Source organism: Streptomyces sp. NPDC044106, from assembly GCF_056433985.1.
Genome location: NZ_JBWKFZ010000003.1, coordinates 54,673 through 111,779, shown reverse-complemented (window position 1 = coordinate 111,779; position 57,107 = coordinate 54,673). Strand labels below are relative to the sequence as shown.

The following is a 57,107-nucleotide window of genomic DNA, read 5'->3' as shown; positions in this document are numbered from 1 at the left end:
CGAGCTCGCGCTCCCGCTCCTCGGCGAGGGCCTCGGTCACGGCCGCGCGTATCTCGTCGGTGTCCACCGTGGTGCGGGCGGCCGGCACCGTGGGGTGCGGACCGCTCGCGGCACGGCTGTCGGCCAGTTCGGCGTGCAGGGCTGTGATCTCGGCGAGCTGCTTCCGCAGGCCGTGCACCGCGTGCAGGGCAGCGGCGCCCACGGCCGTGGCAGCGGCCGTGGAGAGCAGCAGGGCAAGAGGCAAGGCGCTCACTGACGTACTCCCGGTTTCAAGTCGACCCCCGACTTCCTACATCAGCTTGAAGCCTGCACGATCCACCTGTCAGTGCATTACGTCACGAATTGGACAGGCCTTTGGACCCGGTGGCTACCCCCGGACCGGCCCTGAGCTGCGCCTATACGGCTCCCCCAGGAGATAGGTCACATCCTGGGGGAGATTGGGTCACGAAGTGATGCAGGGACTGAGAGTCATCAGTGGGAACTGTGTGTCGACGAAAGTGGCGACTCAGCTGAGGCGTTCGATGACCATCGCCATGCCCTGGCCGCCGCCGACGCACATCGTCTCCAGGCCGAACTGCTTGTCGTGGAACTGGAGGCTGTTGATGAGCGTGCCGGTGATGCGGGCGCCGGTCATGCCGAAGGGGTGGCCGACGGCGATGGCGCCGCCGTTGACGTTGAGCTTGTCGAGCGGGATGTTCAGCTCGCGGTAGGAGGGGATCACCTGGGCGGCGAAGGCCTCGTTGATCTCGAAGAGGTCGATGTCGTCGACGGTGAGACCGGCGCGGGACAGGGCCTGCTTCGACGCCTCCACGGGGCCGAGGCCCATGATCTCGGGGGAGAGGCCGGTGACGCCGGTGGAGACGATGCGGGCGAGCGGGGTCAGGCCGAGCTCGCGGGCCTTGGTGTCGCTCATGATCACGAGGGCGGCGGCGCCGTCGTTCAGGGGGCAGCAGTTGCCCGCGGTGACGAGGCCGTCGGGGCGGAAGACGGGCTTGAGGCCCTGGACGCCCTCCATGGTGACGCCCGCGCGGGGCCCGTCGTCCTTGCTGACGACGGTGCCGTCCGGGGTGGTGACCGGCGTGATCTCCCGCTCCCAGAAGCCGTTCTTGATGGCTTCCTCGGCGAGGTTCTGCGAGCGGACGCCGAACTCGTCCATGTCCTTGCGGGTGATGCCCTTGGCGCGGGCGAGGTTCTCCGCGGTCTGGCCCATCGCGATGTACGCGTCCGGGATCAGACCGTCCTCGCGCGGGTCGTGCCAGGTGCTGCCCTCGGTCTTCGCGACGGCCTCGGTGCGGGCCTCCGCGTCGGCGAAGAGGGGGTTGTGGGTGTCGGGAAGCCCGTCGCTGGTCCCCTTGACGCTCCGCGACACCATCTCGACGCCGGCGGAGATGAAGACGTCGCCCTCGCCCGCCTTGATGGCGTGCAGGGCCATGCGGGAGGTCTGCAGCGAGGACGAGCAGTACCGGGTGATGGTGCAGCCCGGGAGGTGGTCCATGCCCATCTGCACGGCGACGATGCGGCCGAGGTTGTGGCCCTGCTCGCCGCCGGGCAGCCCACAGCCCAGCATCAGGTCGTCGATGTCCTTCGGGTCGAGCTCGGGGACCTTGGCCAGGGCGGCCTCGATGATGGTCGCGGTCAGGTCGTCCGGCCGCAGATCCTTCAGCGAGCCCTTGAAGGCGCGGCCGATCGGGGTACGGGCGGCGGAGACGATCACGGCTTCGGGCATCAGGCGCTCCAGTGGCGAGGGGCAGGCTGGACTGTCATGACTCACTGGGAAGTTACCTGCACGTAATGGGGTGGGTCATCGGGTGGGGGGTGTGACTCGGGCCGCATTTCTAAGCGGGCGCTCAGACCGCGGGGCCGTGAACGGAATCGGCACCTTTGCTCGGGCCCCCGGGTGGACCACTCAGGGGCGCGGGGAACGGCGCGACAAGCCCCCACCGGGCGGCAGGTGAGCCGTGGCTACGCCCCCACTACACCTTCCACGAAGTGGTCGAACTCGCCCGCCTGTACGCCGAGTACGAAGGCGTCCCACTTCTTGCGGGTGGTCGTGACGATGTTGTCCGGGTCGCTCATGTCGGTGTCCGGGTTCCCTGTTTGGTCGTGGTCGTGGTCGCGGTCTGCGGTATGTGGTCAGCGGTTGACGGACTGGATTTCGCGTACGACTACGTCCTGCGTCGTGCCGAACTCACCGGGGGGCAGGTCGCCGCCCGGTTCAGTGGTGCTCTTCCAAGTGACCCGCCACGTGATGGTGGCCCCGAGTTCGTAGGGGGTGTCTGCGGAGGAGCGCAGGTAGCGCACGCCGCACGGCGGGTCCGTGTCCCCCGGAGTTCCCTTGGCGCGGGGCGTGCCGATCCGGCCGTCGTCCCCGATCGGGCACTCGCCGGATGACGGGTACGTCTCGGCGTCCGACGTTTTCGGGTCGAGCTTCAGGGAGACGGGCTCGGCGGTCGTCGTCGCGGAGAGGCCCGTTCCCGGCAGGCTCGCGGTCACCGAGATCTTCTTGAACTTGGCCTTGTCCAGCCACACCCAGGTCGGCAGATTGACCTTCGTCTCGCCCTCGGGTGCCATCTTGATCTCTGTGTCGGGGACCGGGATCTGGCCGTAGGCGTACTCGGCGAGGACCTTGGGGGAAACGGCGAGCGGCTCCTCGGGCGGCTTGCCCTTGGGCACCCAGAACGGCATCCTGTCGCAGGCCTGGGCCTCTGGTTCGTCCTTGCGCTTCTCGTCGACCGCCGCCGCCCAGAACTGTCCCTCGCCCTGCTTGTCGAGGTTGTAGTTCTTGTAGGGGTGGCCCTCCTTGAAGTACGAGTCGAAGATCCCGCCGACGAGGTCACCGATGTTGAGGACCCCGATCTGGCGGATCGCCTTGACCGTGGCCTGGATCTCCTTCGGGGAGTACGCCGGTTCGTACCAGCAGGCGGGCGGGTCCCAGTTGCTGTTGGCAGGGGTGAGCGTGCCGGTCTTCGCGGACCGGGGGCTGCCGCCTTCGACCGTCGTCCGGACCTTTGTCTCGACGGTGAGGTGCTGGTCCTGGCGATCACCTTTCGCACTGCCTAGGGCGGCGCCGGGATTCTTGCCGCGGGCATGCGCAGGGGCGACAGTCACCATCACTGCCAGGACGAGGCCGGAAACGATCAGGGTGCGGGGCTGGGTCCGCTTCACCGCCGGCACTTCTCCGACCTCTCATCCGAGACGATGCGGGCCGCCTGCCATACGCCCTGCGAGTTCTTCTCCATACGGGAGTTGTAGAAGGTGAAGTCGTTCGAGTCGCCCGAATCGCCCGATCTGTCGACCTTGCCGGTCTTGCGGTCCTTGCTGTAGGCCTTCGTGTCGTCGCCGCAGTACGTCACCGCGGCGGCATCTCCCTTGAGCAAGGTGACCTCACGGTTGAAGTACCGGGTTTCGCCGACCCACGTCGTGTTGGCCTTGTAGAACGACTCGACGTACCGACCCGCACTGAGAAGGGCGTCGCCCTTCGAGTAGAACTTCAGTGCAGGGTGGTCCTCGCCACGGACGGTGATGGCCTCGTCGATGGAATCGAGCATCCGCTGGTGATCGGCGAGCACCGCATCCTTCTTCGGATCCCCGGTCCTGCCCCCCTCGAAGACGTTCTTCACGTCCTTCGGCAGCTTGATCTCCGGGCGGTCGATCCCGTCATCAGATGACTTCGGAGTCGGCGACTCCTTCTTCTTGCCACCTGAGTCCGAGTCGGCGCCCGCGATCTTGTCGTTGGAGTCGCCGTCACCCCCTCCGCACGCCGAGAGCGAGAGGACCGCGGCAGCAGTCAGGGCGGCCGCTGCGAGCAGGGTGGGGCGGCGGTTCACGTTCAGCTCCTGAGGGGGGAGGGTTCTCTGGAGCGAACCAAGCTATCCAGGAGGGGGTGGGGGCGCCAGCGGCGGGGGCGGCGGGCGATGGCATGTATAGGCCCATATCGGCAGAGTTGGGGCCGCTTTTGATCACTCTTGGCTCGTATGCGTCGCTCACCGCCATGAGCCGAGAAGTGGGTGGCTGTCTCGGAGAGCAAATTCGGGCATGGGAGGAGGTGCGGGAGGCCGGCGGGGGCGCTCCTTTGCTTTCCTGCGCAACTCGTTCCACCGGGGGCAAGGCGGCCCGCCGTACCGGACGCGCCATTTCGTACTCCCCGCCCGTAGGCGAGGAGCCGGCAGGGTCAGTGGGGGAGCGGCGCCGCCTCCGGGGCGTGGATGCGGCGGCGGCGACGGCGCTTGAGGAGGGCCCACGGGCCGCGGGGGCCTGTCGGCATCGCTGCCGTGACCTCCGTGCCGCCCTCTGAAGCCGCCTGAGCCGCTGCCCTGGCCACCGGCAGGAACCCCTCCCGCCGCGAGACATCGGGCCGCTCCTCCTCGGGCCAGAGGCCGAGCGCCGCGCAGAGCGTGGGGAGGACGGCCATCGCCGCCGTCGCGTACCCCTCGGCCGAGGGGTGGTAGTTGTCGGGACCGAACAGCTCCCGCGGATTCGCGTAGAACTCGGGGCCGAGCAGGTCGCCGAGGGACACGGTCCGGCCCCCCTGCTCGACCACGCCGATCGTCTGCGCCGCGGCCAGCTGCCGCGAGACACGCCGGGCCATCCACCGCAGCGGCTGGTAGACGTTCTCGACCGTGCCCAGGTCGGGGCAGGTGCCGACCACCACCTCCGCCCCGACCGTACGGAGCCTGCGCACCGCCGCGGAGAGGTGGCGCACGGAGCGGGTCGGCGGCATCCGGTGTGTCACGTCGTTCGCGCCGATCATGATGACGCAGACGTCCGGCACCCAGGAGGGGTCCGAGAGGATCAGCGTCACCTGCCGGTCCAGGTCGTCCGACTGGGCGCCGGGCAGCGCCACGTTCCGCAGGTCGACGGGCTGCTCGGCCACCGCGGCGAGCCCGGAGGCGAGCAGCGCGGCCGGGGTCTGCCTGGCCCGGTGGACGCCCTGCCCCGCGGCCGTGGAGTCGCCGAGCATCGCGAACCGCAGGGGTTCGCGCGCGGCGGCCCGCGCGGCGTTCTCGGCGAACGCCCCGCCGTAGCGGCCGTCCGCGCGCGGCGGATCCGCGCGCCCGCCGTTGCCCACGCTCCGCTTCGCCAGCTGCACCTCGGCGAGCACCACGCCCACCGTGGCGGCCCCGAGCAGTCCGATGCCCCCTCCGCCGTACGCCGCGCCCGCGGCGATCCGCCGTGCCACCCTCGCCCTCGACATGCCCTGCAGCCACCTCCTCGTGCCGTACCGCTCCATACGGCCGTACATCCACTCATTGCCCCGTAAGCACGGTCGGCCAATCGCGGGCGGAGGTGAACGGATGAGGTGGCCCCTTAGGCTGACCGCACCAATTCGTCGCACTACATCGCAGCCCGGAGACAACGGTGCAATTCCACGACTCGATGATCAGCCTCGTCGGCAACACCCCGCTGGTGAGACTCAACAACGTCACTGCGGGCATCCAGGCGACCGTCCTGGCCAAGGTCGAGTACTTCAACCCAGGCGGTTCCGTGAAGGACCGCATCGCCCTGCGCATGATCGAGGCGGCGGAGCAGAGCGGGGAGCTGAAGCCCGGCGGCACGATCGTCGAGCCCACCTCGGGGAACACCGGGGTCGGCCTCGCCATCGTGGCCCAGCAGAAGGGCTACAAGTGCATCTTCGTCTGCCCGGACAAGGTGTCCCTCGACAAGATCAACGTGCTGCGCGCGTACGGCGCCGACGTGGTGGTCTGCCCGACCGCCGTCGACCCCGAGCACCCGGATTCGTACTACAACGTCTCCGACCGCCTCGTCCGCGAGACGCCCGGCGCCTGGAAGCCCGACCAGTACAGCAACCCCAACAACCCGCTCTCCCACTACCACTCCACGGGCCCCGAGCTCTGGGAGCAGACGGCGGGGAAGATCACCCACTTCGTGACGGGCATCGGGACCGGCGGCACGATCTCCGGGACGGGCAACTACCTGAAGGAGGTCTCCGGCGGCAAGGTCACCGTCGTCGGCGCCGACCCCGAGGGGTCCGTGTACTCGGGCGGCTCCGGGCGGCCCTACCTCGTCGAGGGCGTCGGTGAGGACTTCTGGCCGACCGCGTACGACCGGAAGGTGACCGACGAGATCATCGCCGTGTCCGACAAGGACTCCTTCCAGATGACCCGGCGTCTGGCCAAGGAGGAGGGGCTGCTCGTCGGCGGGTCCTGCGGCATGGCCGTCGTGGCGGCGCTGCGCGTCGCGGAGCGGCTCGGTCCCGACGACGTGGTCGTCGTGCTCCTGCCCGACTCGGGCCGCGGCTACATGAGCAAGATCTTCAGTGACGAGTGGATGAACGACTACGGCTTCCTTGAGCAGGCCGGGGACGCGCCGCGCGTCGGCGACGTGCTGCGCCGCAAGGAGGGCGGCGAGCTGCCCTCGCTGGTGCACATGCACCCCGAGGAGACGGTCGGCGAGGCCATCGACGTGCTCCGCGAGTACGGGGTCTCGCAGATGCCGATCGTGAAGCCGGGCGCGGGGCACCCGGACGTGATGGCCGCGGAGGTCATCGGCTCGGTCGTCGAACGCGAGCTGCTCGACGCGCTGTTCACGCAGCGGGCCTCGCTCTCCGACCCGCTGGAGAAGCACATGTCGGACCCGCTGCCGCAGGTCGGCTCCGGGGAGCCGGTGGCCGATCTGATGTCCGTGCTCGGTGGCGCGGACGCGGCGATCGTCCTGGTAGAGGGCAAGCCGACGGGTGTGGTGAGCCGGCAGGACCTGCTCGCGTTCCTCGCGGAGCAGCAGGGGCAGTGAGGGGCGGCCGGGGCCGTGTCTTCGCTGGGTTGGTACGAGCACGTCACGTGCGCGCAGCACTCGCTTAACACGGCTCCGGCACAGTGGTGTTCGTCGGCGTCAGGACATCCGGAGCGGCTCCCGGACCTCCACGGACGCCTGGGCGCGGCCCGGCTCTGACCCGGGCGGCGCCCTTCGCGGGGACCGTCGTCGTCCCGCCCCCCGGTTGTCGGGGGTGCGGCGGTCCCCGCGGTGACGCTCCGCTGGGTTGGGCGGTTCTCGTCTGCGGGTTGGTGGGGGCTTGTCGCGCCGTTCCCCGCGCCCCTGGGTGGGTGGCCCTTGGGTTCTTTTCTGCGGGTTGGTGGGGGCTTGTTGCGCAGTTCCCCGCGCCCCTTGGGTGGGTGGGCCTTGTGTTCCTTCTGCGGGCCGGTGGGGGCGTTCGCGCAGTTGCCCGCGCCCCTGGGTAGTCCTCGTCGCCGCTTGGCCGGAGGTGCGGTCAAGGGGCGCGGGGAATTGCGCGACCAGCCCCCACCGGGGCCGCAGGTCAAGTGCTACTCGGGCGTAGGTGCCGTTCTTCAGGGGCGCGGGGAACTGCGCGATCAACCCCCACCGGCCCGCAGGGAAATGGCGCCCCCCACCCCGTCAGGGGATGTCGGATCTGGCCGGGGTCGCGGACCAGCTGGCCAGCAAGGACAGTCGGTCCGCGGTCTCGGAGCCCGGCTCCGGGGTGTAGACGACGAGGAGCTGCTCGGGATCGCCGGGCAGCGCCAGCGTCTCGTAGGGGAGGACCAGCTCGCCCGCGACGGGGTGGCTGATCCGCTTCACGCCGTGGGTCTTCTCCTTGACCTGGTGGTCCGCCCACAGCCGGCGGAAGTCCTCGCTCTTGACGGACAACTCGCCGACCAGCGAGCAGAGCGCACTGTCGGAGGGGCAGCGCGCGGCGTCCAGGCGGAGATACGCGACCGTCTCCGCCGCCACCGCCTCCCACTCGGGATAGCAGTCGCGTCCGGGCCCTTCGAGGAAGATCTGACGGGGGATGTTGCGCTCGGCGGGCGTCATGCGGGAGAAGCCGTTGAGGGCGTCGGCGAGGGGGTTCCAGGCCAGGACGTCCATGCGGCGGCCGAAGACGAACGCCGGTGCCCGGTCGATCGTGTCGAGCAGGAGCCGCAGACCGGGCCGGACCCGCTGCCCGGCGGCCCTGGCCCGGCGCGGCGGCGGCACCGGGCGGGCCACCGTCCGCAGATAGGCGTGCTCGGTCTCGTCGAGCCGCAGCACGCGGGCGATCGCGTCGAGCACACCGTCGGACACCGACGGACCGCGGCCCTGTTCGAGGCGGATGTAGTAGTCCACGCTGACGCCCGCGAGCTGGGCGACCTCCTCGCGGCGCAGCCCGGGCACGCGCCGGCGCCCGTACGCGGTGAGGCCCACGTCCGCAGGCTGTATGCGGGCGCGCCGTGAGCGCAGGAAGTCACCGAGGTCGCCGTCCATGCGCTCGATCCTAGGGCTGAGGCGGAAGATGAGCCTGGTACTGGCAGACCCAGGAAAGGCACAGCCCTGGGTAGCGGTGCGCGCGGTGCGCAGAGTGGTTCTCGCCGCCAAGGGGAGCCCCGGACACCACCGGGCAGGACCCGGGCGGCGGAAACCTCAAGGGAGTTCAGGCATGTCGTACGAGAGTCTTCAGGACCGCACCGCGCTCGTCACCGGCGCCGCCAGCGGCATCGGCGAGGCCACCGCCCGGCTGCTCGCCGCCCGGGGCGCGCGCGTCGTCCTCCTCGCCCGGCGCGCGGAACGGCTCGACGAGCTGGCCGCGAAGATCGAGGCGGACGGCGGACGCGCGCTCGCCGTCACCGCCGACATCACCGACCAGACGTCGGTGGACGCCGCCGCGGAGCGCGTCCACGCGACGTACGGCCGCGTGGACCTGGTGGTGAACTCGGCGGGCGTGATGTTCCCCAACCCCGTCACCGAGGCCCGCACCGACGAATGGCAGCGGATGCTGGACACCAACGTGGCGGGCGCGCTGCGGATCATCGGCGCCTTCACGCCGGACCTGATCGCGGCGGCCGCCGCGGGCGGAGCGGCCGATCTGGTCAACATCTCCTCGATCGGCGCGCACATCCCGTTCACCAACTACGCGGTGTACGGGGCGACGAAGGCCGCGCTGACCTACCTGTCGGAGTCGCTGCGCACCGAGCTCGGCCCGCGCGACGTGCGCGTCACCAACGTCGAGCCGGGCTTCACGGACACCCCGCTGCGCGGGCACGTCGACAACGACGAGCTGAGTGAGCAGCTGGAGGGCATGTTCGACGCGGTCGGGTCGCTGGCCGCGGACGACGTCGCCGACCTCATCGCGTACACGACGAGCCGGCCGCGCCGCGTCAACCTGCGCCAGCTGATCGTGCTGCCCACGCGTCAGGCGTGAGCCACCGCGGGACCGGCCCCGGCCGCGGGACCGGCCTCAGTCGTCCCAGTCCGACCTGCGCTCGCGCTCCTCGCGCCGCCGCCCGAAGCGCACGCCGCGCAGGGAGTGCACCGCGTTCACGCCGAAGATGCCGGCCCAGGACACGAAGAGCCCTGTCAGACCGGCGTTGACCACGGCGATCGCGGAGAGCGGGATGGCGAGGATCAGCGAGACCACGCCGAATCCGAAGCGCTCGCCCCACGAGTCGACCGGGCTCCCCGGCGAGCGGGCGCCACGGGCGACGACCATCTGCTGCTCGGCCAGATGGCGGCGCATACGGCGGTCGATCGTGCCGTCCAGGCGCTGCTCGATCTTCCCGAGGAACGAGTCGACCAAGGCGGAGTCGTACTCTTCGCCGAGCTCTCTGCGGGCATGCAGAGTGGCGTCGAGTTCCTTCTTGAGTTCGGCGTCACGGGCTTCCATACCCGTTCACGTTACGGCGCCGGAGCCTCCGTCGCGGTGGGGCTAACCCCCCTTTCCGTCCGGGGCCAGGCCCCCGGGGCGGACGCGTTCCGCCTGGCCAGCGCCCAGTACAGCGCCGCGGGCACGACGAGCCCCACGAGCCAGGAGATGTCGGCGCCGCCCAGCGGACCGACCAGCGGGCCCGTGTAGAAGTGCGTGACGAGGAAGGGCAGCTGGGCGAGGAGGCCGACGCCGTAGACGAGGAGGGCGTCCCAGCGCCAGGCGCCGTAGCGGCCGTGCGGGTCGAAGAGGGCGGGGATGTCGTACCGCTCGCGGGAGATGAGGTAGTAGTCGACCAAATTGATCGCCGACCACGGTGTGAAGAAGGTCAGCAGGAACAGCAGGAAGTCCTTGAAGGACGACAGGAAGCTGTCCTTGCCGAGCAGCGCGACCGCCGTGCCCGCCACCATGATCACCGCGATGTACGCGGCCCGCCCGCGGGGACCGAGGACCCGCCGGCCGCGGAAGCCGCTGATGCTGGTCACCATCGACATGAAGCCGCCGTAGGTGTTGAGCACGTTGATGGTCAGCTTGCCGAGCGCGATCACGAAGTACAGAAAGGAGGCGATCAGGCCGGTGCCGCCGAGGCCGACGACGTAGCCGACCTGGTCGGCGAGGAAGGCGTCCCCCGCGCTCGCCGCGACGAGCACCCCGAACGTCATCGACCACTGCGAGCCGAGCGCGGAGCCCGACAGGGTCCACCAGAAGGTGGCCTTCGCCGAGGTCGTACGCGGCAGGTAGCGCGAGTAGTCCGCGACGTAGGGGCCGAAGGCGAGCTGCCAGGACGCCGAGAGGGAGACGGCGAGCAGGAACATCGGCAGGTCGAAGTGGGCGTCGGAGAGGAGCGTGGACAGGTCCACGCGGTCGAGGAGGCGGATGCCGAGGTAGAGGAAGGCGAGCGCGCAGATCACGCTCGCCACCCGGCCGAGCGCGTGGATGACGCGGTAGCCGACCGCCGCCATGACCGCGGTGACCACGGCGAAGATCACGATGCCGGTGGTGTCGTTGGTGTGCGTGAGCTCGGCGGTGGCCTGTCCGGCGAGGACGCTGCCGCTCGCGAAGAACCCGACGTACATCAGGATGACGAGGAGCAGGGGGACGACCGCGCCCTTCACGCCGAACTGGGCCCGCGACTGGATCATCTGCGGCAGGCCGAGCTTCGGCCCCTGCGCCGAGTGCAGGGCCATCACCGCGCCGCCGAGGAGGTTGCCGAGGACGAGACCGGCGAGGGACCACACCACGTCGCCGCCGAAGACGACGGCGAGCGCGCCGGTGACGACCGCGGTGATCTGCAGATTGGCGCCGAGCCAGAGCGTGAACTGGCTGAACGCCGTGCCGTGCCGTTCGTCGTCGGGGACGACGTCGATGGAGCGCCGCTCCACCAGGTCCTCAGCTGCCATACCGGTCAACTCCCCTGTGCCTGTACGGGTGTTCCTGTGCGCGTGCTGTCGTGCGGGCTATTGGTCCTTCTTGTCCTGGTGCCGTTCGGGAAGCGTTCGTGGACCGTGTCGAACTGGATCGTGTGGGAATCCCTTGCCCGGCTGTATATCGTCATGCAGAGTTCTTGCTGTTTGAATAGGTTGTCAATAGTCAGTGGCGCCTCGGCGCGAATATCCGGGTAACGAGTGGCCGATGGGCAAGACAGGACCGGGATCTGGTCGGAACTCGGCGCGGCGACGACCGCGGGTACGGACATGGTGAGGGGGACGGCATGAGCGACAGCCCTGCCGCGCGACTGCAAGTGCTCTTCGAGGGCCACCGGCTCACGCCCACGCAGCGGCGCATCGCGCACTGCATGGTGCGCAGGGCCGCCGACGCGCCCTTCCTCTCCAGCGTGGAGCTGGCCGACCTCGCCGGGGTGAGCCAGCCCTCGGTCACCCGCTTCGCGGTCGCCCTCGGCTTCGACGGCTACCCGGCGCTGCGCAGGCACCTGCGGGACGTGGCCCCCGCGGACAGCTCGGGGGCGACGGCCGTCAACGAGTACCAGCAGGCCGTCGAGGCGGAGATCGAGAACCTCCGCCACCTCGCCGAAGTCCTCGCCGACCCGGCCCCGGTGGAGCGCGCGGGCCGCCTCCTCGCCGCCTCGCGCCCCCTCCCCGTCCTCGGCCTGCGCGCCGCCGCCTCCCAGGCGTACGGCTTCTCCTACTTCGCCGCCAAGGTCCACCCCGACGTACGCCTCCTCGACGAGGGCGGCACGATGCTCGCCGACCGGATCGACGCGGCGGTCCGCGCCGGCGCCACGTCGCTGCTCTGCTTCGCGCTGCCCCGCCACCCCCGCGAGGTCGTCGACGCGCTCGCCCACGCGCGGTCCGCGGGCCTGACCGTGGTCACCGTCGCCGACTCCGCCTTCGCCCCGGTCGCCGCCCACTCCGACCTCCTCCTGCCTGCCGCGGTCGGCACGGGCCTCGCCTTCGACACGGCGTGCGCGCCGATGCTGCTCGGCCGGGTCCTCCTTGAGGCCATGTGCGACGACCTGCCCGACGCGCAGGCCCGCCTGGAGGAGTTCGACGTACGGGCCGCCGCGCGGGGGCTGTTCGTGGAGTGAGCCGTAGGAGTCGTAGGAATGGGGGAACGGGCGCGTTACGTGTGGGGCACCGAGAAGCGGAAGAGCTTGCCGGACCAGGCGGCGTACAGGTCGTCGCCGACGGTCTCGGCCGACCAGGAGCCGGAGCCGCCGGTGGCCCGGTGGTGCCAGATCCGCTCGCCGGTGTCGGCGCGGAAGGCGTACAGGCCCTTCGTACCGGCGGCGACGAAGAGCCCGCGCAGGGCGTCCAGGAGTTCGAGGTCGCCCAGGCCCGCCCCAGCCGTCCAGCGCTCGGCGCCGGTCGCGGCGTCGATCCCGTGCAGGACCCGCTTGTCCAGGTAGCAGACGGTCGCACCGGCGCGTGCGTAGCCGCGGTTGCCGCGGGCGGTGGTCCGCACCGTCCACAGAGTCCTGCCCGACGCCGGGTCGAAGGCGGTGAGCAGGCCGCGGGTCGAGCCGTTGAAGCCGGTGCTCGGATAGCAGAACAGGGTGCCTTCGAGCAGGCTCAGGGACCTCGTGTAGCCGAGGATCTCGCTGTTCGTGCGCGGGAGTCCGGTGGGTCTGCTCCAGCGTGTCCTGCCGTCCTCGGGGTCGAGGGCGAGCAGCTTCATGTCGGCGTCGATGCCGTAGAGCAGCTTGCTCTTCTCCGGCGGGTAGAGGGCGACGAGGTCCTTCGTCCAGACGCGGTCGCCCGTCCGCCGGTCGAGCGCGGAGTAGCCGCTGAGCATCGCGCCCGGATTGACTTTCGACGGGCTGCCCGAGGTGAGCGGCGCGCCCGCCGGAGTGGCGCCGATGGTCATGCCGATGTCCTGCTTGTCACGTGAGCTCCACCGCACCTCGCCGCTCGACGCCTCAAGTGCCCGGAAGCGGCTGCCGCTCGTGGTCATGACCAGCTCGCCGTCCGAGAAGTCCAGCTTGGGCGCGCCGTCCGCGGCCGGGGGCGACTCCCACAGCTTCTTGCCCGACCGGCCGTCGAACGCGTGCACCTTGCCGTCGGTACGCACTGTGTAGACGCGCTTGTCGTCGGGCAGGGCGTCGGTGTTCTGGCCGCCGAGGTCCTTCCACAGGAGCTTGCCGGTGCCCCGGTCGAAGCAGGCGCCGGAGGCCTTCTCGGTGCACAGCAGCGTGGACCGGGTCACCGCGCGCAGGAACATGCCGGGCTGCGGGAGCTCCTTGGTCCAGGCGAGCTCGGGGGCGGCCGTGGCTGCGCCGTCCTCGTCGCGCGAGCGCAGGAACCAGGTGGCGCCGCCCGCCGCCGCGGTCACGGCGAGTACGGCGCCACCGGTCAGCAGCCGGCGCCGGCCGAACAGCGGGGCGCGCAGCGCGTCCTGGAGCGTCCGCCGGTCCTCGGTCACCCGCAGCTCGACCGCGCCGAGCCAGCCCGCGGTGGTCTCCGGGCGCAGCCAGGCCTGGAGCTGTTCGACGGTGGGGCGGCGGGCGGGGTCCTTGTCGAGGCACGCGGCGATGATGCCGAGCAGGCCGTGGGGGACGCCGTCCAGCCGCGGCTCCTCGTAGGCGGCCCGGTAGAGCAGGGCGTGGACCGCGCCGGTGCCGAAGGGCGGGACGCCGGTGGCGGCGAAGGCGAGCACGGCGCCGAAGGCGAACACGTCGCTCGCGGGGGTGAGTTCGTGGCCTCTCGACTGCTCGGGCGACATGAAACCGGGCGACCCCGCGACCTGGCCCTCGGCGGTGAGCACGGTCGCGTCGACGGCACGGCTGATGCCGAAGTCGATGACCCGGGGCCCGTCGGAGGTGAGCAGGATGTTGGACGGCTTGAGGTCGCGGTGGATGAGCCCGGCACGGTGGATCGCGGCCAGCGCCTCCGCCAGGCCGCCGCCGAGCACGCGCACGGTCGGCTCGGGCATGGGCCCGTGGGAGCCCAGGGCGTCGGTGAGGGAGGGGCCGGGGATGTACGCGGTGGCCAGCCACGGCTGCGGCCCCTCGGGGTCGGCGTCGACGACCGGCGCGGTGAAGGCCCCGGACACCGCGCGTGCGGCGTCGACCTCGGCCCTGAAACGGCGGCGGAAATCGGGGTCGGCGGCCAGCTCGGGACGTACGACCTTGACGGCCACCGCACGGCCGCTGCGCGACGCGGCGAGGTGGACGCGGCCCATGCCGCCCGCGCCCAGCTCCCGGATCACCCGGTAGGGGCCGATGTACGCGGCGGGGGCCGGGGAGGCGGTTTGCGGGGGCGGCCCGGACGGTGGCAGGGGCGGGGTGGGTGGCGTGGTCGGCAGGGTCACGGCGTGTCGCTCCGGAAGGCGTGGAGGGTCGTCTCGGACGCGGCGAAGAGGGTGTCGCCGGAGATCTGCAGCAGCCATGTGCTCGTGCCCCCGGCGTTCTTGCCCTCGGCGCTGCTCCCGGCTTTGCCGCCGGACGGCTGGTGAGCCCAGAGCGGCTTGCCGTCGGACGCGCGCAGCACGACGAACCCCGGCACGTCCCCCGCGGCATAGGTGGGGATGGCGAGGACGGAAGAGGAGACGGCGGGCCCCTGGTCCAGCGCGCCGCCGGTGGTCGACAGGTGCACCGGGCTCGCCCTGTGCCACACCTGCTCACCGCTGCGCATGTCCAGGGCGAACACGGTGCCGGGACCGTCGTGGAGATAGGCCCGCCCGCCGCGGACCCCGGCCGGGCTGAGAGTGGTCGTCTCGTTGACGGCGGTCCACCGCTTCTCGCCGTCGGCCGCACCGAAGGCCTGCACCTTGGTGCTGGTGACGAGCAGGGTCTCGCCGTCGGTGGACAGGTGGGGGTAGGCGCCGGGTCTGACGACGTCCCCCGCCTTCCACCGTTCGGCGCCCGAGCGCAGGCCGAGGCAGCGCAGTGTGCCGTTGTCCTGGAGGAAGCAGCGGCCCCCGTCGGCGTACGCCTGGAAGTCGCTGCCCTTGACCTTGCGCGACCACAGCACCTCGCCCGAGCCGAGATCGGCCGCGAGCACCCCGTACCCCTCGTGACCACTGGTGCCGACGACCGCGACCGGACCTGCGACGGACAGGACGCTCTCGACGAAGTCGGCGGACTGGGCGCCGGCGCCCTGCTCGGTGACCACATGGGCGAACTTCTGCCTGCCCGCGGCATCCACACCGAACAGATGGCCGCGCTCGCCGCTCCAGGCCGAGGCGAACAGCGTCGACCCGCGCACGCCCAGCCACTTCGGGCCCCCCGCGACACCGGAGGGCAGGCGCAGCGATCCCGTCCAGCGTTCCTTCCCGGTGGTGCTGTCGTAGGCGATCGCGCGTCTCTGCTCCCAGTGCACCAACACGCCTCCCAGGAGTCGGAGTTGCGGCGTCGCCAGCTTCTTCAGCGGGACCGACCACAGCGGCTTCGGTCCTGCCGGGAGCTTGGCGGCGGTCCGGCCGGTGGTGCCCTTGCTGCCGCCACTGCCGCCACTGCCGCCGTCGCTGTCGTCCGGGGCCGCGCCGCTCTTCGACCGCAGCCCGGCCAGCGCCGCGGCCCCGCCGCCCGCCGCGACGGTGGTGCCTGCCGCGGCGATCCACAGGAACCTGCGGCGGCTCGGGCCCGCGCTGGGCTCGACGGGCGGTGCGAGGGACGCCACGGGCACGGGCGGCGCGGACACCAGAACGGCGGCGTGCGCCTGTCGTCGCGCCAGGTCCTCCCGCAGGCCCTCCGTGAGCAGCGCGGCGGGATCGGTGGCGCCCAGCGCGGCCAGTACCGAGGCGGCGGACGGCCTGCGCGCGGGCTCCTTGTCCAGGCAGGCGCTGATCAACGGCCTCAACGCCGTTGGTACGCCGCTCAGTCGGGGCGGCTCGTGGACGGCACGGTAGAGGATCTCGGCCGTCCCTCCCGAACCGAAGGGTCCCTGCCCGGTGGCCGCGTAGGCCAGGACGCAGCCCAGGGAGAACACGTCGGCGGCAGGACCGGCCTCGCGGCTCGACATGATCTGCTCGGGCGCCATGAACCCGGGCGTCCCCATCACGGCGCCGGTCCGCGTCACCTGAGTGGCGTCCACCGCGCTGCTGATGCCGAAGTCGATGACGCGGGGCCCGTCCTCGGTGATGAGTACGTTGCCTGGCTTGAGGTCGCGGTGGACGATGCCCGCGTCGTGGATGGCGGGCAGGGCCTCCGCGAGACCGGCGCCCAGGGCCCGCAGGCCCGCCTCGGGCAGCACGCCGAAGCCGCGTACGACGTCGTGCAGCGACGGCGCGGGGACGTAGGCCGTGGCCAGCCAGGGCTGCGGGGCGTCCGCGTCCGCGTCGAGGACCGGCGGGGTGAAGAAGCCGCTCACGCGGCGGGCGGCTTCGGCCTCGCGCCGGAACCGTCCGCGGAAGTTCGGCGTCTCGGCGTACTCGGGCCGGATGACCTTCAGGGCGACCAGCCTCGACCCCGGCGACCTGGCGAGGAACACCCGGCCCATGCCCCCCTCGCCGAGGAGTTGGAAGACCTCGTAGGGGCCGATGCGGGTGGGGCTCTGCTGCCGGGGGCCGGCCTGGGCGGGCGGCTGTGACGACTGTGACAGCTGTGACGGCTGCGGCACCGTGGGGTGCGCGGGCTGTACGGCTGTGGGGTCGCCGCTTCCGTAGGGATGTGTGTGCACGTCGTCGCGGCGGTCAGCTCAACGAGGAGAGCACGTCACGGGCGGCGGTGACGACGGTGTCCTCGGCCTGCTTGCGGGTGAGGTCCGAGGTGTCCGAGCTGTAGGCGAGGTCCACCCTGAGCGAGGCGTTGCCCTCGCGGACGACCACCTTGGCGTAGGTCAGCGTCCCACCCCGGTCGTCGACGTGGTGAGCGGCGAAGGCCTCCTGGCCGAGCCCGTCGACGGAGTGGGGGTCCTCCACCTTCCCCGCGACCGCCCTGAGGACGCCCCTCTTCTTGAGGTCGTACTGGCCCTTGACGCTCGCGCCGACCGTGAGGTGCACACTCAGACTCTGGTATCGCCCGTAGTCGGCCGGTTCCCACGTCGGCATCCTGGTGATCATCGTGGCCAGGTCCTTGTCGTCCATCAGGCCGGGCGTGCACTTGCCGCCCGGCGCGATCTTCTCGATGGTGGCCGCCTTGATCAGCTCGCACCCCTTGGGCACCTTGCTGAACGCCTTGTCCTGCGACGGTGCCTCCGGCTTGGCGGCGCCTCCCGGCACGCCGCCGGGATGCTTGCCCGACGCGGCGCTCTTGCCGTCGTCGTCCCCCGACGTGACGACGACCACGCCGACGACGACAGCCGCGACAAGCGCCACGGCGCCACCGATGAGCCAGCCGCGGGAGCGTCCGCCTCGAGGGCCGGAACCGCCGGGGCCGCCGGGACCTCCGGGCGGCACCGGCTGCGACCAGGCGGAGGGCGCGCCCGGCGCCTGCGGCGGGAGAGGCGGCGGCGCCTGGCCGGGCATCGGGGGCGGCGCCTGGCCGAAGCCCTGCCGGGGATCAACCTGCGGGTTCTCACTCACGGAACAGCTCGCTTCCTCGACCGGGGCCGGACATGACCCGCCGCACCCTCCCGCGAGACACTGCAATGCCGATGAAATTCCGCTGAAGCAGTGGATTCGGTTGCCGCGGGGACAACGGGGAACCGCGGGAAAGCGCTTGGAACACGGGGGAGTTCGATGGGCGAGTTCGCAGTGGGTCGGGCCGGAGGGGGCAGGGCCGGAGTGGGCGGGGCCGGAGCGACGGGTGTGGCAGGCACGGCCGGTGCGGTGGCCACCCGTTCCGGTGGCGCGGAGGGCCCGGCGAGGAGGCTGCGCCTCGCCCTGCTCGGGCCGGTCACCGCCCACCGGGGCGACGTACCGCTCGATCTCGGGCCCGTGCGGCGCCAGGCGGTCCTCGCCGCCCTCGTCCTGCGCGCGGAGGCGCTCGTCACCCATCAGCAACTCCTGGACGACGTATGGGGACTTGAGCCGCCGGGCACGGGTCGCCGGGTCCTGCCCAGCTACGTCTACCCCCTGCGCAAGGCCCTCGACGTGCCCGGCACCGGCCCCGCCACCTCCGTGATCCGCGGCGAGCGCGGCGGCTACCGCTTCGTACCCGGCGAAGCCCGCACGGACATCGGCGAGTTGACCGGACAGGGAACCGCGATACGCGCCGCGAAGGCGGCCGGTGACCTCGCCGCCGCCCTCCACGGCTGCACGCGCGCGCTTGACCTGTTCCGCGGGGAGCCGTTGGCCGGTCTGCCGGGACCGCTCGCCGAAGCCGAGCGGCAGCGTCTCGCCCGGCAGCGGCGCACCCTCCACCAGGAGCGGGTGGAGTGCCTGGTGCTCCTGGGCCGGTACGCGGAGGCCCTGGACGAGCTGCATGCCGCGCCGACGGCACAGCCGTACGACGAACCGCTCGCCGCCCTGCGGATGCGCGCGCTGTACGGCGGCGGCAGGCAGGCCGAAGCGCTCGCCGCCTACCGGGAGACCCGGGACCGGCTCCGCGACGAACTGGGCGTGGAGCCCGGCGAGGAACTGCGGCGGGTGCACCAGGGCGTGCTGCGCCGGGACGACGCGATGCTGCTCGGCGCGGGCCCGTCACCCCGGGCCACGGGCTCCGCCACCACCGGCTCCGCCGCCACCGGCTCCGCCCCCACCGGCTCCGCCGCCACCGGCACACCGCCCCGGTCCCCCGTCTCCGTATCCGTGCCCGCACAGCCCCCGGCACCCGAGCAGCACCCGTCCCCGCCCCGCCCCCGCCGCAACGAACTCCCCGGCGACACCGCCTGGCTCGTCGGCCGGGAGGCGGAACTCGCCCTGCTCACCGCGCCGGTGCCCGCCGGTTCCGTCTCCGTGGCCGCCGTGGACGGCACGGCGGGCGTCGGCAAGACCGCGCTGCTGGTCCGCGCCGCCTGGACGCTGCAGGACCAGTACCCGGACGGCTGCCTGTTCGTGGACCTGCACACGCACGGCGCGCCCCACGAGGGCCTGCGCCCGCAGCGCGCCCTGCACCAGCTGCTCCGTTCCGTCAACGGCGCGGGCGACGAACTGCCCGACGAGTTGCGGGAGCTGGTCGCCGCCTGGCGGGCCGCCACCAGCTCCTTGCGGCTGCTCCTCGTCGTGGACGACGCCCGCAGCGCGGAACAGGTACGTCCCCTGCTGCCCGCGGGTCCGGGCAGCCGGGTCCTCGTGGCAGGACGCCAGCGCCTGACGGGGCTCGACGCCGACCGGCGGCTCACCGTGGAGCCGCTGGACACGGGCGAGGCGGTCACCCTGCTCACGCGCCTCCTCGGCGAGACGCGCGCGGGACAGGAGCCGGAGGCCGCACAGGAGCTCGCGCACCGCTGCGGAGGCCTCCCGCTGGCGCTGCGGATCGCCGGGGCCCGGCTGCAGAACCGCCCGTCCTGGACGGTCGCCCACCTGGTCGGCCGGATGTCGGGCGACGAACGCCGACTCGTCGAACTCCGGGCGGAGGACCGCAGCGTGGAGGCCGCCTTCCGGATGTCCTACGACCTGCTGGCACCCGAACTGCAACGTGGCTTCCGGGCGTTGGGCCAGGCACCGACCGCCGAGTTCGACGGACTCACCCCCGCCGTCATGCTGGGCCGCCCGCTCCAGGACACCGAGGACCTCCTGGAACGGCTGGTCGACGCGAGCCTGTTGCAGCAGCCGCGGACCGGCCGCTACCGGCTGCACGATCTCGTACGCGACCACACACGCCGCCTCGCCGCCGCAGTGCCCGAGGAGGCCGCCGCGGACCGCGCCGCCGTCCTGCACCTCTACACCGCCGCCGGGCGCGTCGCCAGCGACTGGGGCCCCGAGGGCTACCCGACGGGACCCGACGTCTCAGACTCGCCCTTCTCGCACTGGCGGGAGGCCGACGCGTGGCTGGAGGCCGCGGGCGGCCAGCTGCTCGACGTGGTCGCTTTCGCGGCCTCCGCCGGTCAGCACGACCACGCCTGCTGGATCGCCGAGTCCCTGGTCGACCCGCTGGTCCGCCAGGGCCGCTTCCACGAGTGCCGCTCCGCCCTGGAGCTGGCGCTGCCCGGCGCGGACCTTGCCGACGACCGGCGCATGCCCTCGTCCCTGCGCAACTGCCTGGCCGTCGCGGACATCTACCAGGGACGCTTCCAGCAGGCTCACGCCTGGTGCACCGACGCGCTGCGCCTCGCCCGCCACCGGGGCGACCTGCGCGAGCAGGCGCGGGCGATCGCCGTGATGGGCGCGGCGGAGCGTGCGCTGGGCCGCCTGCCGGAGGCGGCCGCCCACCTGAGCGAGGTCATCGGGATGGCGGCCCGGCTCGACGACGACTGGCTGGCCGGAATGTCGAGCTGCCAGCTGGGCGCCCTCCACGACCAGCAGGGACGGCACGAGAAGGCGCTCACGTACTACGCCACCTCCCTCACCTTCGCCGAGAAGATCGGCCGCCCCCGAATGATCAGCAAGACCCTGTGCTTCACCGCCGAGGCCCACCTGGCACTCGGCCGGCACTCCGAGGTCAAGGATCTGGCGCGGCGCGCGGCGGAACTGGCCCAGGAGGTCGGTGACCTGCAACTGCGTGCGACGAGCCTGTCCCTGCTCGGAGCCGCGGAACACGGCCGCGGGGACCTGCCGTTGGCCATCACTCTCCAGCGGGAGGCCCTGGCCACGCTCACCGAGCACACCAGCAGGCCCCTGGAGATGGAGGTCCGCCGCCGCCTCGGCCGCACCTACGAGGCAGCGGGCCACCCGGCCGAGGCGGAGCGGCAGTTCCACATCGCCCGGGCTCTGGCCGGCCCGGCGTAGGGCCTTCGGCGGAACGGGCGGGAAGGCGGCAGGAAGGCATGGAGGCATGAAGGCGACGCCGCGCCCGGGGGGAGCGCGGCGCCGCCGGGCGGCCGGACGTCAGATGTCAGACGTCAGATGTCAGACGTCAGATGTCAGACGTCAGACGTCCAGGCCGGTCTCGATGCGCTTGAGCTGGTGGCGGGCCATCGCCAGGTTGGCGCGGTCCTTGTCGAGGGCCAGGTAGAGGAAGAGGCCGTTGTTGTTGCGCCCCTTCATCAGCCGGATGAGGTGGTACTGGCTGCCCAGCGAGATCAGGATGTCCTCGATCTCGTCCTTGAGCCCGAGCATCTCCATCGTGCGCAGCTTGGCGCGTACGACGTCCGTGTTGCCGGCCGCCGCCACCGACAGGTCGAGGTCCTTTCCGCCCCCGACCGTGCCGAGGGCCATGCCGCTCGTGTAGTCGACCAGAGCGGCACCGATGGCGCCCTCGATCGTGGTGGTCGCATCCTTGAGTGCGGTCTCCGTGTCGGTCATGTGCCTGGTGCTTCCTTTCCGTCTGCCGGGCGTCCTCGGTGAAGGGGACGACGAGGGTGTGGTGGGGGGCATGGGTCAGGTTTCCTCCGCTCGATCGACGGCGGTGTCGACAAGCTCTCCGATGACCACGCTGGAACGGCGGGCCTCCAGATGCAGTCGGCCCACGTTGATGCGGGGCTCGGCGAGCAGCGTGAGCACGGCGGACGAGCCGGCCGCGTAGGTGGCCACGTAGCCCTGTTCGCCGCGGATGAGCAGTTCACGGAAGCCGCCCTGGTGGGTGGCGTCGGACAGCCGCAGCGCCACACCGAGCGCGGCCGCGGTCAGCGCGCAGATGCCCTCCGCCTCCACGTCGGAGGCGTCCTGCGCCAGCAGGAGCCCGTCGACGCTGGCCGTCAGGGCGCCGCGGAGCTGGGGAATCCGGGTCCGCAGCCGTTTCAGTTCGCCGAGTACGTCGGCTTCGGCAGCCACCAGCTCTCTCCTCCCTGCGCGTCGCCAGGACGCGAAGAATTTCATCCGGTCGAGGTCCCGGCCCCGGGGGCGGCAGGGGGTTTCACAGCGCCTCCAGCGCGTCACGGACCCGGCGAAGCAGCGCGATGTCGGGGTCGGCGCACTCCGTCCCGGCCGGGAAGGGGAGGGCCACGGAGGCCGGCTCCCGCACCGGCATTCGGGGGGCCTCCACGAGTCCGGCGGCCGCCAGCCGCCTGACCTCGACCAGGGTGTGGAACGACGGCCTGCCGAGGGTCCAGGCGATGGCCGTCGGGGTCCGGACGCCGTCCGCGAGCCGCAGCAGCGCACGCTGGCGCGCGGTGACCGGCTGGCCGGACGCGGGCCTGCGGGGCACGACCGGCGCCGTGTCGACGTCGGGCCGGGGCCAGATGCTGTCGAGGAGGGCCCTGCGCCGCAGCGTCTCGCGTTCGAGGACGGCGGCGGGCACCGGACGCACCCGGCCGAGCCAGTGCGCGACGCCGTAGCGGAACCGGGTGGGTCCGCTCGCCGCTCCCAGGACGAAGAACGCGGCGTCGAAGAGCGCGCCGAGGTGGCACATCTCCAGCTCACCCGCGGTGACGTGGCCCCCGGCGACCAGTTCCCTGCCCACCTCGTGCCTGGTGCCCGCCATGGAGAGCGCCTCCTGCCAGCCCTGCGGCGCGAGCGCGCCGCCGGCGGTGAGCAGGACGTCTATGCCGGGCGCCGCGGGACTCTCGGCGTGCACGACGCGCCCGTCCACGAGGTAGAGGGTGCCCTGGGCGCGCAGGAAGGCGCCGGTGGCCCGTTCGGCGGCGAGCCGCGTCAGCAGGGGTGAGACGGCGGGCGCGCCGACGGCCTGCGGGACGGTGGCCCCCGGGAGGGTGGCCTGCGAGACGGTGGCCCCCGGGGCGGTGGCGGGCTCGGTGGCCCGCAGGGTGCTCATACCAGCACCAGCCGTTCGGCCAGGCTCCGCAGCCGTAGCCGCGCCATGGCGAGGTTGCCGGTGTGCCGGTCGAGCCAGAGGTAGAGGAAGACGCTGCTGTCGAAGGTCGTCTCCACGTAGCGGATCAGGTGGAAGCCGGTCCGGGTCGTCAGCATGAGGTCCTCGACCGGGAGCCCCTTTCGGGCCGCACCGCCCACACCGTCCAAGCCGCCCACGCCGTCCGCACCGCGCTCACTGTCCATACCGTCCATACCGTCCGCGCCGTCCGGGTCGTCGACGGGTGCGAACGCCTGGTACTCGGCGGCGGCGCGGGCCACCTCGGCGGTCTCGGCGGCGGTCGCCTCGTAGTCACCGTTGGGGGAGTCGCCGACGGAGCCGAGCGCGAGGCCGCTGGTCCAGTCGACGATCGCGGCTCCGCGGGCGCCGGGCAGTGTCATGGCTTCGTACAGACACTCGTCGATTCCGGGCACGCGGCCTCCCCCTCCCAGGTGGAACCGGGTGGTCCCCACCACCCGACCGGGCCGCTCCCGCGACCCGGTGGAGAGGAAAGTACGCAGCGGGGCCGGGGTTCGTGGTGAAAGGGCATATTCCGCGGGAATGCGTCCGAGCCCGACGGGACGCGTTCGGTGCTGGCGTTGGGCAGCCCATCACTGACCGAATGTGTCGGTCACGCGATCGAGATGTCCCCCGGGGCGGTGTCAGTCCTCGCCGCGCACCCGGAGCACCACCTTGTTCACGCCCCACAGCACGACGCCGATGGCGATCAGCACACCGGCCCGGATGTAGACCTCGGCGGGCCGGTCCGCCAAGGGGCTCGCGAGGATGAGGGCCGTGATGGCGCCGAGGACCGGGAGCACCGTGGGCGTACGGAAGTGCTGGTGCCCGACGGGGTCGCGGCGCAGGACCAGGACCGTCACGTTGACCACCGCGAACACGCACAGCAGCAGGAACGCCGTGGTGTCGCCGAGCCCCTCGATCTCACCCGTCGAGACCAGGCCGATCGCGAGCAGCGAGACGAAGACGATGCCGACGACGGGGGTGCGGCGCTCGGACAGGACGCGGCCCATGGCGCGCGGCAGGATGCGTTCGTTGGCCATGCCGTAGCAGAGCCGCGAGGCCATCATGATGTTGATCAGCGCCGAGTTGGTGACCGCGAACAGGGCGATGAGGGCGAAGAGTTTGTGCGGGAAGTCGACGCCGCCCGCCTTGACGACTTCGAGCAGCGGACCGCTGCTTCCCTCCAGGGTCCTGTAGTCGACGAGGAGGGACGAGACGAGGGCCACCAGGACGTAGATCGTGCCGGTCACCGCGACGCCGATGAAGATGGCCCGCGGGAAGGTGCGCACCGGGTCCTTCGTCTCCTCGGCCATGTTCACCGAGTCCTCGAAGCCGACGAAGGCGAAGAAGCCGAGGGCTGTGGCGCCGAGCACCCCGGTCATCAGGGCGTACCCGGTGCCGTTCGCCTCGAAGTCGGTGAGGCGCGAGGGCTCGCCGTCCCCGGTCAGCACGGCGTACGCGCCGATCGCGAGGATGACGAGGAGGCCGGTCACCTCGACGAGCGTCAGGACGACGTTGGCCTTCACGGACTCTGAGACGCCGCGCATGTTCAACGCCGCGAGCAGCACGATGAAGGTGATCGCGATCAGGGTGGGTGGCAGCGCGTCCCCGGTCAGCTCGCCCAGGTAGTCCCCGCTGAAGGCGCGGGCGGCGGCGCTCGCGGACGAGAGCCCGGAGCACATCACCATGAAGGCGATGATGAAGGTGAGGAACGGCGTCTTGAACGCCTTCTGGGTGTAGAGCGCGGCGCCTGCCGCCTTCGGGTACTTGCCGACCAGCTCGACGTACGAGGCGGCCGTCAGGATCGCCACGACGAACCCGATCGCGAACGGCAGCCAGAGCGCGCCGCCGACCTTCCCCGCGACCTTGCCGGTGGTGGCGTAGATGCCGGTGCCGAGGATGTCGCCGATGACGAAGAGGATGAGCAACTTGGGCCCGATGGCACGGTGCAGGGCGCCGTCGTCGGTGGGCGATGAAGTGGTGCCGGGTGTGCCGGGTGCGCTGGGTGTGCCGGATGCCGTCACTGGAGCCTCCCCCGAGACCGGGAACACGTCTGGCCAAGGATCTGCCCGTGCGTCACGTCGCTATGCGCGACTTGAGCAATCGCAGAGCTTCGACGGGCGGCGGTTTCCTGGCGGGTGCGGCCCGTTTTGGGCTGGTCGCGCAGTTCCCCGCGCCCCTGAGGGCCGGTGCGCGCAGGTGTGCTCAAGGGGCGCGGGGAACTGCGCGCTCAGCCACGGGTGGCCCGCAGTCGCGTCTGTCTCTGGTGGTTTCCCGGCGGGTGCGGCTCGTCGTCGGCTGGTCGCGCAGTTCCTCGCGCCCCTGGGGGAAGGCCCCCGAAGGTCGGCAGAAGGGTGGAGGTCAGGGTCAGAGGTGGCTCAGGGCGTCCCGTTCGGGGCCCCCACCCGCCTCCGCCACGATCGCGTCCAGCGTCTGCGGCTCCCGTACCACCGCGAACCGCACCGCGTCACCGTACGCCGAGAACCCGTGAATCCCCGGCCTTGCAAGGCTGTTGTACGAGTAGTGGTGGGCGAAATAGTAGGCGCCGGTGTCCAACGCGGCGATGTAGTCGCCCTGTTCGAGCAGCGGCAGCGGACGGTTCTCGGCGAGCAGGTCGCCCGCGAAGCACGCGGGCCCGGCGACGTCCTGGCCGACGGCAGGCCCACTCTTGAGCCGGCCCCCGGCGTCGTACGCGGCGATCCGCAGCGGCCACGAGGCAGGCATGTACACGGTCCGCGTAGCCACCTGCACGCCCGCGTGCGTCACGGCGATGGACCTGCCGCCCGCCCGCTTCGTGTACTCGACGCGCGCCAGCACCGTGCCGTGCTTGGCGAGCAGCGAGCGGCCGAACTCGGTGACGATCCCGTACCGCCCGTCGAGCAGCCCCGGCACCCGTGCCTTGAGGCGGCGCGCGTACTGGGCGTGGGTCGGGGTCTCGTCCTCCGAGCCGAAGTTGACCGGCAGGCCGCCGCCGATGTCGAGGGTGTCGATCTGCCGGCGCCCGGCACGTTCGTTGATCTCCTCGGCCAGCTCGTACGTCGCCGCGACGCCCCGCACCATCATCTCCAGGGGCATGCCCTGCGACCCGGAATGCGCGTGCAGGCGGGTCAGCCACGGCCGTTCCAGGCAGGCCCGGACCACCCACTCCCTGGCGCCCTCGTCCCGCAGCGGCACCCCGAACTTGGAGGTGGGCGTCGCCGTCGACAGGGCGCCGATCGCGCCACCGCCGATCTGCGGGTTGACGCGGATGCCGATGGGGGAGTCGGTCGGCGCCGAGTGGGTCAGCGCGTCGATGCGGGCCAGCTCCTGGGGGTTGTCCGCGTTCACGGCGATGCCGAGCGCCAGGGCCTCGCGCAGTTCGGCCGGGGTCTTGGCGGGTGAGTCGAGGACGGTCCTCTCGGGCGGCACCCCGGCGGCCCTGGCCAGGGCCAGCTCACCGGGGCTCGCCACCTCGGCGCCGATGCCGGCCGAGCGCAGCAGCCGCAGTACGGGGACGAGCGGGGCCGCCTTCACCGCGAAGGCGTGCAGAACGGGGGTGCCGGGCGGGGTGACGGCCTCGAAGGCGGCGCGCAGGGCGGCGGCGCTCGCGCGGATGCCGACGACGTCGAGCAGCCCCGCGACGGGGGCGGCGGGCCCGACGACACCCTGCTCGACGGCGGCGCGAACGGCCTGGTCGCGGCGGGCGGCGGCGGAGGGCCCGGGCGTGCCGCCGGGGGCGGTGACGGGTGCGGTGCCGGGGGCGGGGTCGCGTACAGGGCCGCCTACAGGGTCGCGTACGGGTTCAGGCGTGCCGTCCGCGCGGAGGACCTGGGTCCGGTCGTGGTCGTCGTCATGGCTGTCTGCGTCGTGGCCCATGCGATCCAGCCAATCATCCGGCACGGGACCCCGCTGACGTACTCGCGCATTCGTTCGCTATTGACTAGCTCTATTCAGAACCCCAGGATGTGAATACCAAGGTCACATCGAGCAGTCGCATCGAGCAATCGCACTGAGCAGTCGCATCGAGCAGGCTCACAGCAGCTTCACGCGAGGAGGCAACGCCATGTCAGGACCCCGCCCCGTACGGGCACCGCGCGGCAGTGGACTGAGCGCCCTGGGATGGCAGCAGGAAGCCGCTCTCCGGATGCTGCAGAACAACCTCGACCCCGAGGTCGCCGAGCACCCCGACAAGCTCGTCGTCTACGGCGGCACCGGCAAGGCGGCCCGCGACTGGCGCTCCTTCGACGCGATGGTCCGCACGCTGAAGACCCTCAAGCAGGACGAGACGATGCTCGTCCAGTCCGGCCGCCCGGTCGGCGTGATGCAGACCCACGAGTGGGCCCCCCGCGTCCTCATCGCCAACTCCAACCTCGTGGGCGACTGGGCGAACTGGGAGGAGTTCCGTCGCCTGGAGGCGCTCGGCCTCACCATGTACGGGCAGATGACGGCCGGTTCGTGGATCTACATCGGCACGCAGGGCATCCTCCAGGGCACGTACGAGACGTTCGCCGCGGTCGCCGCCAAGAGGTTCGACGGCACTCTCGCCGGGACGATCACCCTCACCGCGGGACTCGGCGGCATGGGCGGTGCCCAGCCGCTCGCCGTCACGATGAACGACGGCGTCGCGATCTGTATCGACGTCGACCCGCGCGCCATCGAACGCCGCATCGAGCACCGCTACCTGGACGTGAAGGCCGACTCCCTGGAGCACGCGCTCCAGCTGGCGGTGGAGGCCAGGGACGCGCGAAGGCCCCTCTCCATCGGCCTGCTCGGCAACGCGGCCGACCTGCTCCCGCGCATGCTCGCCGAGGGCGCCCCCATCGACATCGTCACGGACCAGACCTCGGCCCACGACCCGCTCGCGTACCTCCCCGTCGGCGTCGACTTCGACGACATGCAGACGTACGCGGCCAAGGACCCGGCGGGCTTCACCACCCGCGCGCGGGAGTCCATGGCCAAGCACGTCGAGGCGATGGTCGGCTTCATGGACGCGGGCGCCGAGGTCTTCGACTACGGCAACTCGATCCGCGGCGAGGCCCAACTCGCGGGCTACGAGCGGGCGTTCGCCTTCCCGGGCTTCGTCCCCGCCTACATCCGCCCGCTCTTCTGCGAGGGCAAGGGCCCGTTCCGCTGGGCGGCGCTCTCCGGCGAAGCCTCCGACATCCACAAGACGGACAAGGCGCTCCTCGACCTCTTCCCGCAGAACGAGTCCCTGCACCGCTGGATCAAGATGGCGGGCGAGCGCGTCCACTTCCAGGGCCTGCCCGCGCGCATCTGCTGGCTGGGCCAGGGCGAGCGCGACAAGGCGGGCGACATGTTCAACGACATGGTCGCCGACGGCACCCTCGCGGCCCCCCTCGCCATCGGCCGCGACCACCTCGACTGCGGCTCGGTCGCATCCCCGTACCGCGAGACCGAGGCCATGCTCGACGGCTCCGACGCGATCGCCGACTGGCCGCTCCTGAACGCCATGGTGAACGTCGCGTCGGGCGCCTCCTGGGTCTCCATCCACCACGGCGGCGGCGTCGGCATGGGCCGCTCCATCCACGCGGGCCAGGTCTCGGTCGCCGACGGCACGAAGCTCGCGGGCGAGAAGATCCGCCGCGTCCTGACCAACGACCCCGGGATGGGTGTCATCCGGCACGTCGACGCCGGGTACGACATCGCGGAGTCGGTGGCGGACGAGAAGGGCGTGCGGGTTCCGATGCGGGAGGGTGACGGCGCGTGAAGCGCACCGGAGAGCCGGCGGGTGGGAGCGATTCAATCCCTCCGGGCGGGAGTGACTCAGCCCCTTGGGCGGTCGAGGAGCGGAGTCCGGAACAGAGCCCCGCGCCGTCCACCCCCTCCTTCCAGTCCACCCCCTCCTTCCAGTCCTTCCAGGAGATGTGGCGGGACCTGCGCCCCATCGGCCGGGACGCCCACACCCGGGGCTACCGCCGCTACGCCTGGACACCGGCCGACGCGGACTGCCGTGCCTGGTTCGTGCAGCAGTCGCAGTCGCGGGGCCTGACCTACGAACTGGATCGCAACGGCAACCAGTGGGCCTGGCTCGGCGACCCGGCGGCCGGGAATGCCGTGGTCACCGGCTCGCACCTGGACTCCGTCCCCGACGGCGGCGCCTTCGACGGCCCCCTCGGCGTGGTCTCGTCCTTCGCCGCGCTGGACGAACTCCGCGCCAGGGGTGCGCAGTTCACCCGCCCCATCGCCATCGTCAACTTCGGCGACGAGGAGGGTGCCCGCTTCGGCCTGGCCTGCGTCGGCTCCCGGCTCACCGCGGGGCAGCTCACCGTCGAGGCCGCGCACAAACTCAGGGACGGCGACGGGGTGACGTTGCCGCAGGCGATGGAGGCGGCCGGGTACGACCCGTACGGCATCGGACCCGACCCCGAACGCCTCGCCCGCATCGGCGCGTTCGTGGAGCTGCACGTGGAGCAGGGCCGCGCCCTGGACCTTTCGGGCGACCCCGTCGGCATCGCCTCCGCGATCTGGCCGCACGGCCGCTGGCGCTTCGACTTCCGGGGCGAGGCCAACCACGCGGGCACGACCCGCATCGCCGACCGCCGCGACCCGATGCTGTCGTACGCGGAGACGGTCATCGCCGCTCGCCGGGAGGCCGAACTCGCGGGCGCCTTGGCCACGTTCGGCAAGATCTCCGTGGAGCCGAACGGCGTCAACGCCATCCCCTCCCTCGTCCGCGGCTGGCTGGACTCGCGGGCGGCCGACCAGGCCACTCTCGACACGGTCGTCACGGCCGTCGAGAAGGCGGCCCGCGAGTACGCGGACCGGCACGGCATCGACCTCGACGTCGTCCGCGAGTCGTTCACGCCGGTCGTCGAGTTCCAGGACGCCCTGCGCGACGAGCTGGGCGCGATCCTCGGGGCGCGCTCGGAGAGGAGCCTCCCCGTCCTCGGCACGGGCGCCGGACACGACGCGGGCATTTTGTCCGGCTCGATCCCCACCGCCATGCTGTTCGTACGGAACCCCACGGGCGTCTCGCACTCCCCGGCCGAGTACGCCGCCGAGGACGACTGCCTGGCCGGGGTGACCGCACTGGCCGACGTACTGGAAGGGCTGGCGTGCAGGTGACGACGGAGCGGACGGACACATACTGGCTGGAGCACGCCTGGCTCGACACCAATGTCGAGCCGGGGGTGGCCGTCGAGGTCACGGGCGACCGGATCGCGGCGGTCCGCAAGGACGTCGACGCCCCGCCGCCCGGCGCGACGGTCCTGCGCGGCCTGACCGTCCCCGGCCTCGCGAACGCCCACAGCCACGCGTTCCACCGGGCCCTGCGCGGCACCGTCCAGGTCGGCTCCGGCACGTTCTGGACGTGGCGCGAGGTCATGTACTCGGTGGCGGACCGCCTGACCCCCGAGACGTACCACGCGCTCGCGCGGGCGGTGTACGCGGAGATGGCGCTGGCCGGCATCACGACGGTGGGGGAGTTCCACTACCTCCACCACGGCCCCGGCGGCGCCCCCTACGCCGACCCCAACGCGATGGGCGAGGCCCTGATCCAGGCGGCGTCGGACGCGGGCGTACGCATCACGCTCCTCGACACGGCGTACGTCGCGTCGGGACTCCTCTCCGAGACGCGGGGCAAGCCGCCCAACCGCCACCAGCTGCGCTTCTCCGACGGCACGACGGAGGCCTGGGCTGAGCGTGTCTCGCTGCTCAAGGAGCGCGCGCACGCCCGGATCGGGGCGGCGATCCACTCCGTACGGGCGGTCCCGGCGCGCCAGCTGGGCACGGTGGCGGAGTGGGCCTCGGCCCGCCGCGCCCCCCTCCACGTCCACCTCTCCGAGCAGACGGCGGAGAACGAGGCGTGCCTCGCCGTCCACGGCCGTACGCCGACGCGCCTCCTCGCCGACCACGGGGTACTCGGCGCGCGCACCACCGGCGTCCACAACACCCACCTCACCGAGGAGGACATCGCCCTCCTCGGCGGTACCGCGTCCGGCACGTGCATGTGCCCGACGACGGAACGCGACCTGGCGGACGGCATCGGCCCCGCCGTCGCCCTCCAGCGCGCGGGCAGCCCTCTCTCCCTGGGCAGCGACAGCCACGCCGTGATCGACATCCTCGAAGAGGCACGCGCGATGGAGCTGAACGAACGCCTCCGCTCGCACACGCGGGGCCACTGGACGGCGGCGGCCCTCCTGCGCGCGGCCACGGCCGACGGCCACGCGGCGCTGGGCTGGCCCGAGGCGGGCGTGATCGAGCAGGGCGCCCTGGCCGACCTCACCACCATCACCCTGGACTCGGTCCGCACGGCGGGCCCGGTCCCGCGCCTGGCCGCGGAGACGGCGGTGTTCGCGGCGACGGGGGCGGATGTCCGGCATGTGCTGGCGGGGGGCCGCGTGATCGTACGGGACGGTTCCCACGCACTGGTCCCCGACGTGCCGTCGGCACTGACGCAGGCGATCGCGGCACTCAGAGACTGACGTGTCCCCCGACCCCGCTCTCCCTTGCCGCAGGGGCGGAGTCTTCAGCCCGTCCGGCGATTGAGGACGAACTCGGCGAAGCCGGTGATCGACGGCCACCCCGGCCGGCGGAGCCGGAATTCTCGGGAAGGGGCGGGATCGGGGAAAGAACCGCCGGAGGCACGACGCCCGCCCCCACCAACCCGCAGAGGACCCCATGACCACCACCCTCATCACCAACATCGCCAGCCTCGTCACCAACGACCCCGCGCAGGGTGACGGCACCCCCATCGGCCTCCTCACGGACGCGGCCGTCGTCCTGGACGGCGAGAAGATCGCCTGGGTGGGCCCGGCCGCCGAGGCCCCCGCCGCGGACAAGACCCACGACGCGAACGGCCGCGCCGCGATCCCCGGCTTCGTGGACTCCCACAGCCACCTCGTCTTCGCGGGCGACCGCACCCAGGAGTTCAACGCCCGCATGTCGGGCCGCGCCTACTCGGCGGGCGGCATCCGTACGACGGTGGCGGCGACCCGCGCCGCGACCGACGCGGAGCTGGAGGCGAACGTCACGCACTACCTCCGCGAGGCGCTCCGCCAGGGCACGACCACCTTCGAGACGAAGTCGGGCTACGGCCTGAACACGGAGGAGGAGTCCCGCGCCCTGCGCATCGCGGCCCGCCACACCGAGGAGGTCACGTTCCTCGGCGCGCACATCGTCTCCCCGGAGTACGCGGAGGACCCGGCGGCCTACGTGGACCTCGTCACCGGCGAGATGCTGGACGCCTGCGCCCCGCACGCCCGCTGGATCGACGTGTTCTGCGAGAAGGGCGCGTTCGACGGCGACCAGGCCCGCGCGATCCTGACGGCGGGCAAGGCGAAGGGCCTGCACCCCCGCATCCACGCCAACCAGCTCTCGTACGGCCCCGGCGTCCAACTGGCCGTAGAACTGGACGCCGCATCGGCCGACCACTGCACCCACCTCACCGACGCGGACGTCGACGCCCTGGCCCAGGGCGACACGGTCGCGACGCTCCTGCCAGGCGCGGAGTTCTCCACCCGCGCCGAGTGGCCGGACGCCCGCCGCCTCCTGGACGCGGGCGCGACGGTGGCCCTCTCCACGGACTGCAACCCGGGCTCGTCCTTCACGTCGTCCGTCCCCTTCTGCATCGCCCTGGCGGTACGGGACATGGGCATGACCCCCGACGAGGCGATCTGGTCGGCCACGGCGGGCGGCGCGGCGGCCCTGCGCCGCGACGACATCGGCGTACTCCGCGAGGGCGCGCGCGCCGACCTCGCCCTCCTGGACGCCCCGAGCCACGTCCACCTGGCGTACCGGCCGGGGGTGCCGCTGGTCGGCGAGGTGTGGCGTGGAGGTACGCGAGTCAAATCGGATAGGTGATTCATCGCTCAACGAGAGAGGCCGTCAGCGGGGGCCACCTTCGCGGGCGGCCCCTTGCCCTCCGTCAGGCGGGCAGTTCGCCGCGGCTGACGGCGGCGACGAAGGGGGCCCACGCGGTCGCCGGGACGACGCCGGGGACGTTGGCGGCGACCTCAAGGCAGAGTCCGCCGGAGCCGTTGCTGTAGTTGCTCTTGCGCCAGCGGGCGGCGGTGAAATCAGGGTCGCTGCTTGCCCTGGGCGTAGTCCTCTGCTGCTGTCGCGATCATGTTCAGGGATTCCCCAGGGGGCAGGGCGGCGGCTCTGAGGCGGTCGTACGCGCTGGCGTACTGGTGCACGAGATCCGGCTCGTCGATGATCTGCCCGCTGTACATGCCCTCCGTGTACATCACCGGCGGGGCGTCAGCGAAGGTCATGAGCCAAGTCATGCCCATCATGAAAGGGTGCGCTCCGGAGTTCCGCGGAAGGATCTGTGGAATGAAGCGCCGCCGTTCGGCGACGGTGACGACGTGGGCGAGTTGGTCCGCCATCGCGTCCGCTTCGATGATCGGTTGCCGCAGCACCGATTCGTGCAGGACGAGCCAGCACTCCGGGCCCTTCACGTCTTCGAAGAGCCACGCCCTCTCGCGCCGCGCCTCGACCTTGGCCTTGATCGTCCCCTCGGTGTCACGAGGGCAACTGGCACCGACGACGGCACGGATGTACGGCTCCAGTTGGAGCGGGCCCGGGATGAACACAGGATTCCACTCCTCGATCTCCTTGGCACGCGCTTCCATCTCCACGACCGGGGCGCAGTACTCCGCGTGCTTGCTCCTCCGAGCCTTGTGCACGTCCGCGCAGCGGCGCTCGAAGAAGCCGTCGGTCGTCAGGAACCGGTCCACGTGGCGGGCCAGATCAACCGGCATTCGCCGCTGCCCCCGCTCGATCTCACTCAGGTACGACGCCCCGAAGTAGCTGCCCTCCACGGTCTCCTGGAGCGTGCGGCCCGCCGCCTCGCGTTTCCAGCGCAGCTCCTTGCCGTAGAAGGCGGGGACACTCGCCGAGCCGTCGATGTCCTTGCGTGCCGCCACAGTTGACCGCCTTCCACACTTCGCGCAGTGGAGCTCAAACCCCTGTCACGCTACGCCACCCCACGCCACTGTGTGACTGAACCGTCACAGAGAGCACGGAAAGGCGTACCCCGCGATGAGAGATCCGGCCCCCGACTTCGAACTCGCACTCCTCGCCGTCCCCAAGGCGGTCCCCGAGCTTCGCCACACCCTGAGCGGGCACCCCTACGGCCCGCACCCCGACGTACAGCTCTGCGTCAGTGAGTTGCTCAGCAACGTGATCCGGCACCTCGGCGAGGGCACCCCCGTGACCGTCCGCCTCACCAGGACGCGGAGTCGGATCCGCGTGGCCGTCACCGATCCCGATCCCCGCGCCTGGCCCCTGCTCCGACGCACCGGCGGCGACGACGAGACGGGCCGCGGCCTGGCCCTGCTCGACGCCGTGTCGCTGCGGTGGGGCGTGGAGCAAGGGCCCGACAGCAAGACCGTGTGGTGCGAGTTGGGGGAGGGGTGAGGGCGCGACCGGCTCCTTCCGGCTTCGGGACGGGGCACGTCGGGTGGCGGAAATGGTCCGGGTCGCGGGTGAGGCGGGGCAGGGGCTCCGCCGGGGGTGCCGGGCGGCTCGGGCCGTGCTCCGTGCGCGGCGGGGGTGCGTGTATGCGTGCAGGCCACCGGGGGGTCGGCGCCGCCGCCGGGGACGCCCGCCCGCTTCCACGACCGGCGTCCGCCCGCGGCCGCGGCCTGGGCCCGGTGTGAAGGTCTGGGGTGGCTGGGACGCCCGGCCTTGGCCGGAATCACATGGGGTGCATGGCCGGTAGGGCATGGCAGCCTGGAAAGGATGTCCACGCATGTCTTACGGGGGAGGCACGGAGTGGGGACCGACAACGTCGTGAGGACCCGGCACCGCGAGGTCACCGTGCTGGTGACGGAGGACGACACGCTCGACCGGAAGGCCTTCACCCGCCTTCTGCAGCAGGAACCGGGGCTGCGTCTGGTCGGCGGCGCCGGGGCCAGGACCGATGTGGTGCGCGAGGCCGCCCGGCTCACGCCCGACGTCGTCCTGGTCGACCTGGAGCGGACCGAGAACGCCCTGGAGACCGTGGCGGCCCTGCGCAGACGCTGCCCCTGCGCCCGCTGCATCGTCCTGACCACGGCGGGCGACGTGGCGCAGCTGCGCAGGGCGGTGGCGGCCGGGACGCGCGGCTTCGTCACCAAGGCCGTGTCGGTCACGGGGCTGCGGGAGGTGATCCGGCGGGTCATGGCCGGGGAGTGCGTGCTCGATCCGGAGCTGTCCGTACGCGCCCTGCTCACCGAGCGATGTCCCCTCACGCCGAGGGAGTGCGAAGTCCTCGGCGTCTCGCGGCGGTTGGCGACGGTGGCCGAGGTGGCGGCCGCCGTCTCGCTGTCTCCCGGCACGGTACGCAACTATCTGTCCCGGGCGATCACCAAGACCGGCGCCCGCAACCGTCACGAGGCCGCCGCCGCTGCCGCCCGGCTCGGCTGGATCTGAGAGCCTGTCCGCCCTCGAGGCGACGGGGACAAGGTGTAGCGGGGGGGGGCGCCGGGCCGGGATCGCCGCCCCCACCCCCACCCCCTCACCCGAGTTCAGGCAACACCTCCCCGCAGAACCGCTCCACACACCCCCGCGCCACCGCCCCGCCCACCGCCCCGAAGTCCACCTGCCACAGGAAGCCGTCCACGTCGAGGATGTCGGCGATCTGGCGGATGCGGTCCGTGACCCGGTGCGCGCCGCCCACGACCGCGCCGCCGAGCGTGCGGAACGACTCGGGGGTCATCGCGCGGATCGCCCGGCTCATCCCCGTATAGCCGCGGTAGTCCGTGGACACCGTCGACGTCCACGCGTCGGCCGACTCGGCCCACACCCGCAGGTAGTGGGCGAGCAGCGGGTCCGCCGTCGCGAAGGCCGCGCGGTCGTCCTCGCCGACGTACAGCGGCAGGGACGCGAGGACGCGTGAGCGCCCGCCGGGGTGCCCGGCCTGCTCGAAGCTCTCCCGGTACACCGCGATGTGGTCGGCCATCTCCTCCAGCGGGGTCAGCGCCGGGGTGACGAGCAGTCCGTGGCCCTCTTCGCCCGCCCAGGCGAAGCTCGAACGGGAGCGGACCGCCGCGATCCAGGTCGGCGGATGCGGGGACTGCACCGGGCGGGGCAGCGCCGTCGCGTCGGCGAACCGGAAGAACGGCGTGTCGGCGGCGACCTTCTCCTCGGTCCACAGGCGCCGGACGGCGTCCACCGTGGCGACGAACCGTTCGCGGCTGCCGTCCATGGGCACCCCGAACGCCTCGAACTCGTACGGCAGGTACGCGCGCGCGAACCCGACGTCGAGCCGTCCCCCGCTGAGCGCGTCCACCATCGCCGTCTCCGAGGCGAGCTGGATCGGGTGGTGGAAGACGGGCAGGACGCAGCCGGTCATCAGGCGGATCCGGGTGGTGACGGCGGCGACGCTCGCCAGGAACGCCAGCGGGCTCGGACAGTAGCCGCCGTACGCGCGCAGATAGTGCTCGGTGATCTTCACATGGCTGAGCCCGGCCTCGTCGGCGTACCGGCTGAGGTCGAGCAGCGTCCGGAAGTACTCCGGCGCGGGCAGCCCGCGGGGTTCGGCATCGGGAAGGAACGACAGACCGTGCTCCATGGCGGATGTACCTGACCCTTCTCACTCCACGCGGTGAATGACGGCGCGCACACGATGACGGCACGCGCCCGATGACGGCACACGTCAGATGACGGCACACGTCAGATGACGGCGAACACGAAGAACACGACGTGCGCCACGACCAGCGGCGCCACCTCCGGCACCGCCCAGAACACCAGGCCGTGCACGACCCCCATCACGACGCCGCCCACGACGGGGAACATCGCGCCCTGCCAGGAGGACATGAAGAACGCCTGCATGACGACGAACAGCACGACGGAGGTGGAGAGCGCGACCGCGGGGCCCGCGTCGCGCAGCCAGGTCAGCGCGATGCCGCGGAACACCAGTTCCTCCGAGGCGACCTGGACCCCGGTGAGGCCGAGGGCCGCCCACAGCGGCAGCACCTTCAACGCGGTGAGGTGGTGGCGGATCCAGCCGCCGCGCGAGCGCCCGAGCCAGGAGCGCAGGGAGAGACCGTGGTCCTCCCCGGCCCGCGGACGGACGGCCACGGCCGAGTGGGCCGCCACGCCCGCCGGGACAGGAACCGGTCGCGCCCCGGCCCCCCGCGCCAGCCTCACCTCGATCAGCGCCCGGCAGATCAGGGAGCCGATGGCCAGTTCGCCGACGCCCAGGAGCACGCCGAGGCCGAGCAGTTCGGGCCGGGCAAGGCCACTGACGACCATGCCGGGCGGGATGCCGGTCACCGCGAGGAGCGCCGCCACCACGACGACGTGGCTCGCCCCCGCCGCCGCCAGTTCGAAGACGTCCGCGCGCTGGGCGGTGCCCCAGCGCGCCGGGCCGAGCCGGGTCACGGCCGCCAGGTGCCGCACGGCGCGGAACAGCACGGCCTTGCCGAGCCAGTAGTAGACGACCACGACCGAGACCAGGACGAGGACGCGCAGCGGCGTACTCATCGCGTCGTACCCCAGGTCGAGGCGGCGGGTCGGGCAGGGCGGGCCGCCGAGGGGCGCGCCCGGTGGTAGCGCCAGACCAGGGTGTTGAAGAGGGCGTGGCCGATGACGGCGGGCAGCACCGTTCCGGTGAGCAGCACGGCCGCCGTGCACAGCGCGGCGAGCGGCAGCTTGGAGAGGACCTGGCCCCAGCCGAAGAACACGTGGGAGACGGCGAAGACGAGCTGGACGCCGAGGACCGCGGCGACCACGACGACCACCGGGCCCGCCCGCAGCGCGAGGCCCAACAGGGCGCCCCGGTAGACCAGTTCCTCCGCCACCGCCACCGCGAGCAGCAGCGGCAGCCGTACCCGCAGGTCCGCCGAGGTCGGCGCGAAGTCGTTGCGCGCCTCGATGAGTCCGGTGCGCCGCCCGGCCGCGGCGGCGCCCCCGACGGCGACCCCGGCGGGCCGCGCGTGCCCCGAGCGCAGCGCCACCGGCCGGTTGTCCCGTACGGAGTGCCCGGCGCGCCGGCCCCACCACCGCGTCACGGACCGGTCGGCGCCCGTGGCCGCGTACCCGACGAGCGGGCCGAGCAGCAGACCCGCCGCGAGCCCCGCCCAGCCGGCGTCCCGCACGGGCCGCAGCACGCCGGTCCCGAGCAGTGCGGCGCCCCCCGACACGGCCAGCGCGCACACCCCCAGGTGCAGGCCGAGCATCGGAAGGCGGCGCAGGCCCGCCCAGCGGGTGTGCAGGTGGGAGGCGACGGTCATCGACGCGAGGCCGAGGACGACCACGGTGGCGGCGAGCAGCGGACGCGTATCGGCCGGAACGGCACCGGTCAGCTCCGGGGAGCGGATCAGTTCAGAGGAGCGGATCAGTTCAGGGGAACGGATGAGGGACATGCCGCTGGAACCCTCCGTAGGCCGAGAACCGGGGATGCGCCGCCGTCGGGGCGCTGGGCAGCGGGAGCGTGAGCAGGTCGGGGCTCCAGAACCGGGCGACGACGAAGCCGAGGTCGGCGGCGTCCACCGTGGTCAGATCGCCGCAGTAGAGGCGTTTGCCGGTGTCGTGGAAGGCGCGGATGAGGGTGCGTACGGACGTCTCGGGGTCAAGGGCGGCCGGGTCCGGCGGCAGGTCGTCGGCGCCCGCCTCCTCGCAGTCGCCGTAGCGCGCCTCGACCACGCGGGCGCCCTTGGGGGACGCGGCGAGGACGACGTTGCTCTCCAGGTCGAAGATCGCCTCGTCGCCGGGGGCCACGCCCGCCGCGTGGTCCTGGACGCTCGTCCAGGTCGCGAGCGCCCGCACACCGACGCCCTCCAGGAACGCCTTGTACATGGCGGACTCCAGGGACACGTCGGCCCCGAGGCCGACGGCGACCGCGGGGATCTGGCCGCCCGGCTCGCGGATCAGACAGGCGACGGTGAAGCCGGGCAGGTCGGCGCTGGGCAGCAGGTGGAACTCGGGCTGCCCGCCCAGGGGATGGCAGTGCCGGGCGACGAGGCGGAACAGCGCGGCGCAGCGCGCGCCGGGCCGGATGCGCACCGACCTGGTCCCGCCGTACCAGTGCCCGACGGCCGCGTCGATCTGCACCATCTCCTGGAGCGCGCCGAGCGCCGCCTTGTGCGGGTCGGTGTGCGCGGCGGTGCCGGTGGTGACGGCGGGCTGCACCCACGGCTCTCCCTCGGCGTCGCGGATCACGTAGCCGACCGTGGTGAGCTGGGCGGGCACCCAGGTGTCCGTGCCGTCGCGCAGGCAGGTGAAGCGGCTCCAGCCGAGCGGGTCGGCGGGGCGCGGGCGGCGGAAGGGGAAGCCCTCGGTGGCCAACTGCTCTTCGGTGTACGGGAGGTAGGAGCCGACCGGGAAGTGCGGTTCGCCGGCGAGTTCGGCCTCGGTCGCGAACCGGACCGGGAACGCCCCGCTCACGGCGGCGACGTACCCGGCGTAGCGCTCCACGACCTCACCCAGGGTGCGGATGTGCGACTCGTACGGGCGGACCCCGTAGCCGCCGATGTGGTAGCTGCCCAGCTTCGGGCGCGGCTGTCCGCGCAGGACGTGTACGCCGGTGAGGTCGCCGCCGGAGACCATCAGGCGGGGCGCGTACCGGGGGCGGGTGAGGAAGCCGAGCTGGGGCATGAGCCCGCACAGCGGTGCGTGCATGCGGCGGCGCAGGCGCCTGGTCTGCACGTCGGGCGGCTCGACCAGGCGCAGGCCCGAGGCGGTGCGTAGCTCAGGCATCGATCCACCGCCTGACGTCGAAGTAGGCCTCGGTGCCGTCGCGTTCGGGCACCGCGCCGCAGGAGGGGCAGCCAGGCAGCCTGAGCACTTCGGAGTAGACCATCTCCATCGAAGGCAGGTAGACGCCGAGGACCTTGCCGACCGTGCTGGTCATGCCGGTGACCGCCATGTTCAGCGCTTCGAGTGCGGTGTGCGAGGCGAGCAGCGAGGACAGCACGCCGGTGCCGCCGTCGCCGTGCTCGGCGCCGGGACCGTCGGACGCGGCCAGGGCCTGCTTGTAGCGCTGGTAGGCGGCGCCCTCGCGCAGGTTCATCACCACGCGGGTCTCGAAGCAGGTGAAACAGGCCGTGCTGTCGGGCACGAACGTCGGGCCGACCAGGAGCATCGGGCCGTCCAGCGCCGCCTGGATCCAGGGGGTGCCGAGCGCGAGCGCGACCCGGTTCAGGACGGCGAGGCGCAGCGGGTGCACCGCGTCGCCGACGTGGACGAGGAGGCAGCCCCGCCAGTCCTCGAACCGCTCCACGAACCGCTCGAAGGCGAGGCCGTCCTCCAGGACGTCGAGCGGGCACTGGTCCAGCAGCCGCAGCTGTTCGGCGTGTTCGCCGGGCATGGAGACGGTGAGCTCCTCGTGGGCGCCGAGCAGCCCGGCGACCTGCGCCGCCGCCGCGCCGCCCAGGACCCGTACGGCGGGCAGCGTGGCCTGCTCGACGCGTCCGCCCGCCGTGCGGTCCACGTACGCGTCGAGCGCCGTGGACGGGCCGTGCTCCAGGACGGCGAGCTGGTCCAAGTGGTCGATGAGCGCTTCCAGTTCGGTGCGGGTGACGCCCGCCTCCTTGGCGAGTCCGGCCCGGTCCCTGGTGCCGTCGAGCCCGCCCACGAGGGTGCTGAGGCGGCCCGCGCCGCTGTGGTCGACGAGCGTGATGGACTGCGGATTCCATACGCCGGAGCGCAGTTCCACCGTGTCGCGGTCGTGCGGGACCACCGAGTAGACGGACTTGATGCGCACGGTGCGGCTGGTACGTCGCGTGGACACGGACTTCTCCTCCCGGTCGGGTCAGCCCATGAGTGCGGCGGCAGTCACGGACAGATCGGTGCGCCCCTGCCGGGGCGCGTTCAGGTACTGCAGCTCGATGAAGGCGTCGGCGATGTCGCCGGGAGGCAGCCGGAGGCCGTCCTCGTCGCGCACCACGGTGGTGACGGAGGCGAAGAAGTCCAGGAGGGTGCGGCAGGCCCGCTGGTCCATCACCTCGTCGAAGGGGCGCCCGGTGCGCCGCTCCCACCACTCCCGGCGCGCGCCCTCGTACGTCGTGAGGGACTGGTAGAGCAGGCGGGGCGCGATGGCGGCGGAGGCGAGCGCGTACTCCTCCTCGAAGGCGAGCGGGTCGCGGTTGTAGTCCAGGAGGCGCCCGCGGGCGTGCGAGAGGTAGCGGCCGCCGAGCACCGAGGTGGCGCCCGAGCCGAAGCCGGTCCAGTCGGAGCGGAGCTGGAAGTAGGCGAGGTCGCTGTGGCAGAGGTGGTCCGGCGTCCCGAAGTGGCTCATCGCGTACTGCGGGAAGCCCGCATCGACGAGGAGTTCGGCGCCCACGGCGTACCCGCGCTTCTGCTCGTCGCGGTCGATGTGCCGGTTTCCGCGCCCCAGTTGGCGGCGCATCACGGTGCCGTGCGCGGGCCGGTAGGGGTACAGCGCGACATGGGTGAGAGGCAGGTCGAGGGCGGTGCGTACGGCGTCGCGGGTCTCGGCGGGCGGCTGGCCGGGGAAGCCGGTGATCAGGTCGATGCTGATGTCGTCGAACCCCGCGTCGGCCGCCTCCTGGACGATGCGCCGGGCCTGGCCCGCGTCGTGGCTGCGGCCCAGGGTGCGCAGCCGCGCGTCGTCGAAGGACTGCACGCCGCTGCTCAGCCGGGTGAAGCCGACCTCGCGGAAGGCCGCGAGCTTCTCGGGGTCGAGGGTCTCGGGGCTGCACTCGATCGTCGCCTCGCGCAGCCCGGCGCGGAGCGGGAACGCCTCGTGCAGCGCCGCGGCCACCTTGGCGATCTCCTCCAGGGTGAGGATGGAGGCGGTGCCGCCGCCCCAGTAGAGGATGTTCGGCCGGTAGCCCGCGGCGGCCAACGCGGCGCCCCGCTCGGCGAGTTCGCGGCAGAGCGCGTCGATGTAGCGCAGCCGTGGCTGGTCGGTCTCCTTGAGCAGCAGCTCGGCGGTGGGCACCTCCGTCACCCAGTCGCAGAAGTGGCACTTGGAGCGGCAGAACGGAATGTGCAGGTATACGAGGAGGTCCCGGCCCGCGCCGGGTCCTTCCGCGCCGCCCGCCCCGACGTCGCCGTTCACTCCAGCCTCCCCAGGACCACCGAGTGCACGGCCGCCCGCAGCACCCCGTCGATGCCGAGCGCCGCGTGCAGCTCGTCGTCGACGAAGCTGGCGCAGTCGGTCGAGCCCAGGCCGAGCGAGGTCACCGCGAGATGCATGTTCTGCGCGATGGCGCCGGCCTCGTGCAGCACGAAGCGCAGGCCCCGCGGCCCGTACTTGCGCATGCTCCGCCAGGGGCTCGCGACGAGCAGCACGAGCGCCGCCGCGGTGTCGAAGGCGATCGCGGTGCCCGGGGTGGTGAAGGCGTCGAGGATGCGGTCGACGCCGGCCTGGCCGTCCTCCCTGACCAGCACGTCGCGGACCGGCTGGTAGCGGTAGACGCCCACGTCCAGGCCGCTCACGTCGAGCGCGACGACGTGCAGGGCGAGGGGGAACAGGCCGCCCCCGCTCGGCGCGGTACGGAAGCGGAACGTCTCGTGGCCGCCGCGCAGGAGCTCCACGTCGGCCTCCGCGGTGAGCCCGTCGGCGAGCCGCAGTACGGTCGCGAGCTCGGCCGCGGTGACGGGATCCCCGCTGTAGCGGCGTACGCTGCGCCGCCGCATCAGGGCCTCGCCGAGCTCCATCGTGGCCGCGACGGAGGCGGGCAGCTCGGTGCGCTGGTGGGTGGCGACCGGGTCGTCGTCGAGCTGGGCGAGCGTGGTGACCATGGCGTCGCCGAAGTAGTCCGACGCGGACAGGACGCCCTCGCGGTCGTGCGCCCGCAGCCGGCTGGCCGTCAGGAACTCCTCGGCGACCCGGCTGCCGGACGCCGCGGCCGCTTCGGCGCCGAGATTGTCGAACCGGAGCTGGTGCGTGCGTACGCCCACCGCCCGCGACTCGGGCGCCAGGACGCGATAGGCGTTGATGCCGAGGCTGAACTGGGTGAGACCGGAATCCTCGTTCATGCGGTGGGCCCTCCTGACCGGTGCCGCTCAGCCGTCCCGGTCGTCCCGGTCGCCTGCTGCGCCGACCGTCTCGGTGTCGAACATCTCGGTGGTGGCGGGCACCCGCCGGGCGAGCGCGATGGACTGGTCCTTCAACTGCTCCTCGCTGACCGGGTTCGCGTACGCGCCGAGGGCGAACGTCGCGTGCGCCCACTCGCTGAGCTCGACGATCCCCATGCGGTTGCCCTCGGCGTCGTGCAGGCTCGCGCCCCGGCCCATCGAATCGCCCGCCTCACCCCGGTAGAAGGGGCTGTCCCGGAATTGGTCGCGGAACTCGTCGCGAATTCTGCGGGGGAGGGGAAGGTCGTACGGACCGGCGACGACGGTACCGCCCGCCGCGGTCCAGGACGCGAGCGCGGCGTCGATGTCCTCGACGGCGAACATCACTGTCACGCCCTCGCCGGGGAAATTCCGCTTATTGACGGTGAGGAGTATCCCGTCGCTCGATACCGGCGCGTGGAAAGATATCTGGTCGGGCGAGAGCGAGCGGGCGAGCCGGAGCCCGAGAAACCCCTCGTAGAACTCGATTCCGGCGTCGACGTCGTCGACGGGCACATTGATGATGACGGGTTTGGGAATCATCTCTCTCCTTCCTGCGGCGAACGGGGCGCCCCTGGAGGTGCCGGGCCGGACCCGTGCGCCCGGCACCCCTTGTCGCTCACGCCAGCGGGCGCACCACGGCCCCGCAGGACGTGGACGTACAGCCTGCGCAGCAGGAGGACGCCCCGGGCACCACGACACCGAAGGCGGCACCGTCGGCTGCGGACACCAGGCCCGGCTGCAGGGCCGAACTGCGGTGCTCGACAACGATCACGCTCTCGATCTTCAAGTGAATTCACCTCCCGGATCATTTATCGGAGAAGCGCGGAACGCGAATGGGGGTTGTTCCGCACAAGTTCCCAAAGTATTGGAAGCGGAGAGCTCGCCTGTCAACGGAGGATTCCAGAGGGTCCGTCATCAATTACCGATGACAAATGTCATGGGAAATCGATTCCGCGCCTTTTGTATAAACGATCTACTGCTACTCTGGCGCAGCTCGGGACGTCGGAACGTCGGAACAGGGCGAGGGGCGAGGATGGCGGCGGCAGATGCTCTGGTGCGCGTACGCGATGTCGACGTCATCCGGCGGCGCGGCGGAGGCCGGGTACGGGCCCTGTCCGGGGTCGGCCTCGACATACGGCGCGGCGAGCGGGTGGCGCTGCTCGGCGCCAACGGCGCGGGCAAGACGACGCTGACCCATGTCATGCTGGGCCTGCTGCGGCCGAGCGCGGGCACCGTCGAGGTGCTCGGCGGCCCGCCGGGCCCCGCGCTCGCGGCGGGCGAACTCGGCGCGATGCTCCAGGAGTCGGGCCTGATGCGCAACGTCCGCGTCGGCGAACTCCTCACCCTGGTCACCCGGTTGTACGCCCGGCGCAGCGCCGATGAGGTGCTGGCCGAGTGCGGCCTCGGGGAGCTGCGCAAGCGGCAGGTGACGCAGCTGTCGGGCGGCGAGCGGCAGCGCCTGCGCCTCGGACTCGCCCTCGCGGGGCTGCCGCGGCTGCTCTTCCTCGACGAGCCCACCGTCGCCCTCGACGTGGCGGCCCGCGCCCGCTTCTGGGAGATCCTCGACGAACGCGCCAGGAACGGCGCGACGGTCCTCTTCACCACCCACTACCTGCACGAGGCCGAGCGGTTCGCCGACCGCGTCGTGGTGCTCAGGGCGGGACGGATCGTCGCGGACGGCACGGTCGCCGCGCTGCGCTCGGCCTTCACCGAGAGCCGCGTCTCCTTCCGCACGGACGAGCCGCTGCCCGACGGGATGCTGCGCGGCCTGCCCGGAGTGCGCACCGCCGAGAAGCACGACGACGGCACGCACGTCCTGACGACCGCCGACAGCGACGCGACGCTCGCCGCGCTCTACGCCAAGGCCGGCGGCGCGGCCGGAACCGTGCCCCGCCGCGTCGCCCTCACGTCGGCGTCCCTGGAGGACGCCGTCGCCTCCCTGCTCGAAGAGGAGCGCTGACGTGCTGCGTTACGCGAAGCTGGACACCCTGTGCCTCATCCGCAGCGGCTACTTCCTCACCTTCTCCGTGCTGTTCTCCGCGGGCTTCTACCTGATGTTCACCGTGGTCGCGTCCGACGCCATCTCGGACAGCCCGCACTTCGCCCGCGACTACATGCTCTCCATGTCGGTGTCCGGCGCGTTCTTCGGGGCGCTGAACGGCGCGGGCATCCGGCTCGGCGCGGAACGGGGCGAGGGCTGGGCCCGGCAGATCCTCCTGACCCCGCTCTCGGGCCGCGCCTACCTGGGCGCCAAGGCCCTCACCGCGTGGCTCGCCACCCTGCCCGCGACCGTGGTGGTCTTCGCCCTCGGCGCGTCGGTCAACGACGTGTCGATGCCCGCCGCCGACTGGCTCGCCGCCCTCGCCGTCATCTGGGGGGCCAGCGTCGTGTTCGTGGTCGCGGGGCTGGCCGTCGGCCTCCTCGCGGTGGGTGAGGCCGCCCAGTTCACCTGCCTCGGCGTGTTCTTCCCGCTGGCGCTGCTCGGCGGCCTCTGGTTCCCGCTCGACGACTTCCCCACGGGCCTGCGCCGGGCCGCCGACTACCTCCCGACGCACTGCCTCGACCAGTTGGCCGCGGCCGTCACCCCCGGCGGCGCGGGCACGCCATGGCTGCGCCCGCTCCTGGTCCTCGTCTGCTGGGGCGCGGTACTCGGCGCCCTGGTCCTGAGCCGTTCGCGGGCGGCGGTGCTCGCCCGGGTGTGAGGCGGGGCCGCGGGGGCAGGGGAACGATGAGGGGCCCGCCTGTTTCAACAGGCGGGCCCCTCAGAGCCGTTCGAGCACGGCAAGCCGTTCGGGCGCGGCGCGGCGAAGCGACGGCGCCGCTTCACTCCTCGACCGTCAGTCCCTTGCGGAGCTTGACGAGGGTGCGCGAGAGCAGGCGCGAGACGTGCATCTGGGAGATGCCGAGCTCCTCGCCGATCTCGGACTGCGTCATGTTGGCGACGAAGCGCAGCGAGAGGATCTTCCGGTCGCGCGGCGGCAGTTCGGCGATCAGCGGCTTCAGCGACTCGATGTACTCGATGCCCTCGAGGCCGTGGTCCTCGTAGCCGATGCGGTCCGCGAGCGCGCCTTCGGAGTCGTCCTCCTCGGGCTGCGCGTCCAGCGAGCTGGCCGTGTAGGCGTTGGACGCGGCCATCCCCTCGACGACCTCGTCGTTGGAGATGCCCAGGCGCTCGGCGAGCTCGCCCACCGTAGGGGCGCGATCGAACTGCTGGGCGAGCTCGTCGCCCGCCTTGGCGAGGTCCAGTCGGAGCTCCTGCAGGCGGCGCGGGACCCGCACCGACCAGCTGGTGTCGCGGAAGAAGCGCTTGATCTCACCGACGATCGTCGGCATCGCGAACGTGGGGAATTCCACACCGCGGCTGAGTTCGAAACGGTCGATGGCCTTGATGAGGCCGATCGTGCCGACCTGGATGATGTCCTCCATCGGCTCGCTGCGGGAGCGGAACCGGGAGGCCGCGAACTTCACGAGGGCGAGATTCAGCTCGACCAGGGTGTTGCGGACGTACGCGTGTTCGTGTGTGCCTTCCTCGAGCGACTCGAAGCGCTCGAAGAGGGTCTTGGACAGGGCCCTCGCGTCCAGCGGCCCCACCTCGTCGTACGGCGGGATCTCGGGCAGCCCGGAAAGGTCGTGGAGTTCTTCCACGGCGTTCGGGGCGGGCAGGGCTTCGTGGGCGGGGCCCGGGATCGCGGTTGCGGAGCGGTGCGGCGGGAGTGTCGACGTCGCCTGGTCAGTATGCGATTCGTCGAGCCGGGGTGACATGGTGTCCTCCATCATTCTCGGCATATGGCTGCCGATGCCAATACGTGCACTGCGGTGTGCGGCGCCTCCAAAGCCGTCCGTGTCGATTGCTGTCTCTACTACCCCTACCCGCTTCCGCGCGTCAGTCGCAAGTGCGTTCTGCGCCGAAATGTCCGAATTCAGGGGGATGTTCGGGTACCCCGGACGGCGGCGAGGGCGTAATGTTCAAGGGCGTCATCAACAGCCACGACGGTCGGAGAGAGTGACGATGGACCGCGGGACGGTCGGCAGTACGCACAGGGGCCGGCTTCTGGTCGAAGTGCGAAAGACGGGCACGAGTGCCGTCGTGACCCCGGCGGGTGAGCTGGATCACCACACCGCCGATGTGTTGCGCGAACCACTGGAGAAGTGCCTGGAAGATGGGTACGCGCGACTTGTCGTCGACTGCTCGGGTCTTGAGTTCTGTGACTCCACCGGGCTCAACGTCCTGCTCGGCGCGCGCCTCAAGGCGGAGGCCGCGGGCGGCGGGGTCCACCTGGCCGGGATGCAGCCGGTGGTGGCCAGGGTCTTCGAGATCACCGGCGCTGAGGCCGTCTTCACGCTCCACGAAACGCTCGAGGAAGCGCTCGGTGAGTGAGTCCGTGAAGGTCACGCGCGAAAGTTACGCGGCAGTTGTCTCTGCGTGATCAAGGCGTTACCAGCGTCACAAGGACCGCGCCGAACAAGTGGGTGTTCTCACGGTTCGTCCGGGCAGGAGAGACCTGGATCCGTCGACAACGGACCTCACGTCAACAGTCAGAACGGCAAGCAGCCGATGTCCCCTACTCGCCCAGAGTTCTCTACTTCTCCAGAGTCCTCAGCCCTCTTGTCGGTGAGGTGAAGCGCTGATGAGCACCACCCGGCCTTACTCGCCGGGCGACCGCGGCCCGGAGCCCGAGGCCGTGGTCGCGGAAGCTCCTGCGGACCGGGTCTCCGGAACGCCCGCGGGCCGCCAGGTCCGCAGGCTGAGCCTGGACGGCGCGAGCGGCATCGTGCCACTTGCCCGCGACTACACCCGTGAGGCGCTGCACGCCTGGGGCTGGCTGCCCGCGGAAGGCGCCGACCGGCGCGCCGCGGCCGAGGACGTCCTCCTCGTCGTCTCCGAGCTGGTCACCAACGCCTGCCTGCACGCCGAGGGGCCGGACGAGCTCTGGCTCTCCAGCGACGGCAAGGTGCTGCGTATCGAGGTCACCGACCGCGGCACGGGCCAGCCCGCGCCGCGCACCCCGCACCGCGCGGGGCGGCCCGGCGGGCACGGCATGTTCATCGTCCAGCGACTCTGTCTGGACTGGGGCGTCGTCCGGACCCCCGGGGTCGCGGGCAAGACGGTATGGGCGGAGCTGGGGGCGCCGGCCTAGTTCCTCGTATGCGGCGGTCGCCCGCCCTCGGGCCGCACACCACGGCCACGCCCGGTTTCACGCCGCGCACACGCCGCCGTTACCCACGGTTCGCACACGCGCCGGATCACTACGGATCCGGCGCGTCCTTTGTCTTCCCTCGACAAGGCCCCGGGCGTACCTTGAGCGCCCAATCTGATGTGCCGTCAGCAACACAGGCAACTCCGCACCGCGGCACGCCACGACCGGCATGAGGGGACAACGAGGTGTCGCACACGAAGAAATCGGCCGCGCTCGCGCTTGCCGCCGCCCTGGCCGGCGGCTCAGCGGTGCTGCTGGCCGCCCCCGCCGCGCAGGCCACCGTCCAGGACGTCAACTACCAGTGCAAGACGCCCATCGGCAACAAGGGCGCCGTCTCGCCGATCGACATCAAGAGCGTCAAGAGCGGCAGCGCCTACAAGCTCACCATGTCCTTCCAGAAGGGCGTCTCCTCCAGCCCCGTGGAGCTCGGCAAGGGCGCGATGAAGCCGAGCGCGGTGATCAAGGTGGGCGGGGCCGACAGCGGCACCGTGCCGGTCTCCGGCGCGCCGAACTCCGCGGCGATCCCCGCCAACACCCCCATCAAGATCAGTGACCTGTCGGGCACGTACACGCCGAAGAAGAGCGGCAAGGTCACCTTCACCGCCGGGGTCCTCACGATCAAGGCACTCGGCACGACCACGACGTGCACGCCGTCCAACAGCCCGAAGCCGTCCCTCGAACTGGACGTCAAGGGCTCCGGCGGCTCCGGCGGCTCGGGCGGTTCCGACTCCGGATCCGGTGGTACGACGGGTGGCTCGACCGGCGGCTCCGGCACCTCGGGCGACTCGAACAGCGCCCCCTCCGGCGGCGAGCTCCCGCAGACCGGCCCCGCGGACTCCGCCGTCGCACTCGGCACGCTCGGCGGCACCGTACTGCTCGCCGGCGCGGCAGGCACGCTCTGGCTGACCCGCAGGAACCAGGCGGCGCGTTCGCGGTAGACCGGGCAGCGCCGGCCGGAAGACACGGGTTCACGCGAGGAGATCAGGGAGCCGCCGATGCCGCCGAAGCCGCCCATGCCGTCCTCAGCACGGGCCGGAGCACGGGCCGCGGTGCGGGCCACAGCGGGGGCCGTACTGTGTGCCGCCGCCCTGGTGACGACGGCCGCGGCCCCCGCGCTCGCGGACGGCGGCGGCTCCGCGCAGTGGTCCGTCGCACCCTCCACGGGCAGCGGCGGCGGCGCGCGCCCCGCGAAGGACGGGCGGCCCGCCTTCTACGCGGAGGGCGCCCCCGGCACGGTGCTCCAGGACACCCTGTCCGTCACCAACCCCGGCCCGGAACCCCGCACCGTCACCCTGCGGGGCGCCGACGCGGACAACACCGGTTCCGGGGCGGTCTCCATCACCCCGGCCAAGGGCAGGCCGAAGGAGACCGGGGCGTGGCTCACCTTCGCGGAACGGCGGGTGAAGGTGCCGCCGCGGACCCGCGCCGAGGTGCCGCTCACGGTCACCGTCCCGGCCGACGCGCTGCCCGGCGACCACCCGGGCGCGATCGTCGTGAGCGGCGGCGGCCGCACGGTGGGCGTGCGCGTGCACCTGAGGGTCGGCGGACCGACGCTCCCGGCGCTCACCGTGGAGCGCGTCAAGGTCGACGGTGACGCAGGACGCGTCACGTACGACCTGGTCAACCGCGGCAACACCGTGCTGACCCCCAAGCTCGCGGTGCACGCCGACGGTGTCTTCGGCACGCTCATCGACCGCCCCGCACGCACACTGCCGGTCGAGCTGATGCCCGGCCGCCGGGTCTCCCTGACCGAGCCCTGGCGGGACGCTCCCGCGCTCGACGCGGTCGACGTCGAGCTGACGGTCACGGCATCGGGCGGCGCCCGCGACAGCGCCACGGCGTCGGCCCGTTTCGTGCCGTGGGGTGCGGTGGCGGGCGGGAGCGCGCTGCTGCTCGGCGTCGCGGGCGCGGTGATCGCCCTCGTACGCGGACGGAGGCGGCGCCTTCAGGAGTCCGGCCCGGTGACCGGACGGGAGAACAGCGGGGGCGCGGACGGTACGGACGGTACGCGGGAGATGGCCCGAGCGGGGACGGGAGAGGAACTGTGAACGGGAAGAAGAGGCAGGCCGGGCAGGTCGGGCACAGCGGGCGGGTCGGCCCGGCCCTGCTGGCGCTGCTCGCCGTGCTCGGCTTCGCGCTGCTGCCGACGCAGGCTTCCGCGTCCGCGTCCGCCGCCGACGACAGGCCCGCGCCCACCGTGCGGCTCTCGGCGTCCCAGGCGGGCAAGGGCGGCTCCGTCACCGTCAGGGGCGCGGGGTGGCGGCCCGACGCCCTCCTGATGATGCTCGTCTGCGGTCGGTCCGAGCCGGGCAGGGGTGTCGTCGGCGGCACCAACTCCTGTGCCAATTCCGAAGGACGGGCCGTCACCACGGACGCGGACGGTGCCTTCCGCAGGAAGCTGCCCGTGGCTGAGCCGCCCGAGCCCTGCCCCTGCGTCGTCCACGTCGCGACGGTGACGGGGGAGAAGCAGCAGGTCGACGCCGTACTGAAGGTCGCGGGGCATCCCGTGAAGGCGCTGCCCGAGCAGGCGGGCGGCGGCAGGCTCACCGTTCTGACGGACACCGGCCTCGAAGGCTCAAGCGGGGCCCTGACCTGGTTCGGCGCCCCGCCGCAGCGCAAGCTCGCATTCACCGTGGGCAACGTCGGCCAGGCCCCCGTCAAGGACCCGGTCTTCCAGGTCGGCACCTCCCACGGCGTGTTCGCCCCGCAGTGGGAGGAGCAGCAGTGGCGCGGCACCATCGCGCCCGGCGAGAAGGCGCGGATCGAGCTGCCGGTGGAGCTCTCGGCGGGCGCGCACGGCGACTACCTGGTCTCGCTCAAGTTCGGCGGGAGGGTGCTGGCCGAGCAGCCGTGGGGGGTGGGCCGCCCCTGGGGCGTGACGGTCTTCTGGATCCTGCTCTGCGTCGTGGTGCCCGCGGCCGTCTTCCGCGTCGGCATGGTGCTCGTCGACCGGCTCCGCCCGAACCGGCGCCGCGGCTCGCACACGGGACGCCACCGCACCGGGCGGCTGGCCGAACTGGCTCGGCGGCTGCCGCGGTTGAGGCTCCCGCAGGGGGCGGTGGAGGCGGACCGGCGGGCCCGCACGCGGCAGCCAGGCAGCCCCGGCACGAGCGCCCCCGCCCCCGGCCCCGCCACCGGTCCCGGCGCGGGGGAGCCGACGACCGCCGCGCTGCCCTGGTTCACCCCCGACACAGACCCCGGCGCACCCGCGGGCCGGCTCTCCGCACCGTCCGACAACAGTCCGACGAAGGGAACCACGTGATCACGCATCGACGGAGAGCGGGCGCGGCCTCGGTCGCGCTCCTGCTGGGCGGAGCGGGCGGCATGCTGCTGTCCGCCGGCCCCGCCCGGGCCGCCGAAGTCGCCTACAAGACCGAATGCATACCCCCGTCGATCTCCGGCCTGCCACCCGTGCACGGCACGACCAAGGCGGAGATCACCGCGCCTGCCACGGCGAAGGTCGGCGACGAGGTCGACATCGTGTGGAAGACGACGCAGGCCGCGTCCAACAACCCCGACGTCCTCGACCTCGACAAGGACACGGTGAAGCCGACGGGCACGATCAAGGTGACGGGCGGGCAGAGCGGAGACCTCGCGGTGGCGGGTGAGCGCGTCAACCCGCCCATCAAGAAGAACAGCCCGATGCTCCTGTCCGACATGAAGGGCAAGCTGAAGCTGACGGCGCCGGGCGAGGTGACGCTGACGCCGGACGCGTACGACATCAACGTCAGCAAGCCGATCTCGACCGACACGAAGTGCAAGCCCGAGGAGCAGGTGAAGCCGGGCGCGACGATCAAGGTGACGGTGGGCGGGGGGAGTTCGGGTGGCTCGGGGGGCGGCTCGGGCGGTACCGCCGGGTCCTCCGGGGGTACGTCCGCGGGTGCCTCCGGCGGCGGCACGTCCAGCGGTGGCGGTACGTCCGGTGGTGGTACGTCCGGTGGTGGCGGTGGGCAGACCGACTTCCCCGGCAAGGAGGTCCGGACCCCGTACAAGTGCAAGACGCCCATCGGCGACAAGGAGGCGACGTCGCCGGTCCAGATCAACGCCAAGAAGAACGGCGGGAGCTACGGCCTGACGGTGCAGTTCAAGAAGGCGGTGATGGATAGCCCGGCGGACATCCCCGCGGACTCCGTGAAGCCGTCGATGGAGGTCGCGCTGGGCGGCGCGGACAAGGGCACGGTGCATGTCGAGGGTCCGACCAACAAGGCGCCCATCAAGTCCGGTGACCCGATGACGATCCCCGACCTGACCGGCACGTACAAGCCGGGCGCGGACGGGAAGTCGACGCTTTCGCCGGGCGTCCTGACGGTGAAGGCGCTGGGCACGACGACGACGTGCACGCCGACCAAGAGTGAGGTCTCCCTGGAACTGGACACGGCGGCGCAACCGGGCGGCTCCGCCGCGGGTGGCTCGACCACGGGTAGCTCGACCACGGGTGGCGGTTCCACGTCCAGTGGCGGTTCCACGTCGGGTGGCGGCTCCGCGTCCGGTGGCGGCCTCGCGGAGACCGGCGCCGAGCACGACGGCGCGCTCCGTGCGCTCGGCCTGGTCGCCGGCACGGTGATCCTCCTGGGAGGCGCGGTCTTCACGTTCCTCCCCAGGCGCCGGGGCACGCTTCGCTAGCGCTTGGCGGGTGCGGGTAGTACGTGGCTGGCCGCGCAGTTCCCCGCGCCCCTGGGGGAGCCTGCGTCGGCGCCCCGTCAGAGGCGCGGGGAACTGCGCGAGCAACCGAGGCCGGCCGGCACCCGCCCCGTTTCCGCCGGAGGCAGTCGCGGTGGCGTGCCCGGTCGGCTTCCGCAGGGCGTCTGGGGGCGCGGGAATCTCCCAGGGGCGCGGGGAACCGCGCGAGCAACCCGAGCCGACCCGCACCCGAATCCGCACCGGACCGCACCCCAATCCGCACCGGCGCCCGCAGCGCGGCTACAGATGGGCGCGGAGCCAGTGGCGTACCGACTGGGCCACGCCCCGGCCCCGGAGCAACGCCCCGCCGTGCCCGGCCCCCGCCTCCGTCCGCACCGTCACATCCACCGGCCCCGCCCGCCGCAGCGCCCGCGCAAGCTCCGCGGAGTGCGAGGGCGGCACGAAATCGCCCGTCGAGTGGATCAGCAGCAGCGGCGCGTCATTCGCGCCCGACGCGTGGGACGTGACGGACAGGTCGTCCCACCGCGCCAGACAGCTCCGCCCGGCACCGCGCCGCGGCACGCACCCCGCAAGCCGCTCGGCGGCCCTGCGCAGCTTCCGGCGCTCGGCGGACGCGCCGGACCTCGCGCCGTCCTTCCAGGCGCGGTACGGCGACACCACGGGGGAGAGCGCCACGACCCCCCGTACCCGCGACCGCCCCGCCCCGTACGTCGCGGCCTGCAGGGCGAGGTGCCCGCCCGCCGAGGACCCGAGCACGAGCGGCAGCGTCTCGCCGCCGCCCCGGCGCCGCACCCAGCGCAGCGCCGCAAGGACGTCGTCGCGCTGCGCGGGCCACGCCGCGTCCGAGGTCAGCCGGTAGTCGGTGTCGTACACGGTGAAGCCGCGCGCCGCGAACCACCGCGCCCAGCCGCTCCAGTCGGTGTCCTTGGACCAGTAGCCGCCGTGCACGATGACGAGCGGAGGGCCGGCCTCGCCGTACACCGTGATGTTCTGACGGGGATGTCCCCCGTAATGGACGAGCCGCCCGTGCGGCGGCTCGGGGGCCGCCTCGGCGGCGGCACTGGACGACAGCAGCGCCCCGCAGAGGGCCAGGCTCAGCAACGTACGACACATGGCGAGATGCTGCACCGCGCGGGCGTCCGGTTCCCGCACAACCCCTGCGCGCCACCTGTGCGAGTGGCGACGCGTTCCCCTGTTCGCCCGCAGTGCTCCAGTGTTCGCCCGCAGTGCTCCAGGTCGGCGGCCATGCTGGGAGCCTGCCACCGCTGATGACCGCCACGATCGCGGCCCCATGGCATCCGTATGGACAAATACGCCCACCAGGCGTAGCTCGTTGGTCGTCGCGTCACATGAATGAAAATGGTGGCCTCGTCGGCATGTGCAGACGAGACCACCACGGAGGGATCAAGGTGAACGGCGGGTCAGCGCACGTCGCCCATGAGCCCGCTGACCTTCTTGCGCGCCATGTAGACCGAGATGCCCGCGAGCACCGCGGCCGTGGCCTCCAGGGCGACCATGCCCCGGCCGTTGAGGTCGACGCCGGCGATGGCGAGCATGCCGGTCACGCTGTCGCCCGCGGTGACGGCGAGGAAGAAGACACCCATCATCTGGGAGGCGTACTTCGCGGGCGCCATCTTCGTGGTCAGGGAGAGACCCACGGGGGACAGGCACAGTTCGGCGACCGTGTGCATCAGGAAGATCAGCACCAGCCACCACATGGTGACCTTCGTGTCGCCGGTGGCCATGCCCATCGGGACGAGGAACACGAAGAACGAGGCGCCGGCCATCACCAGGGCGAAGGAGAACTTCACGATGGTGCTGGGCTCGCGGTTGCTGCGGGCCATCTTGATCCACAGCGCGGCGAAGACCGGGGCGAGCAGCATGATGAAGCCCGGGTTCAGCGACTGGAACAGGGTGTTCGGCATCTCCCAGCCGAAGATGTCCCGGGAGGTGTGGGAGTCACCGAAGAGGGACAGCGTCGACGCGCCCTGGTCGAAGATCATCCAGAAGATCGCGGCGGCCACGAAGAACCAGATGAACGCCGTCATCTTCGTCTGCTCTTCGGTGTTGAGCTCCTTGTCCCGCTTGATCTTGACCAGGACCGCGACGGGGATCAGCAGGCCGGCGACGGTGATCGGGAGCAGCGCCCAGTTCAGGGTCAGGCGGTAGACGTCGGTGAAGGCCACGACGAGGTAGAACGCCGCGATGACGGCGACGGCACCCAGCGTCTTGACGATGACGCCACGCTTTTCCTCGGCCGACAGCGGGTTCGGGACCAGGCTGCTCTCCGCGGAGAGGTGCCGGGAACCGACCATGAACTGGATCGCGCCGAGCGCCATGCCTACGGCGGCCAGGCCGAAGCCCAGGTGCCAGTTGACCTTCTCACCGAGGATGCCGATGGCGAAGGGCGCGGCGAAGGCACCGAGGTTGATGCCCATGTAGAAGATGGTGAAGCCACCGTCGCGACGGAGGTCCTTCGGGTCGCTGTAGAGCTGGCCGACCATCGTCGAGATGTTGGCCTTCAGCAGACCCGAGCCGACCGCGACCAGGGCCAGGCCGACGAAGAACATCACCGAGCTCGGCAGGGCCAGGCACACATGGCCGGCGACGATCACGCAGCTCGCGATCGCGACGGTCTTGCGGGCGCCCCAGACGCGGTCGCCGATCCAGCCGCCGGGCATGGCCATGAGATAGACCATGGCCACGTAGACGGAGTAGATGGCCGTGGCGGCCGCCGCGGTGTACGCGAGACCGCCGCCCTGGCTGCCGGTGGCCGCGTCGGCGCCGCCGGAGACCAGGTAGAGCACGAGCAGAGCGCGCATGCCGTAGTAGGAGAACCGCTCCCACATTTCGGTCATGAAGAGTGTGGCCAGTCCGCGGGGGTGGCCGAAGAAGGTCTTCTCGGTGCCAGGGGTACTGGCGGAGTCCTTCGTCAGGCTGGACGCCATGGTCGATCCTCGTGGGTTCGGGACGCGCGGCAGGAGCGTGTGCGCGCCCGGTGGGGGGCGGTCGGCACCGTTGTCGCGAACGTCCAACCCCACGCCCAGGGGAGATTCGTCCCGTGAGAAGGGACGAGGAACGGCGACTCCGGGATCCACACCCTGGCGCATCCTCGCGCTCAGGGCCCGACCACAGGTCATTCCTTTCAAGGCCGGCCGGGGCCGACCCGCACATAAAAGAGACCTAAGGCCGCACAGTGGGCCAAAGGTCCTTTGGGTAGTGCATCAGGCGTTGGGTCACCATACGACACCCCAGGGAGGCATATGGAAGGACTTGAGACATGGATCACAGGTTTCGCTGCAACCAACAGCACACAATCAAAGGTGTTTCTCAGAATCGCTTCCCACAGCCGCAGGCGTCTCCCTCCACTGTGCGAGCACCTCCCGAGCGTTGTCCAGTGCGGACTACCATCACCCCATGACCCGTGTACTGCTCGCCGAGGACGACGCGTCCATCTCGGAGCCGCTGGCCCGTGCCCTGCGCAGGGAGGGTTACGAGGTCGAAGTGCGTGAGGACGGCCCGACCGCTCTCGACGCCGGGCTGCAGGGCGGTGTCGATCTTGTCGTACTCGATCTGGGACTGCCCGGCATGGACGGCCTCGAGGTGGCGCGAAGGCTGCGCGCCGACGGGCTCACGGTGCCGATCCTCATCCTGACCGCGCGCGCCGACGAAGTGGACACCGTCGTCGGCCTGGACGCCGGCGCCGACGACTACGTGACCAAGCCGTTCCGCCTCGCCGAGCTGCTCGCCCGGGTCCGGGCCCTGCTTCGGCGCGGCTCCACCGAGCCGAAGGAGGCGCCCGCCACGCACGGCGTACGGATCGACGTCGAGTCGCACCGCGCGTGGATGGGCGACGAGGAGCTGCAGCTCACCGCGAAGGAGTTCGACCTGCTCAGGGTCCTGGTCCGGGACGCGGGCCGGGTGGTCACCCGTGACCAGCTGATGCGGGAGGTCTGGGACACGACGTGGTGGTCCTCGACCAAGACCCTCGACATGCACATCTCCTGGCTCCGCAAGAAGCTGGGCGACGACGCGGCGAATCCCCGGTACATCGCGACGGTACGGGGCGTGGGTTTCCGCTTCGAAAAGAGCTGAGGCCCGCCCCGTCAGGGGCGCGGGGAACGGCGCGAGCAACCAAAAGCGGACCCGCACCCGCCGTAGATGCCGCCGCAGGCAGGCGCGTCTGCGGCTCCGTCGTGGCTGATCGCGCAGTTCCCCGCGCCCCTGGGGGAGCCTGCGGTAGCGCCCCGTCAGGGGCGCGGGGAACGGCGCGAGCAACCAAAAGCGGACCCGCACCCGCCATGCTTGCCGCCGCAGGCAGGCGCGTCTGCGGCTCCGTCGTGGCTGATCGCGCAGTTCCCCGCGCCCCTGGGGGAGCCTGCGGTAGCGCCCCGTGAGGGGCGCGGGGAACGGCGCGGGCAACCAAAAGCGGACCCGCACCCGCCATGCTTGCCGCCGCAGGCAGGCGCGTCTGCGGCTCCGTCGTGGCTGATCGCGCAGTTCCCCGCGCCCC

General features: G+C 72.0%; 49 protein-coding genes and 2 pseudogenes (1 of these 51 running past the window's edge). 19 read left to right on the top strand and 32 right to left on the bottom strand.

Annotated features, from left to right (window positions below; translation table 11 throughout):
• The 6 genes and pseudogenes from AC07DI_RS05680 to AC07DI_RS05655 all read right to left on the bottom strand — a co-directional run.
• On the bottom strand, positions 1-253 hold the 5' end (the start) of the coding sequence (locus tag AC07DI_RS05680) for a hypothetical protein (RefSeq protein ID WP_478902411.1). 602 nt of this gene lie to the left of the window's left edge; 253 of the gene's 855 nt are visible here — the first part of the coding sequence; it begins with the start codon at positions 251-253; its stop codon lies off the left edge, out of view.
• Positions 254-505: 252 nt separating this feature from the next.
• Positions 506-1,726: an acetyl-CoA C-acetyltransferase gene (locus AC07DI_RS05675; protein WP_384255538.1), complete on the bottom strand. Its 1,221-nt coding sequence runs from the start codon at positions 1,724-1,726 to the stop codon at positions 506-508.
• A 236-nt stretch (positions 1,727-1,962) separates the two neighbouring features.
• Positions 1,963-2,079, bottom strand: a pseudogene (locus AC07DI_RS05670) (DUF397 domain-containing protein); the annotation flags it as partial.
• A 54-nt stretch (positions 2,080-2,133) separates the two neighbouring features.
• Positions 2,134-3,165, bottom strand: coding sequence for a hypothetical protein (locus AC07DI_RS05665; protein WP_478902409.1), 1,032 nt, complete (start codon positions 3,163-3,165; stop codon positions 2,134-2,136).
• Complete coding sequence (locus AC07DI_RS05660) at positions 3,162-3,827, bottom strand: hypothetical protein (protein ID WP_478902408.1); 666 nt, start codon at positions 3,825-3,827, stop codon at positions 3,162-3,164. Before AC07DI_RS05660 ends, AC07DI_RS05665 begins: the two co-directional genes overlap by 4 nt.
• A gap of 344 nt (positions 3,828-4,171) precedes the next feature.
• Entirely contained in the window at positions 4,172-5,194 is a 1,023-nt protein-coding gene (locus tag AC07DI_RS05655; RefSeq protein ID WP_384255546.1) for an SGNH/GDSL hydrolase family protein, read from the bottom strand.
• A gap of 164 nt (positions 5,195-5,358) precedes the next feature.
• Between AC07DI_RS05655 and AC07DI_RS05650 the strand changes: the two genes are divergently transcribed.
• Positions 5,359-6,750, top strand: coding sequence for a cystathionine beta-synthase (locus AC07DI_RS05650; protein ID WP_384255548.1), 1,392 nt, complete (start codon positions 5,359-5,361; stop codon positions 6,748-6,750).
• A 621-nt stretch (positions 6,751-7,371) separates the two neighbouring features.
• Here AC07DI_RS05650 and AC07DI_RS05645 read toward each other — a convergent pair.
• The gene (locus AC07DI_RS05645) at positions 7,372-8,217 is read right to left on the bottom strand and encodes a helix-turn-helix transcriptional regulator (RefSeq protein WP_478902406.1); all 846 of its coding nucleotides are present in this window, start codon (positions 8,215-8,217) and stop codon (positions 7,372-7,374) included.
• Positions 8,218-8,389: 172 nt separating this feature from the next.
• On the opposite strand from AC07DI_RS05645, the gene AC07DI_RS05640 reads away from it, so the two are divergent.
• The gene (locus AC07DI_RS05640; RefSeq protein WP_478902405.1) at positions 8,390-9,151 is read left to right on the top strand and encodes an SDR family oxidoreductase; all 762 of its coding nucleotides are present in this window, start codon (positions 8,390-8,392) and stop codon (positions 9,149-9,151) included.
• A gap of 36 nt (positions 9,152-9,187) precedes the next feature.
• On the opposite strand, the gene AC07DI_RS05635 is transcribed toward AC07DI_RS05640, so the two are convergent.
• Positions 9,188-9,613: a hypothetical protein gene (locus tag AC07DI_RS05635; protein WP_384255555.1), complete on the bottom strand. Its 426-nt coding sequence runs from the start codon at positions 9,611-9,613 to the stop codon at positions 9,188-9,190.
• Positions 9,614-9,624: 11 nt separating this feature from the next.
• On the bottom strand, positions 9,625-11,052 hold the full coding sequence (locus AC07DI_RS05630) for a purine-cytosine permease family protein (protein ID WP_478902404.1): 1,428 nt from the start codon (positions 11,050-11,052) through the stop codon (positions 9,625-9,627).
• Between the two features lie 311 nt (positions 11,053-11,363).
• On the opposite strand from AC07DI_RS05630, the gene AC07DI_RS05625 reads away from it, so the two are divergent.
• Entirely contained in the window at positions 11,364-12,197 is an 834-nt protein-coding gene (locus AC07DI_RS05625) for a MurR/RpiR family transcriptional regulator (RefSeq protein WP_384255559.1), read from the top strand.
• 35 nt (positions 12,198-12,232) lie between these two features.
• On the opposite strand, the gene AC07DI_RS05620 is transcribed toward AC07DI_RS05625, so the two are convergent.
• Genes AC07DI_RS05620 through AC07DI_RS05610 form a run of 3 tightly spaced genes read right to left on the bottom strand, consistent with a single transcriptional unit; the run spans position 12,233 to position 17,572 of the window.
• Positions 12,233-14,419 carry a protein kinase domain-containing protein gene (locus tag AC07DI_RS05620; RefSeq protein WP_478902403.1) on the bottom strand — a complete coding sequence of 729 codons (2,187 nt, stop codon included), beginning with the start codon at positions 14,417-14,419 and terminating at the stop codon, positions 12,233-12,235.
• Entirely contained in the window at positions 14,416-16,728 is a 2,313-nt protein-coding gene (locus AC07DI_RS05615; protein ID WP_478902402.1) for a protein kinase domain-containing protein, read from the bottom strand. Before AC07DI_RS05615 ends, AC07DI_RS05620 begins: the two co-directional genes overlap by 4 nt.
• Before the next feature lie 13 nt (positions 16,729-16,741).
• Positions 16,742-17,572, bottom strand: coding sequence for a hypothetical protein (locus tag AC07DI_RS05610; RefSeq protein WP_478902400.1), 831 nt, complete (start codon positions 17,570-17,572; stop codon positions 16,742-16,744).
• A 225-nt stretch (positions 17,573-17,797) separates the two neighbouring features.
• Between AC07DI_RS05610 and AC07DI_RS05605 the strand changes: the two genes are divergently transcribed.
• A complete protein-coding gene (locus AC07DI_RS05605) occupies positions 17,798-20,818 on the top strand; it encodes an AfsR/SARP family transcriptional regulator (protein WP_478902398.1) in 3,021 nt (1,006 codons plus the stop codon).
• 141 nt (positions 20,819-20,959) lie between these two features.
• Here AC07DI_RS05605 and AC07DI_RS05600 read toward each other — a convergent pair whose 3' ends face one another.
• The 6 genes from AC07DI_RS05600 to AC07DI_RS05575 form a co-directional block, all read right to left on the bottom strand.
• Positions 20,960-21,334 carry a hypothetical protein gene (locus tag AC07DI_RS05600; RefSeq protein WP_384255570.1) on the bottom strand — a complete coding sequence of 125 codons (375 nt, stop codon included), beginning with the start codon at positions 21,332-21,334 and terminating at the stop codon, positions 20,960-20,962.
• A 75-nt stretch (positions 21,335-21,409) separates the two neighbouring features.
• A complete protein-coding gene (locus AC07DI_RS05595) occupies positions 21,410-21,847 on the bottom strand; it encodes a roadblock/LC7 domain-containing protein (RefSeq protein WP_478902397.1) in 438 nt (145 codons plus the stop codon).
• Positions 21,848-21,884: 37 nt separating this feature from the next.
• The gene (locus AC07DI_RS05590; protein WP_478902395.1) at positions 21,885-22,742 is read right to left on the bottom strand and encodes a transcriptional regulator; all 858 of its coding nucleotides are present in this window, start codon (positions 22,740-22,742) and stop codon (positions 21,885-21,887) included.
• Positions 22,739-23,212: a hypothetical protein gene (locus tag AC07DI_RS05585; RefSeq protein WP_478902393.1), complete on the bottom strand. Its 474-nt coding sequence runs from the start codon at positions 23,210-23,212 to the stop codon at positions 22,739-22,741. Before AC07DI_RS05585 ends, AC07DI_RS05590 begins: the two co-directional genes overlap by 4 nt.
• Positions 23,213-23,440: 228 nt before the next feature.
• Positions 23,441-24,823 carry an APC family permease gene (locus AC07DI_RS05580; protein WP_478902391.1) on the bottom strand — a complete coding sequence of 461 codons (1,383 nt, stop codon included), beginning with the start codon at positions 24,821-24,823 and terminating at the stop codon, positions 23,441-23,443.
• Positions 24,824-25,166: 343 nt separating this feature from the next.
• Entirely contained in the window at positions 25,167-26,654 is a 1,488-nt protein-coding gene (locus tag AC07DI_RS05575; protein ID WP_478902389.1) for a type III PLP-dependent enzyme domain-containing protein, read from the bottom strand.
• Positions 26,655-26,841: 187 nt separating this feature from the next.
• Between AC07DI_RS05575 and hutU the strand changes: the two genes are divergently transcribed.
• From hutU to hutI, 4 genes are all read left to right on the top strand, one after another.
• Positions 26,842-28,506: a urocanate hydratase gene (gene hutU, locus AC07DI_RS05570; protein WP_384255583.1), complete on the top strand. Its 1,665-nt coding sequence runs from the start codon at positions 26,842-26,844 to the stop codon at positions 28,504-28,506.
• 155 nt (positions 28,507-28,661) lie between these two features.
• Positions 28,662-29,864 (top strand): allantoate amidohydrolase, encoded by a 1,203-nt coding sequence (locus AC07DI_RS05565; RefSeq protein ID WP_478902387.1) that lies wholly within the window; start codon positions 28,662-28,664, stop codon positions 29,862-29,864.
• Positions 29,855-31,222 carry a formimidoylglutamate deiminase gene (locus tag AC07DI_RS05560; RefSeq protein WP_478902386.1) on the top strand — a complete coding sequence of 456 codons (1,368 nt, stop codon included), beginning with the start codon at positions 29,855-29,857 and terminating at the stop codon, positions 31,220-31,222. The genes AC07DI_RS05565 and AC07DI_RS05560 overlap by 10 nt, the downstream gene beginning before the upstream one ends.
• Before the next feature lie 196 nt (positions 31,223-31,418).
• Entirely contained in the window at positions 31,419-32,600 is a 1,182-nt protein-coding gene (gene hutI / locus AC07DI_RS05555) for an imidazolonepropionase (protein WP_478902385.1), read from the top strand.
• Positions 32,601-32,664: 64 nt separating this feature from the next.
• Here the strand turns inward: hutI and AC07DI_RS05550 are convergent.
• Positions 32,665-32,793: pseudogene (locus AC07DI_RS05550) on the bottom strand (DUF397 domain-containing protein); the annotation flags it as partial.
• Positions 32,794-32,815: 22 nt separating this feature from the next.
• Entirely contained in the window at positions 32,816-33,667 is an 852-nt protein-coding gene (locus AC07DI_RS05545; RefSeq protein WP_478902384.1) for a helix-turn-helix domain-containing protein, read from the bottom strand.
• A 115-nt stretch (positions 33,668-33,782) separates the two neighbouring features.
• Between AC07DI_RS05545 and AC07DI_RS05540 the strand changes: the two genes are divergently transcribed.
• Both AC07DI_RS05540 and AC07DI_RS05535 read left to right on the top strand, forming a co-directional pair.
• Positions 33,783-34,160, top strand: a complete 378-nt coding sequence (locus AC07DI_RS05540) for an ATP-binding protein (RefSeq protein WP_478902383.1) — start codon at positions 33,783-33,785, stop codon at positions 34,158-34,160.
• Positions 34,161-34,517: 357 nt separating this feature from the next.
• Entirely contained in the window at positions 34,518-35,156 is a 639-nt protein-coding gene (locus tag AC07DI_RS05535) for a response regulator transcription factor (protein WP_384255596.1), read from the top strand.
• A gap of 85 nt (positions 35,157-35,241) precedes the next feature.
• On the opposite strand, the gene AC07DI_RS05530 is transcribed toward AC07DI_RS05535, so the two are convergent.
• The 9 genes from AC07DI_RS05530 to AC07DI_RS05490 form a co-directional block, all read right to left on the bottom strand.
• Entirely contained in the window at positions 35,242-36,297 is a 1,056-nt protein-coding gene (locus AC07DI_RS05530; RefSeq protein ID WP_478902381.1) for an LLM class flavin-dependent oxidoreductase, read from the bottom strand.
• A gap of 101 nt (positions 36,298-36,398) precedes the next feature.
• The gene (locus AC07DI_RS05525; RefSeq protein ID WP_478902380.1) at positions 36,399-37,211 is read right to left on the bottom strand and encodes a CPBP family glutamic-type intramembrane protease; all 813 of its coding nucleotides are present in this window, start codon (positions 37,209-37,211) and stop codon (positions 36,399-36,401) included.
• Positions 37,208-38,092, bottom strand: coding sequence for a CPBP family intramembrane glutamic endopeptidase (locus AC07DI_RS05520; RefSeq protein WP_478902378.1), 885 nt, complete (start codon positions 38,090-38,092; stop codon positions 37,208-37,210). The genes AC07DI_RS05525 and AC07DI_RS05520 overlap by 4 nt, the downstream gene beginning before the upstream one ends.
• The gene (locus AC07DI_RS05515; protein ID WP_478902376.1) at positions 38,070-39,425 is read right to left on the bottom strand and encodes a YcaO-like family protein; all 1,356 of its coding nucleotides are present in this window, start codon (positions 39,423-39,425) and stop codon (positions 38,070-38,072) included. The genes AC07DI_RS05520 and AC07DI_RS05515 overlap by 23 nt, the downstream gene beginning before the upstream one ends.
• Complete coding sequence (locus AC07DI_RS05510) at positions 39,418-40,458, bottom strand: TOMM precursor leader peptide-binding protein (protein ID WP_478902375.1); 1,041 nt, start codon at positions 40,456-40,458, stop codon at positions 39,418-39,420. Before AC07DI_RS05510 ends, AC07DI_RS05515 begins: the two co-directional genes overlap by 8 nt.
• 21 nt (positions 40,459-40,479) lie before the next feature.
• Positions 40,480-41,751: a coproporphyrinogen-III oxidase family protein gene (locus tag AC07DI_RS05505; protein ID WP_478902374.1), complete on the bottom strand. Its 1,272-nt coding sequence runs from the start codon at positions 41,749-41,751 to the stop codon at positions 40,480-40,482.
• Positions 41,748-42,674 carry a SagB/ThcOx family dehydrogenase gene (locus AC07DI_RS05500; protein WP_478902373.1) on the bottom strand — a complete coding sequence of 309 codons (927 nt, stop codon included), beginning with the start codon at positions 42,672-42,674 and terminating at the stop codon, positions 41,748-41,750. Before AC07DI_RS05500 ends, AC07DI_RS05505 begins: the two co-directional genes overlap by 4 nt.
• A gap of 27 nt (positions 42,675-42,701) precedes the next feature.
• Positions 42,702-43,295 (bottom strand): VOC family protein, encoded by a 594-nt coding sequence (locus AC07DI_RS05495; RefSeq protein ID WP_384255616.1) that lies wholly within the window; start codon positions 43,293-43,295, stop codon positions 42,702-42,704.
• 76 nt (positions 43,296-43,371) lie between these two features.
• Positions 43,372-43,542 (bottom strand): hypothetical protein, encoded by a 171-nt coding sequence (locus AC07DI_RS05490; protein WP_157877838.1) that lies wholly within the window; start codon positions 43,540-43,542, stop codon positions 43,372-43,374.
• 246 nt (positions 43,543-43,788) lie between these two features.
• Between AC07DI_RS05490 and AC07DI_RS05485 the strand changes: the two genes are divergently transcribed.
• Together AC07DI_RS05485 and AC07DI_RS05480 are read left to right on the top strand one after the other, a co-directional pair.
• Positions 43,789-44,715, top strand: coding sequence for an ABC transporter ATP-binding protein (locus tag AC07DI_RS05485; RefSeq protein WP_478902371.1), 927 nt, complete (start codon positions 43,789-43,791; stop codon positions 44,713-44,715).
• 1 nt (position 44,716) lies between these two features.
• Complete coding sequence (locus tag AC07DI_RS05480) at positions 44,717-45,457, top strand: ABC transporter permease (RefSeq protein ID WP_384255621.1); 741 nt, start codon at positions 44,717-44,719, stop codon at positions 45,455-45,457.
• A 121-nt stretch (positions 45,458-45,578) separates the two neighbouring features.
• Here AC07DI_RS05480 and AC07DI_RS05475 read toward each other — a convergent pair whose 3' ends face one another.
• On the bottom strand, positions 45,579-46,517 hold the full coding sequence (locus AC07DI_RS05475) for an RNA polymerase sigma factor SigF (RefSeq protein WP_478902369.1): 939 nt from the start codon (positions 46,515-46,517) through the stop codon (positions 45,579-45,581).
• Between the two features lie 247 nt (positions 46,518-46,764).
• Between AC07DI_RS05475 and AC07DI_RS05470 the strand changes: the two genes are divergently transcribed.
• The 6 genes from AC07DI_RS05470 to AC07DI_RS05445 all read left to right on the top strand — a co-directional run bounded on the left by AC07DI_RS05470 (position 46,765) and on the right by AC07DI_RS05445 (position 52,576).
• Complete coding sequence (locus AC07DI_RS05470; RefSeq protein ID WP_478902368.1) at positions 46,765-47,133, top strand: STAS domain-containing protein; 369 nt, start codon at positions 46,765-46,767, stop codon at positions 47,131-47,133.
• Positions 47,134-47,383: 250 nt separating this feature from the next.
• The gene (locus AC07DI_RS05465; protein ID WP_384255626.1) at positions 47,384-47,893 is read left to right on the top strand and encodes an ATP-binding protein; all 510 of its coding nucleotides are present in this window, start codon (positions 47,384-47,386) and stop codon (positions 47,891-47,893) included.
• A 245-nt stretch (positions 47,894-48,138) separates the two neighbouring features.
• A complete protein-coding gene (locus AC07DI_RS05460) occupies positions 48,139-48,891 on the top strand; it encodes an LPXTG cell wall anchor domain-containing protein (protein WP_478902366.1) in 753 nt (250 codons plus the stop codon).
• A 57-nt stretch (positions 48,892-48,948) separates the two neighbouring features.
• Positions 48,949-50,001, top strand: coding sequence for a COG1470 family protein (locus tag AC07DI_RS05455; protein ID WP_478902365.1), 1,053 nt, complete (start codon positions 48,949-48,951; stop codon positions 49,999-50,001).
• Positions 49,998-51,215: a hypothetical protein gene (locus AC07DI_RS05450; protein WP_478902364.1), complete on the top strand. Its 1,218-nt coding sequence runs from the start codon at positions 49,998-50,000 to the stop codon at positions 51,213-51,215. The genes AC07DI_RS05455 and AC07DI_RS05450 overlap by 4 nt, the downstream gene beginning before the upstream one ends.
• Positions 51,216-51,277: 62 nt before the next feature.
• On the top strand, positions 51,278-52,576 hold the full coding sequence (locus AC07DI_RS05445; protein WP_478902842.1) for a hypothetical protein: 1,299 nt from the start codon (positions 51,278-51,280) through the stop codon (positions 52,574-52,576).
• Positions 52,577-52,873: 297 nt separating this feature from the next.
• Here AC07DI_RS05445 and AC07DI_RS05440 read toward each other — a convergent pair whose 3' ends face one another.
• Both AC07DI_RS05440 and AC07DI_RS05435 read right to left on the bottom strand, forming a co-directional pair.
• Positions 52,874-53,707, bottom strand: a complete 834-nt coding sequence (locus tag AC07DI_RS05440; RefSeq protein WP_384263918.1) for an alpha/beta hydrolase — start codon at positions 53,705-53,707, stop codon at positions 52,874-52,876.
• A 308-nt stretch (positions 53,708-54,015) separates the two neighbouring features.
• Entirely contained in the window at positions 54,016-55,542 is a 1,527-nt protein-coding gene (locus tag AC07DI_RS05435; protein ID WP_478902362.1) for a peptide MFS transporter, read from the bottom strand.
• A 469-nt stretch (positions 55,543-56,011) separates the two neighbouring features.
• On the opposite strand from AC07DI_RS05435, the gene AC07DI_RS05430 reads away from it, so the two are divergent.
• Positions 56,012-56,689, top strand: coding sequence for a response regulator transcription factor (locus AC07DI_RS05430; protein ID WP_384263922.1), 678 nt, complete (start codon positions 56,012-56,014; stop codon positions 56,687-56,689).
• Positions 56,690-57,107: the final 418 nt, after the last annotated feature.

Excerpts from the sequence above, each read along its gene's own strand:
- AC07DI_RS05675 (WP_384255538.1), bottom strand. The coding sequence starts at position 1,726 with ATGCCCGAAGCCGTGATCGTCTCCGCCGCCCGTACCCCGATCGGCCGC.
- AC07DI_RS05655 (WP_384255546.1), bottom strand. The coding sequence starts at position 5,194 with ATGTCGAGGGCGAGGGTGGCACGGCGGATCGCCGCGGGCGCGGCGTAC.
- AC07DI_RS05645 (WP_478902406.1), bottom strand. The coding sequence starts at position 8,217 with ATGGACGGCGACCTCGGTGACTTCCTGCGCTCACGGCGCGCCCGCATA.
- AC07DI_RS05640 (WP_478902405.1), top strand. The coding sequence starts at position 8,390 with ATGTCGTACGAGAGTCTTCAGGACCGCACCGCGCTCGTCACCGGCGCC.
- AC07DI_RS05635 (WP_384255555.1), bottom strand. The coding sequence starts at position 9,613 with ATGGAAGCCCGTGACGCCGAACTCAAGAAGGAACTCGACGCCACTCTG.
- AC07DI_RS05630 (WP_478902404.1), bottom strand. The coding sequence starts at position 11,052 with ATGGCAGCTGAGGACCTGGTGGAGCGGCGCTCCATCGACGTCGTCCCC.
- AC07DI_RS05625 (WP_384255559.1), top strand. The coding sequence starts at position 11,364 with ATGAGCGACAGCCCTGCCGCGCGACTGCAAGTGCTCTTCGAGGGCCAC.
- AC07DI_RS05600 (WP_384255570.1), bottom strand. The coding sequence starts at position 21,334 with ATGACCGACACGGAGACCGCACTCAAGGATGCGACCACCACGATCGAG.
- AC07DI_RS05595 (WP_478902397.1), bottom strand. The coding sequence starts at position 21,847 with ATGAAATTCTTCGCGTCCTGGCGACGCGCAGGGAGGAGAGAGCTGGTG.
- AC07DI_RS05590 (WP_478902395.1), bottom strand. The coding sequence starts at position 22,742 with ATGAGCACCCTGCGGGCCACCGAGCCCGCCACCGCCCCGGGGGCCACC.
- AC07DI_RS05575 (WP_478902389.1), bottom strand. The coding sequence starts at position 26,654 with ATGGGCCACGACGCAGACAGCCATGACGACGACCACGACCGGACCCAG.
- hutU (WP_384255583.1), top strand. The coding sequence starts at position 26,842 with ATGTCAGGACCCCGCCCCGTACGGGCACCGCGCGGCAGTGGACTGAGC.
- AC07DI_RS05565 (WP_478902387.1), top strand. The coding sequence starts at position 28,662 with ATGTGGCGGGACCTGCGCCCCATCGGCCGGGACGCCCACACCCGGGGC.
- hutI (WP_478902385.1), top strand. The coding sequence starts at position 31,419 with ATGACCACCACCCTCATCACCAACATCGCCAGCCTCGTCACCAACGAC.
- AC07DI_RS05540 (WP_478902383.1), top strand. The coding sequence starts at position 33,783 with ATGAGAGATCCGGCCCCCGACTTCGAACTCGCACTCCTCGCCGTCCCC.
- AC07DI_RS05530 (WP_478902381.1), bottom strand. The coding sequence starts at position 36,297 with ATGGAGCACGGTCTGTCGTTCCTTCCCGATGCCGAACCCCGCGGGCTG.
- AC07DI_RS05525 (WP_478902380.1), bottom strand. The coding sequence starts at position 37,211 with ATGAGTACGCCGCTGCGCGTCCTCGTCCTGGTCTCGGTCGTGGTCGTC.
- AC07DI_RS05520 (WP_478902378.1), bottom strand. The coding sequence starts at position 38,092 with ATGTCCCTCATCCGTTCCCCTGAACTGATCCGCTCCTCTGAACTGATC.
- AC07DI_RS05515 (WP_478902376.1), bottom strand. The coding sequence starts at position 39,425 with ATGCCTGAGCTACGCACCGCCTCGGGCCTGCGCCTGGTCGAGCCGCCC.
- AC07DI_RS05500 (WP_478902373.1), bottom strand. The coding sequence starts at position 42,674 with ATGAACGAGGATTCCGGTCTCACCCAGTTCAGCCTCGGCATCAACGCC.
- AC07DI_RS05495 (WP_384255616.1), bottom strand. The coding sequence starts at position 43,295 with ATGATTCCCAAACCCGTCATCATCAATGTGCCCGTCGACGACGTCGAC.
- AC07DI_RS05485 (WP_478902371.1), top strand. The coding sequence starts at position 43,789 with ATGGCGGCGGCAGATGCTCTGGTGCGCGTACGCGATGTCGACGTCATC.
- AC07DI_RS05475 (WP_478902369.1), bottom strand. The coding sequence starts at position 46,517 with ATGTCACCCCGGCTCGACGAATCGCATACTGACCAGGCGACGTCGACA.
- AC07DI_RS05470 (WP_478902368.1), top strand. The coding sequence starts at position 46,765 with ATGGACCGCGGGACGGTCGGCAGTACGCACAGGGGCCGGCTTCTGGTC.
- AC07DI_RS05465 (WP_384255626.1), top strand. The coding sequence starts at position 47,384 with ATGAGCACCACCCGGCCTTACTCGCCGGGCGACCGCGGCCCGGAGCCC.
- AC07DI_RS05455 (WP_478902365.1), top strand. The coding sequence starts at position 48,949 with ATGCCGCCGAAGCCGCCCATGCCGTCCTCAGCACGGGCCGGAGCACGG.
- AC07DI_RS05445 (WP_478902842.1), top strand. The coding sequence starts at position 51,278 with ATGCTGCTGTCCGCCGGCCCCGCCCGGGCCGCCGAAGTCGCCTACAAG.
- AC07DI_RS05440 (WP_384263918.1), bottom strand. The coding sequence starts at position 53,707 with ATGTGTCGTACGTTGCTGAGCCTGGCCCTCTGCGGGGCGCTGCTGTCG.
- AC07DI_RS05435 (WP_478902362.1), bottom strand. The coding sequence starts at position 55,542 with ATGGCGTCCAGCCTGACGAAGGACTCCGCCAGTACCCCTGGCACCGAG.
- AC07DI_RS05430 (WP_384263922.1), top strand. The coding sequence starts at position 56,012 with ATGACCCGTGTACTGCTCGCCGAGGACGACGCGTCCATCTCGGAGCCG.